54 protein-coding genes (2 of these 54 cut by a window edge) are annotated in these 56,812 nt (G+C 70.4%); 22 read left to right on the top strand and 32 right to left on the bottom strand.

Annotated elements, in window-relative coordinates:
- The 4 genes in view from ACZ6S0_RS14135 to ACZ6S0_RS14150 are tightly spaced (at most 51 nt apart) and all read left to right on the top strand, a layout consistent with a single transcriptional unit that may run on beyond the window.
- Positions 1-568 carry the 3' portion of a methyltransferase gene (locus ACZ6S0_RS14135; RefSeq protein ID WP_465916363.1) on the top strand. Its footprint begins 437 nt before the window's first position, so 568 of the gene's 1,005 nt are visible here — the last part of the coding sequence; its start codon lies off the left edge, out of view; its stop codon occupies positions 566-568.
- Between the two features lie 51 nt (positions 569-619).
- Positions 620-1,606 carry an ABC transporter substrate-binding protein gene (locus ACZ6S0_RS14140; protein ID WP_465916365.1) on the top strand — a complete coding sequence of 329 codons (987 nt, stop codon included), beginning with the start codon at positions 620-622 and terminating at the stop codon, positions 1,604-1,606.
- A complete protein-coding gene (locus tag ACZ6S0_RS14145) occupies positions 1,603-2,430 on the top strand; it encodes an ABC transporter permease (RefSeq protein WP_465916366.1) in 828 nt (275 codons plus the stop codon). Before ACZ6S0_RS14140 ends, ACZ6S0_RS14145 begins: the two co-directional genes overlap by 4 nt.
- Positions 2,427-3,251, top strand: a complete 825-nt coding sequence (locus ACZ6S0_RS14150; protein WP_465916368.1) for an ABC transporter permease — start codon at positions 2,427-2,429, stop codon at positions 3,249-3,251. Before ACZ6S0_RS14145 ends, ACZ6S0_RS14150 begins: the two co-directional genes overlap by 4 nt.
- A 13-nt stretch (positions 3,252-3,264) precedes the next feature.
- On the opposite strand, the gene ACZ6S0_RS14155 is transcribed toward ACZ6S0_RS14150, so the two are convergent.
- From ACZ6S0_RS14155 to ACZ6S0_RS14185, 7 genes are all read right to left on the bottom strand, one after another.
- Positions 3,265-4,245, bottom strand: coding sequence for a nitrilase-related carbon-nitrogen hydrolase (locus tag ACZ6S0_RS14155; protein WP_465916369.1), 981 nt, complete (start codon positions 4,243-4,245; stop codon positions 3,265-3,267).
- Positions 4,246-4,683 (bottom strand): hypothetical protein, encoded by a 438-nt coding sequence (locus tag ACZ6S0_RS14160; protein ID WP_465916372.1) that lies wholly within the window; start codon positions 4,681-4,683, stop codon positions 4,246-4,248.
- 5 nt (positions 4,684-4,688) lie between these two features.
- The gene (locus ACZ6S0_RS14165) at positions 4,689-6,062 is read right to left on the bottom strand and encodes an aldehyde dehydrogenase family protein (RefSeq protein ID WP_465916374.1); all 1,374 of its coding nucleotides are present in this window, start codon (positions 6,060-6,062) and stop codon (positions 4,689-4,691) included.
- A 109-nt stretch (positions 6,063-6,171) separates the two neighbouring features.
- On the bottom strand, positions 6,172-6,759 hold the full coding sequence (locus ACZ6S0_RS14170; RefSeq protein WP_344877846.1) for a GTP-binding protein: 588 nt from the start codon (positions 6,757-6,759) through the stop codon (positions 6,172-6,174).
- Positions 6,740-7,087 carry a DUF742 domain-containing protein gene (locus ACZ6S0_RS14175; protein ID WP_168022238.1) on the bottom strand — a complete coding sequence of 116 codons (348 nt, stop codon included), beginning with the start codon at positions 7,085-7,087 and terminating at the stop codon, positions 6,740-6,742. Before ACZ6S0_RS14175 ends, ACZ6S0_RS14170 begins: the two co-directional genes overlap by 20 nt.
- Positions 7,088-7,176: 89 nt before the next feature.
- Positions 7,177-7,599 carry a roadblock/LC7 domain-containing protein gene (locus tag ACZ6S0_RS14180; protein WP_465916379.1) on the bottom strand — a complete coding sequence of 141 codons (423 nt, stop codon included), beginning with the start codon at positions 7,597-7,599 and terminating at the stop codon, positions 7,177-7,179.
- Complete coding sequence (locus tag ACZ6S0_RS14185) at positions 7,596-10,349, bottom strand: sensor histidine kinase (protein ID WP_465916382.1); 2,754 nt, start codon at positions 10,347-10,349, stop codon at positions 7,596-7,598. Before ACZ6S0_RS14185 ends, ACZ6S0_RS14180 begins: the two co-directional genes overlap by 4 nt.
- 671 nt (positions 10,350-11,020) lie before the next feature.
- Here ACZ6S0_RS14185 and ACZ6S0_RS14190 point away from each other — a divergent pair.
- The 6 genes from ACZ6S0_RS14190 to ACZ6S0_RS14215 all read left to right on the top strand — a co-directional run bounded on the left by ACZ6S0_RS14190 (position 11,021) and on the right by ACZ6S0_RS14215 (position 16,660).
- Entirely contained in the window at positions 11,021-11,962 is a 942-nt protein-coding gene (locus tag ACZ6S0_RS14190; protein ID WP_465916383.1) for an ABC transporter substrate-binding protein, read from the top strand.
- Positions 11,959-12,774, top strand: coding sequence for an ABC transporter permease (locus tag ACZ6S0_RS14195; protein ID WP_465916385.1), 816 nt, complete (start codon positions 11,959-11,961; stop codon positions 12,772-12,774). The genes ACZ6S0_RS14190 and ACZ6S0_RS14195 overlap by 4 nt, the downstream gene beginning before the upstream one ends.
- Positions 12,775-12,785: 11 nt before the next feature.
- Positions 12,786-13,574 (top strand): ABC transporter permease, encoded by a 789-nt coding sequence (locus tag ACZ6S0_RS14200; RefSeq protein WP_465916387.1) that lies wholly within the window; start codon positions 12,786-12,788, stop codon positions 13,572-13,574.
- A gap of 19 nt (positions 13,575-13,593) precedes the next feature.
- The gene (locus ACZ6S0_RS14205; protein WP_465917856.1) at positions 13,594-14,817 is read left to right on the top strand and encodes a flavin-dependent oxidoreductase; all 1,224 of its coding nucleotides are present in this window, start codon (positions 13,594-13,596) and stop codon (positions 14,815-14,817) included.
- 161 nt (positions 14,818-14,978) lie between these two features.
- Entirely contained in the window at positions 14,979-15,749 is a 771-nt protein-coding gene (locus ACZ6S0_RS14210) for an ABC transporter ATP-binding protein (protein ID WP_465916389.1), read from the top strand.
- Between the two features lie 89 nt (positions 15,750-15,838).
- Complete coding sequence (locus ACZ6S0_RS14215; protein WP_465916392.1) at positions 15,839-16,660, top strand: DUF4429 domain-containing protein; 822 nt, start codon at positions 15,839-15,841, stop codon at positions 16,658-16,660.
- Between the two features lie 118 nt (positions 16,661-16,778).
- On the opposite strand, the gene ACZ6S0_RS14220 is transcribed toward ACZ6S0_RS14215, so the two are convergent.
- From ACZ6S0_RS14220 to ACZ6S0_RS14245, 6 genes are all read right to left on the bottom strand, one after another.
- Positions 16,779-17,357, bottom strand: a complete 579-nt coding sequence (locus ACZ6S0_RS14220; RefSeq protein ID WP_465916394.1) for a GTP-binding protein — start codon at positions 17,355-17,357, stop codon at positions 16,779-16,781.
- Positions 17,338-17,745, bottom strand: a complete 408-nt coding sequence (locus tag ACZ6S0_RS14225) for a DUF742 domain-containing protein (protein ID WP_245956307.1) — start codon at positions 17,743-17,745, stop codon at positions 17,338-17,340. Before ACZ6S0_RS14225 ends, ACZ6S0_RS14220 begins: the two co-directional genes overlap by 20 nt.
- Positions 17,746-17,765: 20 nt before the next feature.
- Positions 17,766-18,188 (bottom strand): roadblock/LC7 domain-containing protein, encoded by a 423-nt coding sequence (locus ACZ6S0_RS14230; RefSeq protein WP_425568585.1) that lies wholly within the window; start codon positions 18,186-18,188, stop codon positions 17,766-17,768.
- Positions 18,185-21,349 carry a sensor histidine kinase gene (locus ACZ6S0_RS14235; protein WP_465916401.1) on the bottom strand — a complete coding sequence of 1,055 codons (3,165 nt, stop codon included), beginning with the start codon at positions 21,347-21,349 and terminating at the stop codon, positions 18,185-18,187. Before ACZ6S0_RS14235 ends, ACZ6S0_RS14230 begins: the two co-directional genes overlap by 4 nt.
- 250 nt (positions 21,350-21,599) lie before the next feature.
- Positions 21,600-22,997, bottom strand: coding sequence for an aminobutyraldehyde dehydrogenase (locus tag ACZ6S0_RS14240; RefSeq protein WP_465916405.1), 1,398 nt, complete (start codon positions 22,995-22,997; stop codon positions 21,600-21,602).
- A 27-nt stretch (positions 22,998-23,024) separates the two neighbouring features.
- Positions 23,025-24,290, bottom strand: a complete 1,266-nt coding sequence (locus ACZ6S0_RS14245) for a glycosyltransferase (RefSeq protein ID WP_465916408.1) — start codon at positions 24,288-24,290, stop codon at positions 23,025-23,027.
- Positions 24,291-24,415: 125 nt separating this feature from the next.
- Between ACZ6S0_RS14245 and ACZ6S0_RS14250 the strand changes: the two genes are divergently transcribed.
- Entirely contained in the window at positions 24,416-25,021 is a 606-nt protein-coding gene (locus ACZ6S0_RS14250) for a TetR/AcrR family transcriptional regulator (protein ID WP_465916411.1), read from the top strand.
- Here ACZ6S0_RS14250 and ACZ6S0_RS14255 read toward each other — a convergent pair.
- Genes ACZ6S0_RS14255 through ACZ6S0_RS14270 form a run of 4 tightly spaced genes read right to left on the bottom strand, consistent with a single transcriptional unit; the run spans position 25,015 to position 28,824 of the window.
- Positions 25,015-26,064, bottom strand: a complete 1,050-nt coding sequence (locus ACZ6S0_RS14255; RefSeq protein WP_465916415.1) for an ABC transporter ATP-binding protein — start codon at positions 26,062-26,064, stop codon at positions 25,015-25,017. The genes ACZ6S0_RS14250 and ACZ6S0_RS14255 overlap by 7 nt on opposite strands.
- Complete coding sequence (locus ACZ6S0_RS14260; RefSeq protein WP_344885287.1) at positions 26,051-26,830, bottom strand: ABC transporter permease; 780 nt, start codon at positions 26,828-26,830, stop codon at positions 26,051-26,053. Before ACZ6S0_RS14260 ends, ACZ6S0_RS14255 begins: the two co-directional genes overlap by 14 nt.
- Entirely contained in the window at positions 26,823-27,689 is an 867-nt protein-coding gene (locus ACZ6S0_RS14265; RefSeq protein ID WP_465916421.1) for an ABC transporter permease, read from the bottom strand. Before ACZ6S0_RS14265 ends, ACZ6S0_RS14260 begins: the two co-directional genes overlap by 8 nt.
- A 19-nt stretch (positions 27,690-27,708) precedes the next feature.
- Entirely contained in the window at positions 27,709-28,824 is a 1,116-nt protein-coding gene (locus ACZ6S0_RS14270; RefSeq protein WP_465916424.1) for a polyamine ABC transporter substrate-binding protein, read from the bottom strand.
- A 361-nt stretch (positions 28,825-29,185) separates the two neighbouring features.
- Between ACZ6S0_RS14270 and ACZ6S0_RS14275 the strand changes: the two genes are divergently transcribed.
- Together ACZ6S0_RS14275 and ACZ6S0_RS14280 are read left to right on the top strand one after the other, a co-directional pair.
- Positions 29,186-30,148, top strand: coding sequence for a hypothetical protein (locus ACZ6S0_RS14275; protein WP_465916429.1), 963 nt, complete (start codon positions 29,186-29,188; stop codon positions 30,146-30,148).
- On the top strand, positions 30,145-31,104 hold the full coding sequence (locus ACZ6S0_RS14280) for an SIS domain-containing protein (protein WP_465916432.1): 960 nt from the start codon (positions 30,145-30,147) through the stop codon (positions 31,102-31,104). The genes ACZ6S0_RS14275 and ACZ6S0_RS14280 overlap by 4 nt, the downstream gene beginning before the upstream one ends.
- Positions 31,105-31,137: 33 nt before the next feature.
- On the opposite strand, the gene ACZ6S0_RS14285 is transcribed toward ACZ6S0_RS14280, so the two are convergent.
- The 4 genes from ACZ6S0_RS14285 to ACZ6S0_RS14300 form a co-directional block, all read right to left on the bottom strand.
- On the bottom strand, positions 31,138-31,704 hold the full coding sequence (locus ACZ6S0_RS14285; RefSeq protein WP_465916436.1) for a GTP-binding protein: 567 nt from the start codon (positions 31,702-31,704) through the stop codon (positions 31,138-31,140).
- Positions 31,685-31,999 (bottom strand): DUF742 domain-containing protein, encoded by a 315-nt coding sequence (locus ACZ6S0_RS14290; protein WP_344885601.1) that lies wholly within the window; start codon positions 31,997-31,999, stop codon positions 31,685-31,687. Before ACZ6S0_RS14290 ends, ACZ6S0_RS14285 begins: the two co-directional genes overlap by 20 nt.
- A gap of 66 nt (positions 32,000-32,065) precedes the next feature.
- Positions 32,066-32,488 (bottom strand): roadblock/LC7 domain-containing protein, encoded by a 423-nt coding sequence (locus ACZ6S0_RS14295; protein ID WP_465916439.1) that lies wholly within the window; start codon positions 32,486-32,488, stop codon positions 32,066-32,068.
- A complete protein-coding gene (locus ACZ6S0_RS14300) occupies positions 32,485-35,262 on the bottom strand; it encodes a sensor histidine kinase (protein ID WP_465916443.1) in 2,778 nt (925 codons plus the stop codon). Before ACZ6S0_RS14300 ends, ACZ6S0_RS14295 begins: the two co-directional genes overlap by 4 nt.
- A gap of 343 nt (positions 35,263-35,605) precedes the next feature.
- Here ACZ6S0_RS14300 and ACZ6S0_RS14305 point away from each other — a divergent pair, with 343 nt between their 5' ends.
- From ACZ6S0_RS14305 to betA, 5 genes are read left to right on the top strand one after another with little or no spacing between them, the layout of a single operon-like run.
- Positions 35,606-36,733, top strand: a complete 1,128-nt coding sequence (locus tag ACZ6S0_RS14305) for a quaternary amine ABC transporter ATP-binding protein (protein ID WP_465916447.1) — start codon at positions 35,606-35,608, stop codon at positions 36,731-36,733.
- On the top strand, positions 36,730-38,643 hold the full coding sequence (locus ACZ6S0_RS14310) for an ABC transporter permease (protein WP_465916451.1): 1,914 nt from the start codon (positions 36,730-36,732) through the stop codon (positions 38,641-38,643). The genes ACZ6S0_RS14305 and ACZ6S0_RS14310 overlap by 4 nt, the downstream gene beginning before the upstream one ends.
- Positions 38,640-39,614 carry an ABC transporter substrate-binding protein gene (locus tag ACZ6S0_RS14315; RefSeq protein ID WP_465916454.1) on the top strand — a complete coding sequence of 325 codons (975 nt, stop codon included), beginning with the start codon at positions 38,640-38,642 and terminating at the stop codon, positions 39,612-39,614. The genes ACZ6S0_RS14310 and ACZ6S0_RS14315 overlap by 4 nt, the downstream gene beginning before the upstream one ends.
- A 52-nt stretch (positions 39,615-39,666) precedes the next feature.
- On the top strand, positions 39,667-40,605 hold the full coding sequence (locus ACZ6S0_RS14320; protein WP_465916458.1) for an ABC transporter substrate-binding protein: 939 nt from the start codon (positions 39,667-39,669) through the stop codon (positions 40,603-40,605).
- Positions 40,581-42,230, top strand: a complete 1,650-nt coding sequence (betA, locus tag ACZ6S0_RS14325) for a choline dehydrogenase (RefSeq protein ID WP_465916462.1) — start codon at positions 40,581-40,583, stop codon at positions 42,228-42,230. Before ACZ6S0_RS14320 ends, betA begins: the two co-directional genes overlap by 25 nt.
- Before the next feature lie 3 nt (positions 42,231-42,233).
- Here betA and ACZ6S0_RS14330 read toward each other — a convergent pair whose 3' ends face one another.
- Complete coding sequence (locus tag ACZ6S0_RS14330; RefSeq protein WP_465916466.1) at positions 42,234-43,028, bottom strand: ABC transporter permease; 795 nt, start codon at positions 43,026-43,028, stop codon at positions 42,234-42,236.
- Positions 43,025-43,963 (bottom strand): ATP-binding cassette domain-containing protein, encoded by a 939-nt coding sequence (locus ACZ6S0_RS14335; RefSeq protein ID WP_465916469.1) that lies wholly within the window; start codon positions 43,961-43,963, stop codon positions 43,025-43,027. Before ACZ6S0_RS14335 ends, ACZ6S0_RS14330 begins: the two co-directional genes overlap by 4 nt.
- A 79-nt stretch (positions 43,964-44,042) precedes the next feature.
- On the opposite strand from ACZ6S0_RS14335, the gene ACZ6S0_RS14340 reads away from it, so the two are divergent.
- The gene (locus ACZ6S0_RS14340) at positions 44,043-44,816 is read left to right on the top strand and encodes a TetR/AcrR family transcriptional regulator (protein WP_465916473.1); all 774 of its coding nucleotides are present in this window, start codon (positions 44,043-44,045) and stop codon (positions 44,814-44,816) included.
- Positions 44,817-44,858: 42 nt separating this feature from the next.
- On the opposite strand, the gene ACZ6S0_RS14345 is transcribed toward ACZ6S0_RS14340, so the two are convergent.
- Entirely contained in the window at positions 44,859-45,308 is a 450-nt protein-coding gene (locus ACZ6S0_RS14345; protein WP_465916476.1) for a MarR family transcriptional regulator, read from the bottom strand.
- Between the two features lie 74 nt (positions 45,309-45,382).
- Here ACZ6S0_RS14345 and ACZ6S0_RS14350 point away from each other — a divergent pair, with 74 nt between their 5' ends.
- Positions 45,383-46,180 carry a nitroreductase/quinone reductase family protein gene (locus ACZ6S0_RS14350; RefSeq protein WP_465916479.1) on the top strand — a complete coding sequence of 266 codons (798 nt, stop codon included), beginning with the start codon at positions 45,383-45,385 and terminating at the stop codon, positions 46,178-46,180.
- Between the two features lie 3 nt (positions 46,181-46,183).
- Here the strand turns inward: ACZ6S0_RS14350 and ACZ6S0_RS14355 are convergent, their stop codons facing one another.
- The 7 genes from ACZ6S0_RS14355 to ACZ6S0_RS14385 all read right to left on the bottom strand — a co-directional run bounded on the left by ACZ6S0_RS14355 (position 46,184) and on the right by ACZ6S0_RS14385 (position 54,639).
- Positions 46,184-46,762 (bottom strand): GTP-binding protein, encoded by a 579-nt coding sequence (locus tag ACZ6S0_RS14355; protein ID WP_465916483.1) that lies wholly within the window; start codon positions 46,760-46,762, stop codon positions 46,184-46,186.
- Entirely contained in the window at positions 46,743-47,105 is a 363-nt protein-coding gene (locus ACZ6S0_RS14360; protein WP_465916487.1) for a DUF742 domain-containing protein, read from the bottom strand. Before ACZ6S0_RS14360 ends, ACZ6S0_RS14355 begins: the two co-directional genes overlap by 20 nt.
- A gap of 26 nt (positions 47,106-47,131) precedes the next feature.
- Positions 47,132-47,554 (bottom strand): roadblock/LC7 domain-containing protein, encoded by a 423-nt coding sequence (locus ACZ6S0_RS14365; protein WP_043616017.1) that lies wholly within the window; start codon positions 47,552-47,554, stop codon positions 47,132-47,134.
- A gap of 25 nt (positions 47,555-47,579) precedes the next feature.
- Complete coding sequence (locus ACZ6S0_RS14370) at positions 47,580-50,375, bottom strand: nitrate- and nitrite sensing domain-containing protein (RefSeq protein ID WP_465916494.1); 2,796 nt, start codon at positions 50,373-50,375, stop codon at positions 47,580-47,582.
- A 223-nt stretch (positions 50,376-50,598) separates the two neighbouring features.
- Positions 50,599-52,824: a [protein-PII] uridylyltransferase gene (locus ACZ6S0_RS14375; RefSeq protein ID WP_465916497.1), complete on the bottom strand. Its 2,226-nt coding sequence runs from the start codon at positions 52,822-52,824 to the stop codon at positions 50,599-50,601.
- Between the two features lie 121 nt (positions 52,825-52,945).
- On the bottom strand, positions 52,946-53,284 hold the full coding sequence (locus ACZ6S0_RS14380; protein ID WP_185071480.1) for a P-II family nitrogen regulator: 339 nt from the start codon (positions 53,282-53,284) through the stop codon (positions 52,946-52,948).
- Positions 53,281-54,639, bottom strand: a complete 1,359-nt coding sequence (locus tag ACZ6S0_RS14385) for an ammonium transporter (protein ID WP_465916501.1) — start codon at positions 54,637-54,639, stop codon at positions 53,281-53,283. The genes ACZ6S0_RS14380 and ACZ6S0_RS14385 overlap by 4 nt, the downstream gene beginning before the upstream one ends.
- A gap of 208 nt (positions 54,640-54,847) precedes the next feature.
- On the opposite strand from ACZ6S0_RS14385, the gene ACZ6S0_RS14390 reads away from it, so the two are divergent.
- A complete protein-coding gene (locus tag ACZ6S0_RS14390; RefSeq protein WP_465916504.1) occupies positions 54,848-55,774 on the top strand; it encodes an ABC transporter substrate-binding protein in 927 nt (308 codons plus the stop codon).
- A 69-nt stretch (positions 55,775-55,843) separates the two neighbouring features.
- On the opposite strand, the gene ACZ6S0_RS14395 is transcribed toward ACZ6S0_RS14390, so the two are convergent.
- Entirely contained in the window at positions 55,844-56,662 is an 819-nt protein-coding gene (locus ACZ6S0_RS14395; protein ID WP_465916507.1) for an alpha/beta fold hydrolase, read from the bottom strand.
- Positions 56,663-56,741: 79 nt separating this feature from the next.
- Here ACZ6S0_RS14395 and ACZ6S0_RS14400 point away from each other — a divergent pair, with 79 nt between their 5' ends.
- A protein-coding gene (locus ACZ6S0_RS14400; protein WP_465916510.1) for a TetR/AcrR family transcriptional regulator crosses the window boundary here: on the top strand, positions 56,742-56,812 show its 5' end (the start). 499 nt of this gene lie beyond the right edge of the window; the window shows 71 of its 570 coding nt (coding positions 1-71); the start codon lies at positions 56,742-56,744; the stop codon falls past the right edge of the window.

Here is a 56,812-nt window from a genome sequence, read left to right on the forward strand (position 1 = left end):
CATGACCGCCAGGGCCATCCCCTTCACCGAGGGACTGGCCAAGCGCTACCGCTTCCCGGCCGGGGCGACCATGGTGGACGTGGCCGGCGGCAAGGGCCACATCCTGGCCACCGTCCTGCACGCCAACCCGCACATGAGCGGCATCCTCTTCGACCTGGAGCACGTGGCCGACCACGCCAGGCGCACGCTGGCCGACGAGGGCCTGTCCGACCGGGCGGAGGTCGTGGCCGGCGACTTCTTCGCCGGGGTGCCCACCGGCGGCGACGTCTACCTGCTGGCCAGCGTCCTGCACAACTGGGACGACGAGGACGCGCTCAAGATCCTCGGCAACGTCCGCGACGCCATGAACCCCGACGGGCGCGTCCTGCTCCTGGAAGTCGTGCTCCCTGACAGCGAGGAGCCGCACCTGGGTAAGGACATCGACATGCGGATGCTGGCGATTTTCAACGGCGGCACCGAGCGCAGCCACGACGAGTACGCGGCCCTGCTCGGCCGGGCCGGGCTCGCGCTCACCGAGGTCGTCGAACTCGGCTCCGGCGCGAACCTCATCGAGGCCGTGCGCCGCTGACCTCTCCCCCAGCCTCCCTCACCTGATGACCGGCCAAGAAAGGCAGTGGCGATGAAGCTGGCCAGGATCGTAGTCGCGGGTATGGCGGTCGCGCTGACACTCAGCGCGTGCGGAGGCGCGGGAGGGGCGGGCGGCGGGCAGCAGACCGGCGCCACGTCGTCAGGCGGGCTGGAGAAGACCCAGCTCCTGGTCGGCGTGGTGCCGGTGCCGTCGTCGGCGCCGCTGTTCATCGCCGAGCAGCGCGGCTTCTTCAAGGAAGAGGGCCTGATCGTCAAGACGGAGATCATCCAGGCCCCGCAGGCGGTCATGCCGAAGATCCTCAACGGCAGCATGGACGCCTTCCTCACCAGCTACGTGTCCCTGATGGCGATCAACGACTCGGGCGCGGCGCGGCTCAAGCTGTTCCAGCACAGCCAGGAGGCCGCCCCGAACGTGGCCGGCGTCGTCGTGGCCAAGGGCTCGCCGATCAGGACCGCGGCCGACCTCAAGGGCCGGACGATCGCGGTCAACGTGCTCCAGGCCCTCGGGCAGACGCTCACCAACGCCCACCTCCAGGCGGCCGGGCTCAAGCCGGACGACGTCAAGTACGTGCCGGTGCAGTTCGCCGACCAGCTCGGCGCGCTGTCCTCGGGCCAGGTGGACGCGGCCTGGCTGGTGGAGCCGTTCCTGACGGCGGCCAAGAAGAGCGGCGCCACACAGGTCATCGACACGACCGACGGCGTCACGGCCGGGGTGCCGATCGACGGGTGGGGCGTCTCCGAGGACTGGCTGACCGGGAACCCGAAGACGGCCGCCGCCTTCCACCGCGCGCTGGCCAAGGCCCAGAAGATCGCGGGCGAGGACAGGAAGGCCATCGACGCGGTCGTGCCGACGTACACGCAGATCCCGGCGGACGCGGCGGCGGCGATGACGCTCGGCCGGTTCTCGATGGAGGCCGACAGGGCGAGCGTGCAGAGGCTGGCCGACCTGCTGCACGGCTACGGCTACCTCAAGGCGAAGGTGGACGTGGCGCGGCTCTTCGCGACGCTCGGCGGATGACCGGGCAGGAGCTGGTCGCCGAGCCGGCGGCCGGACGGCGGCGGGTGACCCGCCGCGTGCCCGGGCGGGGGACGCTCGGGGTGATCGGGGTCGTGGGGTTCCTCGCCGTCGCCGAGCTGGCGGGGCGGGCCGGGCTGCTGCCCGGCTTCCTGCCGTACGCCTCGCACGTGCTCGCCACGGCGGCCGGGCTGCCGCTCGACGCCGGTTTCCGCGCGGACGTGCTGGCCACGCTGACGGCCTGCGCGACCGGGCTGGCGATCGCGGTCGCGGTGGCCGTGCCGGCCGGGCTGCTGCTCGGGACGGTGCCGTTCATGGAACGGTCGGCCCGGCCGCTGGTGGAGTTCCTGCGGCCGATCCCGTCGGTGTCGCTGATCCCGCTGGCGGTGTTCCTCTTCCCCGCCGGGCAGGACGCCAAGGTCGCGCTGGTCGTCTACACGTGCTCGTGGCCGCTGCTGATCAACACGATGTACGGGCTCGGCGACGTCGACCCGCTGGCCAAGGAGACGCTGCGCGGCTTCGGTTTCGGCCCGCTGTCGGTCGTGCTGCGGGTGAGCCTGCCGAGCGCGGCGCCGTTCATCGCCACCGGGGTGCGGATCGCGGTGTCGGTCACGCTGATCGTGGCGGTGAGCGTGGAACTGCTGGCGCCCGGCGGGGGCGGGATCGGGGCGTTCCTGTCGCTGGCGGGCAGCGCGAACCGGCTCGACCGCATGCTCGCGGCGACCGTGTGGGCCGGGTTCATCGGGCTGGCGGCCAACCTGCTGTTCACGGTCGCCGAGCGGCGGGTGTTCCGGTGGCACCACGCCCGTACGGGAGGCGCGGCGTGAGCGTGGTGCGGCGGGGCGGGTACCGGGCGGGCGAGGTGGCGCGGCGGCTGGCGTGGTACTGGCTGCCGCCCGTGGCGGTGATCGTCTGGGAGCTGGCCACGCGGTCGGCGCGGGCCGCGTACTTCCCGCCGCCGTCGCTGATCGTGGTGCGGCTGCACGAGCTGTGGTTCTCGGGGCCGCTCTCGCAGGCGTTCCTGACCGACGAGGCCGTCGCGGACGTGCTGCCCAGCCTGGGCCGGCTGTTCGCGGGGTGGGCGATGGCGTGCGCGGCGGGGGTGCTGGCGGGGGTGGCGCTGGGGCGGTCGTACTGGCTGTCGGGGCTGGCGGAGCCGCTGCTGCACTTCGGCCGCTCGGTGCCGCCCGCCACGTTGCTGCCGGTCTTCCTGGTGCTGTTCAAGATCGGCACGCCGATGGAGCTGGCCTCGATCGTGTACGGCGTCATCTGGCCGGTGCTGATCAACTCCATGGACGGGGCCAGGCACGTCGACCGCCAGTACATCGAGACCGGCACCGTCTACCGCCTCAGCCCTTGGCAGCGGCTCACCCGCGTGATCCTGCCCGCCGCCGCCCCGAAGATCTTCGCGGGCCTGCGGCTGAGCGTGTCGCTGGCGCTGATCATGATGATCATCTCGGAGCTGGTCGGGAGCAGCGAGGGCATCGGGCACCGCATGCTGGAGGCGCAGAGCCAGTTCGACATCCCGGCCATGTGGGCGGGCATCGTGCTGCTGGGGCTGCTGGGGATCGTGCTCAACGCGGCGTTCCTGCGGGTGGAGCGGGCGGTGCTCGGCTGGCACACCAGTGCGCGCACCGCCGACGGCTGACCCTCGGCGCTGGTCAGCCGTGCAGGCGGTCGATGGCGTCCTGCTGCCGCGCCCGCAACCAGGCGCGATCGGGTACGCCGGCCGCCGGGCGCTCGACGTCGTGGCGGGCGTACTCCTGCGCCCACAGCCCCGTCTTGACCCGGCTGAGGTGGTTGCCCATGCCGGGGCGCAGGCGGGCGCGGCGCAGGGCGGCGAGGTCCAGCTCGGCGGCGGCGACCAGCGACTCCCCTGGACCGGCCTGGGCCAGCACCCGTCCCTCGTGGTCGATCAGCTCAGAGCCGCCGTTCGTGGAGTCGCCCGGGATCGCCGTGCCGGACAGTCCGCCGGTGTTGGCCGAGACCACGTACGCCAGGTTCTCCACCGCCCGCGCCCGCCGCGCGATCGCCTTGGGTGTGAGCGCCGGGGACGACGCCTCCGAGGTGGGGTTGCACAGCACCTCGGCGCCCCGCAGGGCCAGCGCGCGGGCCAGCTCGGGCACCAGGATCTCCTCCGAGGCCACCACCGCGAGGTTCCCGATCTCCGTACGCGCCACCGGCAGCACGCCGTCGATCCCGTAGAGCTCCAGGTAGCGCTCCCACACGTCGTACGGGGTGGGCGAGAACAGGGAGTGCAGCCTGCGGTAGCGCAGCACGACCGAACCCGCCGGCGAGAGGATGACCGACGCCTGGAAGAACAGGTCGGGGAAGTGCGGATCCCGCTCGTACGCGTTGACACACAGGAACACGCCGTGCTCGGCGGCGACCGCGGCCAGCGCCCGGTGTTCGGGCCCGTCGGGGTCGAGCGCCGCCCGTTCGCGCCACTCGGCCAGCCCCTCCCGCAGGGGGAAGCCGGTCAGGACGTACTCCGGCAGCACCACCAGACGCAGCTCGGGCCCGAGCCATGCCTTGGAGGCCCCGACCCGGGCGGCCACCCGCTCCACGGCCGGCATGATCTCGGCCCGCGAGGTGACGGCCCTGGTCTCGATCTGCAGGGCCAGCGCGGTCCAGGCGGTCACTCAGCCCACCCGCCGCTCGTCGATCAGCGTACGCCGCACGCACACCCCGTCTCTGAGCCACTGCCAGACCCGGCTGCGCGAGCGGCCGTCGTCGCTGAGCACGATCAGCTCGAACAGCCGCAGGTCCTGCCCCTTGTACCGCCAGGTCAGGTAGATCGTGCCGGCGTCGACCTCCCAGAACTCGCCCTTGAGCCGCTCGGTGTCGAAGGCGCAGCGGCCGCCGCCGAGGTAGACGCCGGGGAACTCGTGCACCTCCTCGCGCCCGTCGTCCCAGGTGTAGCGGTTGGTCTGGTGGTAGGCGGCGTCGCCGAGGATCGCGCAGGTCATCCGTACCCGGTGGCGGTCGAGCAGGTCGCCGCCCGGGCCGAGGTGCAGGTATTCGCCCTCCCACTCCCCCTCGTGCCTGGCCAGCACCGGCATGTCGGCGCGAAGTCCCATCCGGGCTACTCCTTCGTCGTGTGCCACCACGGGTCGGCGGCGTCGGATCGGTTGACCAGGAACGCCCGGCGGCGCAGGAACCGGCCGATGGAGGCCGTGCCCATGCGGGAGCCGCCGAGCCCGGACAGGCGGAAGGAGTTCTTCTCGCCCTCGTGGACGAGCGCGGTCAGCGCGGCGTCGTTGACGCTGACCGCGCCGACCCGCAGGCGGGCGGCGACGGCCAGCGCCCGCTCCTCCGTGGCGGCGAAGACGGCGGCCGACAGCCCGTACGCGGAGTCGTTGGCCAGCGCGACCGCCTCGTCCGGGCCGTCCACTGCCATGACCGGCAGCACCGGGCCGAACGTCTCCTCCGTCATCACCAGCATCGTGTGGTCGGCCCCGGACAGCACGGTCGGGCGGCACCAGCGGCCGCCGCCGTGCCGTTCGATCCGGCCGCCGGTGTGCACGACGGCCCCCTTCGCGACGGCGTCGGCGAGGTGGGCGGCGACGACGTCGTCCAGGCCCGGCCGGATGAGCGGGCCGATCGGGCCGCCCTCGCAGGTCAGGCCCACCTGCCCGGCCTTGGCCACCAGCCGCGCGAGGAACTCGTCGTGCGCCTCGCGGGCCACGTAGACGCGCTCGATGGACTGGCAGGACTGACCGGCGTTGGCGGTGCCGCCCCACAGGACGGCCGCGGCGGCCCGGTCGAGGTCGGCCCCGGCCAGCACGATCGCCGGGTCCTTGCCGCCCAGCTCCAGGAACGCCGGCACGAACGCGTCGGCCGCGGCGCGCGCCACCCGGCGGCCGGTCTCGACGCCGCCGGTGAAGACCACGGCGTCCACCAGGCCGACGAGCGCGGCCCCGGTCTCGCCGTCGCCCTCGACGACCCCGAGCGGCAGTTCGGCGGGGACCAGCCTCATCAGCGGCTCGATAAAGCGCGGCGTCACCTCGCTCGGCTTGACCAGCACCGCGCACCCGGCCGCCAGCGCGGGGACGGCGTCGATGAGGCCGAGCAGGAGCGGCAGGTTGAACGGGCTGATCACCCCGACCAGCTCGTACGGCACCGCGTCGCCCGCCACGAAGACGCCGGGCAGGGAGGCGGGACGTTCGGCGGGCGGGGCGAGGAGTGCGGGCGCCTGGCGTACCCATCGGTCGATGAGCCCGGCCACGAGCCGGCGCTCCAGCAGCGACTCGGCCACCCTGCCGGTGTCGGCCACCAGGGCGGCGAGGAGGTCGTCGTCCTCGGCCAGCGCGGCGCCGAAGCGGGACAGGACCGCGCCCCGGTCGGCGTCGAGCCAGGCGGGGGCCCGCTCGCGCAGCCCGGCGGCGACGGCGGCCAGCCGGTCGGCCGGGATCGGGGCGAGCGACCGGTCGGTCTGCCCGGTGATCGGGTTCCTCACGTTCATGCGGTGCGGCCACGGGACATGGTGCTCCTGCGAAGGTTCGGCGGGAGCCATTGTGATCAGGCGATCGGCCGCGCGTCAACGAGCGCCCGCGGCCCCGGCGCGGTCAGCCGCCCCAGCCGGGCACGGCCATCCGCACCGAGAGCGCGTGCTCGACGAGGTTGATCAGCGCGCCTTTGACGGAGTCCTTGGAGCGGGCGTCCAGCCGTACCAAGGGGATGTGGGGGGCCAGGGTGAGGGCGTCGCGCACCTCGGCGTCGCTGTGGGGATATTGGCCGTCCCAGCCGTTGACGCCCACGACGAACGGGAGCTGGGCCTCTTCGAAGTAGTCGATGGCGGGGAAACTGTCGGCCAGACGGCGGGTGTCGACCAGCACGACCGCGCCGATGGCACCCCGCACCAGGTCGTCCCACATGAACCAGAACCGATGCTGACCAGGAGTCCCGAACAAATACAAGATCAGATCACGATCCAGCGACACCCGGCCGAAGTCCATCGCCACAGTCGTGGTCGACTTCAACGGCGTCATCCCCAGATCATCGATCCCCGCCGACGCATCGGTCATCACCGCCTCCGTCGTCAACGGCATGATCTCCGACACCGCCCCGACGAACGTCGTCTTGCCCACCCCGAAACCACCGGCCACGACAATCTTGGTCGAGGTGAGACCGGGGCTAGAGCCTGCGAAGTCCACTTAGCACCCTTTCGAGCAGATTTACGTCCGGCCTTCCGGCGTCCAGTTGGGGCTGGTGCACCCGAACCAGACCTTCGGCGGCCATGTCCGCGATCAGCACGCGCACCACGCCGAGCGGGATCCGCAGCAGCGCCGACACCTCCGCCACGGACCGGACCTGCCGGCACAGTTGGCTGATCGCCTGGTACTCCGGTGTGATGTGGGAGAACTCCCGCTGCTCGGCCGTCGCCGAGGACACCAGGGCCTCCATCGCCAGTTTGACCCGTGGCGCCGTCCGTCCACCTGTCACCGCGTACGGGCGGACGGGCGAAGCGGGGTCGGGAGTCAGCCGCGACTGGGGTTGGGGCTGAGGGTGAGGCTCAGACTGAGGTGGGGGAGCCCAACCGCCGCTGTTCCATCTGGGGTCCGACACTTACATCACCTGGTCTGGCTGGCGCGCAGCTCGGCACGCACAGCCGGAGTCAGCACCTGACCGGCGCGATCGACCATCAGCGTCATCTGATACGCCACCAGACCCATGTCACAGTCCGGAGCCGCCAGCACCGCCAAGCACGAACCATCACTGACCGACATGATCAGCATCAGCCCACGCTGCATCTCCACAATCGTCTGATTGACCGCACCACCCTCGAACACCCGCGCCGCACCCTGCGTCAACGAAACCAACCCCGACGCAATCGCAGCCAACTGATCAGCCCGATCAGCCGGAAAACCCGCCGACGCCGCCAACGGCAAACCGTCAGACGACACGACCACCGCGTGCGCGACCCCCGGGACCGTACTGACGAAGTCGGTGATCAGCCAGTCCACCCCGCGTGCCGCGTGGCTCAGGTCCTTCATGCGCCCTCCTCCCTTTCGTTGTCCCTCGGGCCAGAGGGGAACGCCTTGCCCTCGCTGATGTCGTCGCGCGCCGCCCTGAAGCCCTGCTGGAAGCTGGAGAGCCGGTTGCGCACCCGGTCGGGTGACACCGACGGCATCGGCGAGACGCCCTTCGGCGAGGCGGCGGTGTCGGCGGAGCCGGGCACCAGGTTCGCCTTCGGCACCCGCTTGGGCAGCCCCGCCGCCGTCGCACCGTCACGTACCGGCTCCACCGCCGCCTCCGCCGCGCTCCAGCCCGCGTCGGCCTTGGAAGAGCCCCAGCTCGCACCGTTGGCGTCGCGCCCGAACCAGGCCGACTCGACGGCGGCGAAGATCGGCAGGTAGTCGTCGCCGGCGGACGCGGGCGGCACCGCCGGCATGGGGCCCGTGGCGCCGGAGTCGGACTCGGGGAACTCGAACCCCGGCCGCTGCGGCGGATTGGTGTCCTGGCTCCAGCCCCCGGGCGGCGGCTGGGTCACGGGTCGTCTGGGCAGGCCGCGGTCGCCGTTCCAGGACGAGCCGCGGGTCGGCGTCCAGACGTCGCCGCTCTCGAAGGCCCCGCCACGCGGCTCGGCCGGCCACGCGGGCGGCGGGTCGGACTGCCAGGAGGGCGGGGGCCAGTTGCCGCCCGCGTCGGGGTTCGAGGGGAACGACGGGTGGCCGGGGCCCATCTGGAACGTCGGCTGCGGCCAGTCGGTGAGCGGCGCGGGGTGCGGCCCCGAGTACGGCTCGTCCCCGTGCCCGCCGGCCGCCGCGCCCGCCAGGGCGGGCGGCTGGTTGCCGCCGGCGAAGGAGGGCGGCTGGTTGCCGGAGAAGGACGGCATCCCGGAGAAGTCGGGCGCCTGGGCGCCGAGCATGTTCTCGGGGATCAGCACCATGGCGGTCAGGCCGCCGGAGCTGTGCGGGCGTAGTTGCACCCGGATGCCGTGCCGGTGCGCCAGCCTGGCGACCACGAACAGGCCCATGCGCCGCGACACCGACACGTCCACGCTCGGCGCGTCGGTCAGCCGCTCGTTGGCCTGGACCAGCTCCTCGGCGGTCATCCCGATGCCGGAGTCGGTGATCGACAACATCACGCCGCCGCCGTCGATCCTGCTGCCCGAGACCGTCACCCTGGTCTCGCGCGGCGAGAACGACAGGGCGTTCTCGACCAGCTCGGCGAGCAGGTGGATGACGTCGTTGACGGCCTGACCGGCCACCGACACCCCGTCGGGCACCTGGAGCACGACGCGCTCGTAGTTCTCGACCTCCGACAGAGAGGCACGGGCGACGTCGACCAGCTTGACCGGCTGACTCCAGCGCCGAGGCGGATCCTGACCCGCCAGCACCAACAGGTTCTCACTGTTACGACGCATACGCGTCGCCAGATGATCCAGCTTGAACAGGTTCCCCAACCGCTGCTCATCCTGCTCACCCTGCTCCAGACCATCGATCAACGTGATCTGCCGCTCCACCAACGTCTGACTACGCCGCGACAAGTTCACGAACATCGCGTTCACATTGCTCCGCAACCGCGACTCCTCACCCGCCAACCGCACCGCCTCACGATGCACCTCATCGAAGGCCCGCGCCACCTCACCGATCTCGTCGTGCGTGTCCACGCCGATCGGGACGACGGGGCCGACCGTGCCGTCACCGCTGTCACGCAGTTGCTGCACGGTCTCCGGCAGGCGCTGCCCCGCGATGTCGAGCGCCTCGCGGCGCAGCCGGCGCAGCGGCCTGATGAGCGAACGGGCGATGAGCGAGATGATCGCGATGACCACGACGAGCAGGAGCAGGATCAGCCCGCCGGAGATCATCGCCGAACGGTTGGCCCCCTCCTCCAGGCCGCGGGCGCGCAGGATGACCGAGGACGACAGCTCCTTCTCCACGCTGCGCAGCGCGTCGATCTTGCCGGTGCTGACGTCGAACCAGGTGGCCACGTCCCGATCGGGGCGGGTCCCGATGCTCAGCTCCTTGCCCTCGGCCGACTGCGCCATGGCCCGCAGCCGGAACAGGTCGGTCTGGTCCACGTCGCGGCCCACGACGGTGTTGCGGTAGAGCTCGAGTTGGTCGAGGTTGGCCAGGGTGGCGAACAGCGTCTCCTCGCTCTCCTCACGCGACTTGGCGTCGGTGAGCGCGTCGAGTTCGCCGCTGTCGAAACCCTTCTTGTCCAGCGCGCTGGCCAGGATGCCACGCTGCTTGGACGCCTGCTCCTTGGCCCGGGCGATGGCGGCCATCGAGCCGGCGCTGTCGGCCACCTCGTCGTCCACCGCGACCTGGCCCACCTGGTCGTGGAACTGCAGCAGCGCCGCGATGATCTCGGAGTACTTCCGGATCATCGGCAGCGGCTGGATCTTGCCGTTGACGGCCGTCTCGCGCAGCGTCGGGATCTCCTCCAGCCGCCGCAGCACCGGGCGCACGCCCTCGGCGTGGGTCTCCGAGAGGGCCAGCGCCTGCTGTTTGGCCTCGTCGATGAGGCCGTTGACGTTGCTGTAGGTGGTGCGTAACTGGGCCTCGCGGGCCTCCGGCCGGCCTTGGGCGATGTAGAGGGCGGTCTCGTCGCGTTCGAAGGACAGCTCGTGCGTCACCGCTCCGAGCTGCTGGCTGAGCTCGGCGACCTCCCTGAGCGTCTGGTACGTGCGGGCGTCGCTGAGTGAGGTCACGACGCTCAGCCCGCCCAGGCCCACGGCGACGGCCGTGGGAACGACGATCAGCGCGATGAGGCGTGACCGCACGTGCCAGTTGCCCAATCCGAACCTCTTCGAGGACGGTTTGGACGACCGTCGCTTCTGGTGGCCGTGCGGCTCGCGGTCAGCGGAAGCATCAGCGCTCTGCGTTCTCACTTGCCTTCGCAACCTCTCGACCTTGAGGGGGAATTCTCGGGGACGATGCAGGTATTGCAGGTAGGAGCCAATATGTGCGTCCAGATAAGCGCCATTTGAGCACACAGGTGGGCAAGGGCCAACCACTACTAGTGCCCCGATGAGGTGTTTATGCCTAGATGTCCAGAAAATACGGCAGAATCGGTAGACGGCCTTCTATCAGGGGAAACAGGAGTGCGGGATCGTTCCACGAGCCCCGGGCCTGACTCGTAGAAAAGATCAGAAGTGTGGCAACATCCGTAACAGCCGCCCCGCTTGCCACCTCCTTCACCAAAACGGACATACATTCGCGTCTTTCGAGGTCGTCAAATTTTCACCCTATAGCGCTAAACGGACATTGCAACCACAAGTGTCATGTTCGCGTTAATGACCGGCAATTTGGTGCTACGGTCTATCCCTGTTGTTGCGTCAGGCATACAGTCCCCGGGAGCAGAAGCCGCCCGGTTCCCCCCTGGCTCCACCCGAAGGGAGTCCCTGACATGAGGCTTGGCCGTTCCGCCAGAGCCGCCATCATCGGGTTCGCTTTGACACTCGGCGCTGTGGCATGCAGTACGGGCGCGAGCCCGTCGGCCAGCGCACCACCGTCCGCCCTCGCCGCGGGCGGCCTGGAGAAGACCCAACTGAAGATCGCCACGCTTCCGGCCATCGACAGTGCCGCCATCTATGTCGCCATCGACCAAGGGCTCTTCGAGAAAGAGGGCCTGGAGGTGACCCCGCAAGTCGTCCAGGCCGCGCCAGAGGCCATCCCCATGCTGGTGAAGGGCGAGATCGACGCGATGTTCGGCAACTACGTGTCGATGTTCGCCGCGCACGACAAGCAGGCGCTGAAACTGCGCATCCTGGCCGAGGGCTCTCGCGCGGCCCCCGACTCGCTGAGCGTCATGGCCCTGCCCGACTCGCCCATCAAGACCCCGAAGGACCTGGAGGGCAAGACGATCAACGTGAACGTCCTGCACAACTTCCAGGAGCTGGCCCTCGCCCAGGTGCTCAAGGCCAACAACGTCGACCCGGCCACCATCAAGTACGTCCAGGTGACCTTCCAGAACATCATGCCCTCCTGGAAGGGCGGCCAGATCGACGCCGCCTACCTCGGCGAGCCCATGGTCACGGCCGCCACCTCCACCATGGGGGCCCGCAAGATCCTCGACCCGGCGTCAGGTCCCGCCGCCGAGTTCCCCATCTCCGGCTACGTCAGCACCCAGGAGTGGTACGACAAGAACCCGAAGGTCGCGGCGGCCTTCCAGCGCGCCATCCACAACGCGGCCAAGCTCATGGAGAACAACCGCGAGGTGGTGGCCAAGGTGCTGCCGAACTTCACCCAGATCGACGCGGCCACCGCCGCCACCGTGACCTTCCCCTACTTCTCCAGCAACGACAACCCGGTCCGCCTCCAGCGAGTGGCCGACTGGATGCTGGAGGCCAAGTGGCTGACGAAGGCCATCGACGTCAAGTCGCTGATGTCGGCCACCACCTCCGGGTGAGCGCTCAGTCCCTGTCCCGTGCCCGTCCGGCGTCACCGGCCACCCGCTGGTCGCGCCGGGCGGCCGGGGCGCTCGCCTTCGCCGCCCTGATCGAGCTGGTCAGCAGGACCGGGCTGGCCGATCCCGAGTTCCTGCCGCCCGCCACGGAGATCGTCGGACGGGCGCTCGCGCTGCTGGCCGACCCGGCCTTCCGCGCGCACGCCCTGACGAGCCTGCTCGCCTGGACCATCGGGCTGTGCGTCGCGGCGGTGCTCGCGGTGCCGCTCGGCCTGCTGCTCGGCAGCGTGCCGCTCATCGACGCGGCCACGCGCTCGGTGGTGGAGTTCCTGCGGCCGATCCCGTCCGTGGCGCTGATCCCGCTGGTGGCCCTGGTGATCGGCACGGGGCTGCAACATCGCGTCACGCTGGTGGTCTACGCCTCGCTGTGGCCCATCCTCTACAACACGATGTACGGCCTGCGTGGCGTCGACCCCCTGGCCAAGGAGTCGCTGCGGTCCTACGGCTTCGGGCCGCCGTCAGTGCTGCTGCGCGTCTCGCTGCCGTCGTCGGCGCCGTTCATCGCCACGGGCGTGCGCCTGGCGGCCGGGGTGGCGCTCATCCTGACCGTCAGCACCGAGATCGTGGCGGGGCGCGGGGAGGGCATCGGGGTGTTCATCTTCTTCGCCGGCATCGCCGTGCCCGCCAGGATGGCCGACATCCTGGCCGGGGTGTTCTGGGTGGGCCTGTTCGGGGTCGTGGTGAACGCGCTGCTGGTGGCCGCGGAACGACGGGCCTTCCGGTGGCACCACGCCCGGCTCGGCGAGCCGTCATGAGGGGCCGGGGCATGCGGACGGCCGCGTTCCGTGCGCTGGTGCTGCTCGTGCTCGTCCTGGTCTGGGAGGTGGGCACGCGGCTGGCGGGCGACCCGTTCTTCCCGCCGCCGAGCACGATCGTGGCCAGGATGCACGCCATGTGGTTCTCCGGCCCGCCCGCCACGCTGTTCCTGACCGACGCCGCCGTCGGGAACATCCTGCCGAGCCTGGGCCGGATGGCGCTCGGGTTCGCGGGAGGCGCGCTGGGCGGGGTCGTGCTCGGGCTGGCGGTGGGGCTGTCGGCGCGGGTCTACGACTATCTCGACGGCGTGCTGCAGTTCCTGCGCGCCATTCCGCCGCCGGCGCTGGTGACCGTCTTCCTCGTGGTGTTCGGGTTCGGGCTGCGGATGCAGGTCGCGTTCATCATGTTCAGCATCGTGTGGCCGGTGCTGCTCAACACCGCCGACGGGGCTCGCTCGGTCGAGCCGCTGCACCTGGAGACGGGTCAGGTGTTCCGGCTGTCGCGGGCCGAGCGGCTCTTCCGGGTGATCCTGCCCTCGGCGCTGCCCAAGATGTTCGCGGGGTTGCGGCTGGCCCTGTCGCTCTCGCTGATCGTCATGGTCTTCTCCGAGCTGCTGCCTGGCACCACGAACGGCATCGGCTTCCAGCTCACCGACGCGTACTCGACCTTCGACCTGCCCGCCATGTGGGCCGGGATCGTGCTGCTCGGCGTGCTGGGCTACCTGCTCAACGAGGTGTTCCTGATCGTCGAGCGGCGCGTGCTCTCCTGGCACCACGCCGCCCGCGAGCTGGTGGGTTAGGGTGCCTCCCGTGCGGACGATGATCGTGGGCGGCGGCATCGGCGGGCTCAGCGCGGCCCTGAGCCTGCACGCGGCCGGGCTGGACTGCGTGGTCGTGGAGGCCGCCGGCACGCTGCGCCCGCTCGGGGTGGGCATCAACCTGCAGCCCCACGCCGTACGCGAGCTGACGGAGCTGGGGCTCGGCGGCCCGCTGGCCGAGCTGGGCATGGAGACGAGCTTCATGACGTTCGCCGACCGGCACGGCAACGTCATCCTGGCCCTGCCCCGGGGCCGGGCGGCCGGCTACCGGTGGCCCCAGTACAGCGTCCACCGGGGAGAGCTTCAGATGGCGTTGCTCGCGGCGGTCGAGGAGCGGGTCGGGCCGGTGCGCACAGGGGTCAGGTTCGAGGACTTCGCGCACGACGGCGACGGCGTGCTCGTCACCCTCCGGCAGGGCGGACGGGTGCTGCGTGAGCGGGTGGACGTGCTGGTCGGCGCCGACGGCGTGCAGTCGGCGGTGCGCGCCAGGCTGCGGCCGTCCGGCGATCCGCTGCTGTGGGCCGGGATCAGGATGTGGCGCGGAGTGGTGGAGGCCGAGCCGATCCTGGACGGAGCGACGGTGCTGGTCGGCGGCTCCAATCTGGCCGGAAAATTCGTGACTTATCACATCTCGGCCGGTAATCCACGGCTGATCAACTGGGTGGCCGAGGCGAAAGTGGCCGAACCCGGGACGGTGGCGGAAGCCGACTGGTCCCGCGAGGGGAAGCTGCCGGAGGTGGCCGCGCATTTCGCGTCCTGGAAGTACGCGCCCGCCGACATCCCGGCCCTGCTCCGCGCCACGCCGCGCATACTCGAATATCCGATGGTCGACCGCGAACCGCTGCCCCAGTGGGGCGAGGGCAGGGTGACCCTGCTCGGCGACGCCGCCCACCCGATGTACCCCATCGGTTCCAACGGCGGCTCGCAGGCCGTGCTCGACGCCCGGGTGCTGGCCCGCTGCCTGGCGACGTACGACGACCCGGTCCTGGCGCTGGCGGCGTACGAGGAGGAGCGGCGCCCGCCCACGTCGGCGCTGGTCCTCGCGCACCGGGCGCTGCCCGTCGAAGAGACGATCAGACTGGTGACCGAGCGCGCGCCCGACGGCTTCACCGAGATCGGCGAGGTGCTGACCGAGGCGGAGCTGTCGGCCATGGCGGCCGCCCAGCGACGCATCTCCGATGCGGATGTGCGGGCGCTGAACGAAAGGGAGTCGTGGAGCGTATGAGGCTGTGGCTCCCATGGCAGGCGTCAACGTGCAAGAGTAAGATCGCGCCCTGAATAGGTTTCCATGACTGACATGCCTGGCAATTACCGCTCCGCTAGAGTCAATTGCGGCTTCGAAAGAGTCGCCCCGCTGTCCGCGGTCTCGCCCCCCGAGGAATTCCCTTGCTCGAGATAGAAAACCTTTCCCACGTGTACGGCGGCGGTACTCCCAACGCGCACCACGCCATCGAAGGACTCAACCTGAGCGTCGCCGCGGGCGAGCTGCTCTGCATCGTCGGCCCGTCGGGGTGCGGGAAGTCGACGCTGCTGCGTTCCATCGCCGGCCTGATCACGCCGACCGGCGGGCAGGTCAAGGTCGAGGGCGACCTGGTCCGCCAGACGCCCGACAACCTCGCCGTGGTCTTCCAGGACTACAGCCGCTCGCTGTTCCCGTGGATGTCGGTCGCCGACAACGTCGCGCTGCCGCTGCGCCGCCGGAACCTGGACAAGCAGCAGCGCCGCGAGGCCGCCCAGGAGGCCCTCGAGTCGGTGGGGCTGGAGAACGCGGGCCGCAAATACCCGTTCCAGCTCTCGGGCGGCATGCAGCAGCGGGTGGCGATCGCGCGGGCGCTGGCGTACCGGCCGACGCTGATGCTCATGGACGAGCCGTTCGGCTCGGTCGACGCGCAGACCAGGGAAGACCTGGAGGACCTCGTCCTCAAGGTGCGCGGCCACCACCGGATGACGATCGTGCTCATCACCCACGACATCGACGAGAGCGTCTACGTGGGCGACCGCGTGGTGGTCCTGTCGAAGGCCCCCGCGCACGTGGTGGGCGACCTGAAGGTCGACCTCCCGACGCCGCGCGACCAGATCACCACCCGTGAACACTCCGACTTCGTGCACCTGCGCGCCGAGGTGGGACGGCTCGTCCGCGGCCACGCCACCGTGTGACCGAGCCTCGATCGATTGGGCGGGCGGTCCACGGTGAATGATCGTGACCGGGCGTGCCGGGAGCGCCGAATCGGCCTAGTCTGGAAGGCGTGGAGGATGTTCTGGCGGGCCGGGGTTGCACCTGGATGTTCGGGACGCAGTCGCTGACCATCGCCCCCGACCCGGGCAAGGCCCCCAAACTCATGGCCGAGCTCGGCGCCCGCGTCATTCCGTACGCGGCGATCGCTGCGGTCACACTCGCGCCCGGCCGGCGCGGCACCGTGGTGCTGCGGCTGGAGCCCCGCCGCGGCGCCGACCCCGTGATGGCGGTCGCGGCCGGGCAGCTCAAGGAGGCGGCCGACCCCTATCGGCTGGTGCTGCCCGCCGAGAAGGAGACGCTCGCCGACTACTACGCCGAGGAGCTGCGCTCGGCCCGCACCGAACGCGGGCCCGCCCCGCGGTTCCTGGTCGACGCTCCCCCGCCGCCGCGCACCTTCAAGGGCTGGGACGGCGTGGCCACCTTCGACGGCGAGTCGATCACGTTCACGTGGTTCTGGTCGGGAGCGTCGTCCGCCAAGTACGCGGCGGGCGACCAGCGCTACTCCGTGGCCGACCTGTCGGGCGTCGAGTGGCACGCCCCCGAGGGGGCCAGCGGGTGCCTTCGGCTGAAGCCGCGCGGGCGGCGCATGCCCACCGATCCGAACAAGGATCCCGCTTCGGTGATGTTCGGGCTCGGCTGGGGCGCCACGCACAAGTCACTGCCATTCGCCGCCGCCGTCCTGGCCGCCGTCACCCCTGACGAGCCGTCTCGGGCGCTCCCGCCGGCGCGCACGGCCGAACTGATCGTCAAGCTGGGCGAGCTGCGCGATGCCGGGCTGCTGTCGGAGGAAGAGTTCCAGGCCAAGAAGACCGAGCTGCTGTCCCGCTTCTGAACGGGCGCGGGCGCGCCCCACGCCCTGTGCTTCCCCGCTCCATGCGACAGCCCACCGCCTCGGCCTGCGAGGGGTGGGCTGCCAGAGCGCGGGTCCGCCGCCACGGCGGGCCGGGGGGTTATACCGGACTGTGCATGTGGCGCGTCAAGGCGTGCTCCACCAGCGTGATCAGGGTGGACTTCACCGACTCGCGCTGCCGGGCGTCGAGGGCGACGATCGGGATGTGGCCGCCGATCGACAGCGCCTCCCTCAGCTCGTCCTCCGCGTGGGCGAACTGCCCGTCCCAGCCGTTGATGCCGATCACGAACGGCAGCTTGGCCTCTTCGAAGTAGTCGATGGCGGGGAAGCTGTCGGCCAGCCGGCGGGTGTCGACCAGCACGACCGCGCCGATGGCACCCCGCACGAGGTCGTCCCACATGAACCAGAACCGATGCTGACCGGGAGTCCCGAACAAATACAAGATCAGATCACGATCGAGCGAAACCCGGCCGAAGTCCATCGCCACAGTCGTGGTGGTCTTGTTCGGCGTGAGGGAGACGTCGTCGACGTGCGCCGAGGCGTCCGTCATGACCGCCTCCGTGGTGAGCGGCAGGATCTCCGACACCGCTCCCACAAACGTCGTCTTCCCCACGCCGAAGCCCCCGGCCACGACGATCTTCGTCGAGGTTAGGCCGGGGCTAGAGCCTGCGAAGTCCACTGAGCACCCTTTCGAGCAAGTTGAGGTCCGGCTTTCCCGCGTCCAGCGCAGGCTGGTGCACGCGGATCAGGCCTTCCGACGCCATGTCGGCGATCAGCACCCGGACCACACCAAGCGGCTGGCGTAAAAGGGCGGAGATCTCGGCAACCGACCGGACGTTCCGAGTGAGCTGAATGATCGCCTGATACTCCGGACTCAGTAGGGAAATATCTTGGTATTCCGACGTCACGGAGGACACGAGCGCCTCCATGGCGAACTTCATCCGCGGCGCGGTGCGCCCCCCGGTCACGGCATAGGGCCGTACCAGGGAGCTCGGCTTCTGCGGACGGGGAGCCGCCGGATGCGGCGGAGTGCTATCACCAGCCCAACCCTGCTGACCTGACACCATACTCTCCTGTCACCGCCCAACTAGCGGGGGCGGGCCGATTGCAGCTCAGCGCGTACGGCGGGCGTCAGCACCTGCCCAGCCCGCTCGACCAGCAAAGTCATCTGGTAGGCGACCAGACCCATGTCACAGTCGGGGGCGGCCAGTACTGCCAAGCAGGAGCCATCACTGATCGACATGATCATCAAGAGCCCACGCTGCATTTCGATAACGGTCTGGGTCACCATACCGCCCTCGAAAACCCGCGCGGCCCCCTGGGTCAAGCTGATCACACCGGAGGCGACCGCGGCGAGCTGGTCGGCCCGGTCCTTGGGGAAACCCTCGGAGAAGGCCAGTGGCAACCCGTCAGACGACACCACCACCGTGTGGGCGACGCCTGGCACGTTGTTCACGAAGTCCGTGATCAGCCAGCTTATGCCGCGCGCTCCCTGGCTCATTTCTCTCATTTGTCCTCCTCATTCTCTTCTCCGCGGGTGAACGCCCGGCCCTGCCGGACACCCTGCTGGAAGCTGGAGAGCCGGCTGCGCAACCGCTCGGGTGAGATCTGCGGCGCCGGTGCCGGGGCCTGGGGCTCGGCGAGGCTGGCCGTACCGGGCACCAGGTTGGCCTTCGGGACACGACGGGGCAGACCCGACTGGGTCGTGCCGCCCTGCTGCGGTTGGGCGGCGGCCTGCGCGGCCTGGAATCCGGCGTCGGCGGGCGACGACCAGGACGCGGTGACGCCCGACTGACCGGGCTTGCGCTGCGGCAGCGCGGACGTGCCCGGCGCGGCGGCGGGCGGCGGGGGCACCGGGGGCGCGGCGGGCTGCGGCGGATCGGCGGGCACGGCCGGATGCACGGCCGTGGTCTCGGTCTCGGGCTCCGGCTCGTAACGCGGCCTGAGCGCCTCGGGTTCCGGCCGGCGGAACCAGTCGGAGCCGACCGAGGAGAAGATCGGCAGGTATTCGTCGCCCTGGTCCTCGATGGGCGAGCTGCGCACCACGGGGAGCGGCCCGGTCATGTCCTGGGAGGAGTAGTTGCCGGGGCCGAACGGGTTGTAGGCGGAGTGGCCGTTCTGCTCGAACTGGTCGGCGGGCTTGGGCTCGTCGTCGAACGGGGAGCGGTAGGAGTCGCCGAACTGCGGCCGCTGCCGCTCCTCGGCCTCGAAGAGCGACCTGCGCGGCAGCGGGTCGGCGAACGACGACCAGCGCGGCTCCTCCTGCGGCTGCGGCGGCGGAGGCTCGGTCGCGAAGGACGGCCAGCGCTGCTCGTCGTCCTGCATCGGGGGCGGCTGCTCCGCGAACGACGGCCACCGGTTGTCCGCGAACGGCCGCGGCTCGGCGGCCGGCGGCTGCTCCTCGACGATGGAGGGCCAGCGCTGCTCGCCGAACGGCTGCGACTGCGGCGGCACCTCCTCGGCGAACGACGGCCAGCGGGGCTCGTCGGCGGCCTGCGGGGCCGGCGTCTCGCCGAAGACCGACGGCTGGTCGCCGAAGGACGCGGGCTGGTCGCCGAACGAGGTCGGCTGCGCCTCCCCGTAGACGGCGGGCTGCTCACCGAACGAGGGCCAGTTCCCGGTGCCCGGCGCGGGCAGCGAGCCCGGCCACTGGGTGTCGACCACCTGCTGCTCGGGGACGTCGTCGAAGGAGGGGTGGGAGCCGTTGGGCGACTGCAGCCCGAACGTGCTCGGGTCGAACGTGGTGAACGCCTCGTACTGGCCGCCCTGCTGCGGGACGCCCTGGCCGTTGCTGATGAGCATGTCGGGCATCATCACCAGCGCGCTCAGGCCGCCGGTCTCGCGCATGCTGAGCTGGACACGGACACCGTGGCGCAGCGCCAGGCGGCCGACCACGAACAGGCCCATCCGGCGCGACACCGCCACGTCCACGACGGGCGGGTTGGCCAGCCGCCAGTTGGCCTCGGCCAGCTCGTCCTGGCTCATGCCGATGCCCAGGTCGTTGATCGTCACGAGCACGCCGCCCTCGGCGGGGGTGCTGTTGACGGTGACCTTGCTCTCGCGGGGCGAGAAGGAGATGGCGTTCTCGATCAGCTCGGCGAGCAGGTGGACGGCGTCGGTGACGGCCGGGCCCACGATCAGCGTGCCGGACGGGATCTGGATCTGGACCCGCTCGTAGTTCTCGACCTCCGAGAGCGAGGCGCGGGCGATGTCGACCAGCGGCACCGGGTCGCTCCACTTGCGCGCGGCCTCCTGGCCGGCGAGGACCAGGAGGTTCTCGCTGTTGCGGCGCATGCGGGTGGCCAGGTGGTCGAGGCGGAAGAGGTTCGCGAGCCGCTGCTCGTCCTCCTCGCCCTGCTCCAGGCCCTCGATGAGCTGGAGTTGCCGTTCGACCAGCGTCTGGCTGCGGCGGGAGAGGTTGACGAACATGGAGTTGACGTTGGCCCGCAGCTTGGCCTCGTCGCCGGCCAGCCGGATCGCCTCGCGGTGGACCTCGTCGAACGCCCGCGCCACTTCACCGATCTCGTCACGGGTGTTGACGCCGATCGACGGCACCTCGGGCACCTGCGCCCCGTCGCCCGACTCGCGCAGCACGCGGACGGTGTCGGGCAGCCGGGTCGTGGCGACCTGCAGCGCCTCGGCCCGCAGCCGGCGCAGCGGGCGCACCAGCGAACCGGCCACGCGGGTGGTGATGATCAGGACCAGGAGCAGCAGGACGAGGATCAGCGCGCCGGAGATGATGGCGTTGCGCTGCTCGGAGTCGCTCAGGTCACGCGTCCTGGCCACGATCTTGCCGGCCAGTCCGTCCTCGACCTTGCGCATGGCGTTGCCGACGGCCGTGGTGCTCTCGTACCAGTTGCTCAGGTCGCGCAGGGTGGTGACGTCGAGGTCCCTGATCCGGTTGTCGGCGCTCACCTGCGCCAGCGCGCGCTGGCGCATGGCGTCGGCGCGGTCGATCTCCAGACCCCTGACGCTCTTCCGGTACGCCTCGATGTCCGCCGGGTCGGCCTCCAGCTCGAAGGCGGCCAGCTCGGACTGCTGCTTGTTCCAGGAGCCGAGGAAGTCGGACCAGTCGGCGCTGTCGATCTTGCGCTGCTCCAGGGTGATGATGAGGATGATCTGCTGCCGCGAGACCTCCTCCTTGAGCCGCTGGAGCGAGCCGAGCGCGGCCGCGTCTCCCAGCAGCGCGTCGTCGTTGACGCCGTCGCCCAGGTCTCCCTGGATGACGGAGAAAGCCTGGATCATCGTGGTGTACGTGCTCACGACGGCTCGGGCCGGGACGTTGCCGACCATCGACTCGCGCAGGCTGTCGAGGCCGTCGAGCCAGCGGCGCATGTTCTCGACGCCGTCCTGCACGCGGAGCGAGTGCGAGGTGTCGATGGCCGTGGCGGCCGCCAGCGCCTGCTGCTTGGCCTTGTCGGTGGCCTGGCGCTGCGTCTTGAGCTGGACGAGACGCGTGCCTCTGCGGTTGTCGGCGACGTACCACGCGGTGAGCGTGCGCTCCTCGCCGAGTTCGTGGTTGAGCGCACCGATGCGCTGGACCAGCTCGGCCACCTGGGTGAGCCGGCGGTACTCGGCGCTGGTGCCGATGGCGTCGGCAAGCTGGACGCCGGCGAGCAGCACACCCACGACGGTGGGGATGAGGATCAGCGCGACCAGCCTCGAGCGCACACGCCAGTTCGCCAGCCGGAACCGTCCGCCTGTGTACTCCCCTGACCTCGTGTGTCTGGGGTCTTTCGTCCTCACTGAGTCTCGCAACCTCTCGCCGGTACGTGCTCGAAGAAAATCAGACACGCGTGTGGCGCATGGGATTCTTCCGGCTGGGTAATTGGAACACAACCCATACCAGATCGGCCAACCGAACATATCCCATCACATGCGCCCAAAGAGGCACTTTGGGCAGCATTGCACCATCACGTTTTCAGGCGGGCCGGAACGAATCCCGCTCCGCGGGTGCCGCGTGCTTCACCATCAGGTGCCGCGTCACCGAGTACTCCTGGACCGCCTCCTGGCTCATGTCCTTGCCGAACCCGCTGCCCTTCACCCCACCGTGCGGAGCTTCGCTGGCGATGGGAAGGTGGTCGTTCACCCAGGTCACACCCACATCGAGCCGGTGTGAGACCCGCAGTGCGCGGGCCACGTCACGCGACCACACCGACGAGGCCAGACCGTATCTAGTGTCGTTGGCCAGTCTGACCGCTTCGTCCTCGCCGTCGAACGGCAACGCGACGAGAACCGGCCCGAAAAGCTCACCCTGCACGATCTCGCTGGTCTGCGCGACGTCGGCGACGAGCGTGGGCGGGTAGAAAAACCCGGAGCCCCCGATCGGGGCCCCACCGTGGAGCACCCGGCCCTCCGCCCGCGAGACGAACCCGTGCACCCGGTCCCGGTGCGCGGCCGAGATCAGCGGGCCGATGTCCGTCGCCGGGTCCCAGGGGTCACCGACGGTGATTTCGGCAAGAGTTGCCCGGATCGCCTCCACGGCTTCGCCGTAGATTTCCCGTGCGACGTAGACGCGGGTGGCCGCCGTGCAGTCCTGCCCGCTGTTGTACGTCGCGCCCATGGCCACGCCACGGGCCATCTCCGCCAGGTCGGCGTCCTCGAACACCAGCGCCGGCGCCTTGCCGCCGAGTTCGAGGTGGACCCGCTTGAGCGTGGCCGCGGCGCCGTTCATGACCGCGCGGCCGGTCTCGGTGGAGCCGGTCACGCTGACCATGTCCACGCCCGGGTCGGTGACCAGGGCCTGACCCACCTCCGCGTCGCCGGTGACGGCCTGGACCAAATGGTCGGGCGCGCCCGCCTTGGCGAACAGCTCGGCCAGGCGCAACGTCGTACGGGGCGTCTGCGGGGCCGGCTTGATCACCACGGCGTTGCCCGCGGCCACCGCCGGGCCGACCTTCCAGACCGCCATCACGAACGGGAAGTTCCACGGCGCGATCGACCCCACCACCCCGACGGGGCGGCGCACCAGGACCGAGGTGTAGCCGGGGCTGAACACCCCGGCCCCCGTGCCCTCCAGCGAGCGGGCGGCACCGGCGAAGAAGCGCAGGTTGTCCACCGCGAACGGCAGCTCGCCGTCACGGAACACCGCGGCCGGCTTGCCCGTCTCCTCCACTTCGAGCCTGGTCAGCTCGTCGGCGTCGGCCTCCACGAGGTCGGCCAGCCGCAGCAGCAGCCGGGCGCGGTCGGCGGGCGTGGTCTGGGACCACTCCTCGAACGCCGCCCGCGCGGCTCGTACGGCCGACGCCACACCCTGCACCGGCGTGTCCGGGATCTCGGCACACGGGAGGCCGGTGGCGGGGTTGATCAGTTCGCGCATCAGGAAGACTTCATCTTTCAGGTCGTGCTACTGGCCGAGCTGCTCGATCAGGTCGGCGGCCTTGCGCAGGCCGTCGCGGCGCCGGATCTCCTCGCCCGCGGCGGCCAGCCCCGCCCGCAGCTCGGCGTCGCCGAGCAGGCGCGAGACCGCCCCCGTGAGTTCTTCGTCGGTGAAGGCGTAGGTCGAAAGCCTGACGCCGTAACCGAGTTCATCGACCCTCTGGGCGTTGTCGTACTGGTCCCAGAAGAGCGGCAGCAGGATCATCGGCTTGCCGAAGTGCAGCGCCTCAGTGGTCGTGTTGTTGCCGCCATGGGTGATGACCAAGTCACACAATGGGATGATCTTAGTCTGCGGAACGAACTCCGCGCCCCACATGTTGTCGGCCAGCTTGATCTCCTCGTGCAGCGGGCCCTTGGAGACGATGTACTGGTGCGGGGTCGTCGCCAGCACGTCGACCACCCGCTGCATCAGCTCCACGTCCGAGGAGCCCAGCGAGCCGAGCGAGAAGTAGATCAGCGAGCCGTCGTTGCGCTCGAAGGGCAGCGTGAAGTCCCCCTCCGTCTCGCGCACCGAGGAGTCGAGGCGGTGCCACGCCGGGCCCAGCGGGCGGGCGTCGGCGTAGTCGGCGATCTCCGGGTAGACGTAGAGGTTCAGGTCGCCCTCGTGGATGAAGTCGAGTTCGGGCAGCGGCGCGGTGCCCTGCTCGACGCACCACTCGTTGAAGGCGGTCCACAGCTCGCGGTGGGTGCGGTCGTACTCGGCGCGGAAGGCGTCCCAGTCGGAGCGGTCGGCGGCGGGCAGGCCGGAGAAGACCGGCGGGACGTTCTCGCCGCGCATCTCCAGCGGCTGGCAGGAGACGATGCGGACGAACTTCTTGCCCGTCGTGAGCAGCGCCGGGAACGTGATCACGTTGTCCTCGACGACGACGTCGGGGTTCACCCGCTCGATGATGGCCTTGAGCTGCGGCTCGCAGTACTTCGCGCCGTCGACCAGCTCGGCCCAGATCGGCTTGGTGACGGTCTCGAGCTGCGCCAGCGTGCTCTTGCGGTACTCGGGCGCGGTCTCACGGATGAAGTCCTTCCAGAACTGGCCGGCGTCCTGCTCCTCCTCGGCGGGCGGGGCCAGGTCGACCAGGTCCTCCTCGAACCCGAGGGCTTCGAGCTTGCCCTTCCAGGACGCCTCGGCGGCGAAGACGACCCGGTGGCCGCGCTGCCGCAGGATGTCGCCGATACCGATGGAGTTGTTGGTGGGCCCGTAGGCGCTTTCCGGCATGAACAGGAACGTGAGAGACATCGAGCCTCCGGTTGGACTCGTCATTTTGAAGGGCAATTCAAAAACTGATCTAGCGGGAAGGTCAAGTTAAGGGCACTATGGTCACGGCTAACTGAACAGTGGCCAAACGAGTGAAGGTGGTGAGGGTGGCTCAGCGCAAGAGCCGCAGTGATCGGCGCATCGATCTGATCGAGGCCGCACGCAGGGCCATCATCCGCCACGGCATCGACGGTGTACAGCTCTCGCATGTCGCCGAGGAGGCCGGTCTGACCTCCGGCGCCGTGCTCTACCACTATCCCGACCTCAGCGAGTTGCTCGTCGAGGCGCAGCACGCGGGCATGGAGCGCTTCTACGAGCAGCGGCTGCGCCAGCTCGCCGCGCTCACCGACCCCGTCGAGAAACTCGTGGTCACGATCAGGTCGGGGTTGCCCACCGGGCCGCTCGACCCCGACGTGCGCCTGCTCAACGAGCTGGGCGGGGCTGCGGGCCGCAACCGGGTCTACGGCGTGCTGCTCACCTCGCTCTACGACCGCCAGGTGTCGATGTACCAGGCGATCCTGGACACCGGGGCCGCGCTGCGGGTGTTCAGGCTGAGCGCCGACTCGCTGACGATCGCGCGCAACCTGGTGGCGCTGGAGGACGCCTACGGCTACCGCATCACGGCCCGCCACCCGCTGATCGGCCCGGCCGAGGCGGCCGAGCTGATCCTCTCGTACGCGCGTGCCGCCACGGGCAACGACCTCGCTCACTGATCGGCCGCCATGATCACCGCGTCTTCCGGCTCCCAGTGGACCTTGACCTTGGCGCCCGCCCGTACCGAGCTGGCGCCCTGCACGGCGGCCAGGACGGGCTTGTCGTGGCCGGGGACGTCCACCGACAGGTGCGACACGCCACCGTAGAAGCTGACGTCCAGGACGCTGCCCGGCAGTCCCTTGGCGGCGTCCTCGTCGGCCAGCTCGATCTTCTCGGGCCGCACGGCCAGCAGCGCCTGCGCGCCGGTCGGCAGCTCCGCCAGCGGCTTGCCCGCCAGCAGGCCGAACCGCTCGCTCTTGATGCCGTCCAGGCCGCTGGAGGAGCCGGGGAAGAGGTTGTTGGCGCCGACGAAGTCGGCCACGAACGGGGAGCGCGGGCGCTCGTACAGGGCGATCGGCTCGTCCACCTGGCGTACGTTGCCGCGCTCGAAGACCGCGATGCGGTCGGCCAGCGACATGGCCTCCTCCTGGTCGTGGGTGACGACCACGAAGGTGATGCCCACCTCGTGCTGCAGCCGCTTGAGTTCGAGCTGCATGTCGGCGCGGACCTTCTTGTCCAGGGCCGAGAGCGGCTCGTCGAGCAGCAGCAGCCGGGGCCGCTTGACGATCGAGCGGGCCAGCGCCACCCGCTGCCGCTGGCCGCCGGAGAGCTGGGCGGGCTTGCGGGAGCCGTGCGCCGACAGCCCGACCGTCTCCAGCACCTCGCCGACGCGCCGCCTGACCTCGTCGCGGGGCAGGCGCTCGCGCTCCAGCCCATAGGCCACGTTCTTGGCCACGGTCATGTGCGGGAACAGCGCGTACGACTGGAACATGAGGCTGATCGGCCGCCGGTTCGGCGGCTGCGCGAGCAGGTCGGCGCCGTCGAGCGTGACCGTTCCCGCGTCGGGCGTCTCGAACCCGGCGACGATGCGCAGCAACGTGGTCTTGCCGCAGCCGGAGGGGCCCAGCAGCGCGAAGAACTCGCCCTGGCCGATCTCCAGCGACACGCCGTCGAGCGCCGTGACCTCCCCGAACCTGCGCGAGACCCCGTCAATCCTGAGCACGCGACTCCCCGATCTTGGTCAGGCGCTGCCCGGCGATCACGGCCGTGAAGCTCACGATGAGCAGGACCGCGGCCAGCGCGTTGATCTTCGGGGTGACCCCGAAACGGATCATTGAGTAGATGACGATCGGCAGCGTCGGCTCGCCGTTGCCGATCGTGAAGAACGCGATCACGAACTCGTCCAGCGACAGCGTGAACGCCAGCAGCGCGCCGGCCACGATGCCCGGCATGAGCTGCGGCAGCGTGATCCTCATGAACGTCGTCACGGGCCCGGCGCCCAGGTCCCTGGACGCCTCCTCCAGCGAGGTGTCGGCCCCGGTCAGCCGGGTACGCACCACGGCCGCCACGAACGCCATCGCGAACACGCCGTGGGCCAGCACCACCGAGTACAGCCCCAGCGTGAGCTGGATCATGCCGTAGAACACCAGCAGCCCGATGGCCAGCACGAGGTCCGGCAGCACCGCGGGCATCAGCGAGATCGCGTCGAGCGCCTTCGACCTGGTGTGCCTGGCCAGCCCGACGGCCAGCAGGGTGCCCAGCACGGTGGCGATCACGGTGGACCCGGTGGCCACGATCAGCGTGCTGACCACGCCGTTGACGACCCGCTCGTCACCGGCCAGCTCGCCGTACCACTTGAGGCTGAAGCCCTCGTAGGTGTAGGCCGAGTCACCGGAGTTGAACGACATCACGACGAGCACGGCGATCGGCAGGTACAGGAAGACGTACGTGGCCCAGAAGGGGACGTAGAGGAGCTTCGACCTACGCACGGCGGGCCACCCACGCCTGCGCTATCAGCAGCACGATCAGCACCGCGATGACCGCCAGCGCGAGCGTCGAGCCGAACGGCCAGTCGCGCGCCGACAGGAACTGCTGCCTGATCAGGTTGCCCACCATGTTCGACTTGCCGCCGCCGAGGATCTCGGGGATGACGAAGTTGCCGAAGCTCGGCACGAACACGAACAGGCTCCCGGTCAGCACCCCCGGCACCGTGAGCGGCAGCGTGACCTTCCTGAACGTGGTGAACCCCGAGGCGCCCAGGTTGGCGGAGGCCTCCCTGAGCTGCGGGTCGAGCTTCTCGATCGTGGCGTACAGCGGCAGCACCATGAGCGGCAGGTACGAGTACACCAGCCCCGCCACGATCGCGCCCTCGTTGTAGAGCAGGTCCAGCGGCCCGAGCCCGAACACCTTCAGCCCGCTGTTGACCAGCCCGGGGCCGCTCAGCAGGATGATCCACGCGTAGACGCGGATGATGAAGTTCGTCCAGAACGGCAGCACGACCGCGACCAGCGCGATCGTCTTCCACCTGCGCGGGAGCTGGGCGATCAGGTACGCCGTCGGATAGCCGGCCAGCAGCGCGATGAGCGCGGTGATGGCCGCGATCTTCAGCGAGTCGGCGACCACGCCCAGGTAGAGCGGGTCGACCAGACGGGCGAAGTTCTCCGACGTGAACTCGTAGACCACCCCGCCGAAGCGCCCGCGCTGGAACACGGTGTAGCTCATCACCAGCGCGAGCGGCACCAGCATCAGCACGAGCAGGTACGTCAGCCCCGGCGCCAGGAACACGAAGGCGCCCAGCCGACGCCCCCGCGAACGGGACGCCGGCCGGGCCTTTGACTCTGACTTCACTACTTCGACTTCACTACGACTACTGCGCCTTGATGTCTTCCGAGAGACGGGTGTACTTCGTCGACGCCTGACCGAGGTCGATGATCGACTCACCGTCGAGCAGCTCGGCGGGCGTGATGCCGAGCAACGAGCCCTTCGGGACCTGCACCCGCTCCATGGCCGGCTTGTTGGGGACCTTGTAGTTGATGTTCTCGGCCGCCCAACTGTGGATCTCGGGGTCGAGGATGTAGTTGATCAGGGCGTGCGCGGCCTCTTTGTTCTTGGAGGACTTCATGACCACCATGGTGTCCACCCAGAGGTCGCTGCCCTCCTTCGGCACCTCGAAGGCGATGTTGCCCTTCGGGTCGGTGGTCGGGCACCAGCCGTCCCACGCCTCGACCATGATGGCCTCGCCGCTCTTCAGCCGGTCGCCGAACGTCGTGTCGTCGTAGGTGAGCAGGTGGGGCTGCTGGGCCATGAGCAGCTCGCGGACCTTCTCGATCTCCTCGTCCTTGTCGGTGTTGACCGAGTAGCCGAGCGCCTTGATCGCGGGCAGGGCCAGCCAGCGCTCGGTGGTCATCATCGTGACCTTCTTCTCGGCCCAGGCGGGGGGCTTGAGGAGATCGTTCCAACTGGTCGGCTTGGCCTTCACCAGGTCGGTGCGGTAGCAGATGCCGGTCGTGCCCCAGGTGTAGGGCACGGAGTACTTGTTGCCCTTGTCGTAGGAGAGCTGGGTGGCCTCCGGGTAGAGGTTGGCCAGGTTGGGGATCAGCTCGGGGTGGATCGGCTCCAGGAGGCCCTGGGCGTTGAGCGCCTGGGCGTACTGGCCGGAGACGAAGGCCACGTCGATGCCGCTGTCACCCGAGGCGGTCAGCTTGGCCATCGCCTCCTCGTTGGTGCCGTGCAGCTTGACGTCCAACCCCTGGACCTTCAGCTTCTCCTTGACCTTCTCGGGGAGTTCCTTGGGCGTGTAACCGTCCCACACCGTGATCCGCAGAGTCTGCTTCGACAGGTCCGCGTTGGGCTTGAGCTGGTCGGCCGCCGCAGCGCCTGCTGAGGTTGACGACGACTCACCGCCGCACGCCGTGACAGCCAGCGCGAGTCCGGCCGCCGCCGCGGCGGCCGGGAGACGACGGGTGAACCGGGTACGGGGCACGGCCGCTACTCCTTCTGAAATTTGTGACTTAAGAGGGGTCGCGCGACCTTACCGGACACAGCAGACCAGAGCAGGAGTGTTGCAGCAGAAATCAACATGAGCAAGACTTTTCATAACATTGCTACCAGGAAGTTTGGTCCACCAGTTGAATTGGGATTCAATAAGCCGTCGCATGATCTCTCTGGGTGAGAGGCCACTCACCGCCCGAGATCGCGGGCTCACCGCCGCTCTGCTGCGGCTGTTGGAGGGGGACGTGCCGCCGCCCTTCGCCGTACGGCGATTCCTGCCGCTGCCCACCCTCTCGTACGGCCCTGAAGATCTCCACACTGGGGCCCCAGATGAGCGAGATTTCGGCGCCCACGTGGATCAGACGAATTACTCGGTGATCGTCGGCGAGCGGGTGGTCGTGAAGTGGCTGACACCCCCCGTGCCGCTGCCGCACCCCGCTCCGGAGATCCTCGCCCACCTCGTTGAGGCGGGCTTCAACGACACCGCGCCTCCTTACGCGGCGCTGACCGGCGTGCTGGACGGCCGGGAGCACCTGCTCGCCCTGGTGACGGGGTACCTGCCGGAGGCCACGGACGGCTGGGAGTGGTGCGTGGACGAGGCCGTGGCCGGTCGCACCGCCTTCGCCTCCGAGCTGGGCCGCCTCGCCGCCGAGCTGCACCTGGCCCTGTCCACCCTCTCCCCCGATCGAAAGACAGGCTCCCCCGATCGGAGGACAGGCCCCCGCGATCGGGCGGCGGGCCAGGTGACGAGCACGGCCGCCAGGGCGCGGCAGGCGCTCGCCGAGGCGATCGAGCTGACCGGCGGGGAGGACGGCGCGTGGCTGGCGACCAGGACCGAGGCCATGCGGCGGGAGCTGGCCCCGCTCGACACGCCCGTCACCACGCCCGCCATCCGGATCCACGGCGACCTCCACGTGGGCCAGTTCCTCCGGTGGCGCGACGGGTACGCGGTCATCGACTTCGACGGCAATCCCACGGTGGCCGACGCCGACCCGTACCAGCCGCCCGCCAGGGACGTGGCCCAGCTCACCACGAGCCTGGAGCACGTGGCCCAGGTCGCGGTCAGGCGCCGCGACGCCCCGCCCGAGCAGGTCACCGGATGGGCGCGGCGGGCCCGCGCCCGGCTGCTGGCCGCCTACCGGGTGCACCTGTCCGCCGGGCACGGCGGGCACCTGCTGGACGAGAGCCTGATCCGCCCGTTCGAGGTGGAGCAGGAGTGCCGTGAGCTGATCTACGCCGCCCGCCACCTCCCCCGTTGGCGCTACGCCCCCATGGGTGTGCTGCGCACCTGGTACCCCGAGGAGAACATCTCGTGAATTCCGAGCACTACCTGTCCGATCTGGAGTCCAAGCCGGAGGCGCTGGCGAGGCTGGCCGCGGCGCTCAGGGCGGCCGACCCGTTCGACGGGCTTCCCGAGGACGTCGAACGGGTCCTGTTCCTGGGCATGGGCAGCTCCCGCTACGCGGCCGGGGTGGCGGCGCTGCGGCTGCGCGCGGCCGGGGTGAACGCCCACGCCGAGTACGCCTCCGCCGCCGCGAGCCTCCCGCCCGCCCCCGGCACGCTGGTCGTGCCGATCTCGGCCACCGGCTCCAGCCGGGAGACGCTCGACGCCGTCGAACGATACGCGGGCGGCCCCGCCTTCCTGGCCGCCCTGACCAACCGGCCGGGCTCCCCGCTGGCCGAGGCCGCCGACCTGGTGGTCGACCTGCGGGCGGGCGAGGAGCGGGGCGGCGTGGCCTGCCGTACGTTCCAGCACACCCTGGCCCTGCTCCTGGCCCTGGAGCAACGGCTCACGGGCCGCGGCCGCGACCTCCCCGAGCTGGTCGAACGCGCCGCGCAGGCCACGGCGGACCTGCTGGAGCGCAGGGACGAATGGGTCCCCCTGGCCATGGAGCTGCTGGACGGCCCGCACGGCGTCTACACGATCGCCCCCGCCGAGCGCCTGTCGTCGGCCGAGCAGTCGGCGCTGATGTTCCGCGAGGGCCCGCGCCGCCCGGCCGACGCCTGCGAGAGCGGCGACTGGTCGCACGTGGACGTCTACCTCACCAAGACGCTCGACTACCGCGCCCTGCTCTTCCCCGGCTCCCGCTACGACGAGCAGGCCATGGACTGGGTACGCCGCCGCGAGTCCACGGTGGTCACCGTGGGCCCCGAGGTGAAGGACGCCACCGCCGCGATCCGGTACACGCACGACGACGACCAGGACGTGGCCCTGCTCACCGAGACGCTCGTGGCCGAGCTGGTGGCCGCCTACTGGTGGGCGGAGCAGTGAGCGTCCCGCGAGACTGAGCGGCTCGCGAGCCCCTCAGTGCGACCGCACGGTCAGCGCGTGCTCGACCAGCGTGATCAGGGTGTGCTTGACCGCCTCCCGCGCACGCGCGTCCGTGCGGACGACGGGCACGTGCGCCGACAGCGTCAGCGCCTCCCGCACCTCGCTCTCGACGTGCGGGAACGCACCGTCCCAGCCGTTGAGCCCGATCACGAACGGGATCCCGGACTCCTCGAAGTAGTCGACGGCGGGGAAGCTGTCGGCCAGCCGCCGCGAGTCGACCAGCACCACGGCGCCGATGGCCCCGCGTACCAGGTCATCCCACATGAACCAGAACCGGTATTGCCCCGGCGTGCCGAACAGGTAGAGGATCAGGTCCCGGTCCAGCGAGAGCCGGCCGAAGTCCATCGCCACGGTGGTGGTCGCCTTGGCCGGCGTGTGCCCGAGGTCGTCGATGCCCTGCGAGGCGTCCGTCATGAGCGCCTCGGTGGTGAGCGGCGTGATCTCCGACACCGCGCCCACGAACGTGGTCTTCCCCACGCCGAACCCGCCCGCCACGACTATCTTCGTGGCGGTGAGCCGGCTAGAGCCTGCGGAGTCCACTCAGCACCCTTTCGAGCAGGCCCCGGTCGGGCAGACCCGCCTCGAGCTGCGGCTGGTACACCCTGACCAGCCCGTCCGCCTCCATGTCGGCGATCAGCACCCTCGCCACCCCGAGGGGGACGCCGAGCAGCGCCGAGATCTCCGCCACGGACCGCACCTGCCGGCACAACTCGCTGATCGCGCGGTACTCGCGCGTGTAGGTCGTGCCGAGCTGCGCCGAGGTGGCCGACGACACCAGCGCCTCCATGGCCAGCTCCGTACGCGGAGTGGTCCTGCCGCCGGTGACGGCATACATCCGGACGAGCGAACTGCGCTCGGGCTCCGGCTCACCGTTGTGCCACGATGCCAAGGTTCACTCCCTTCACCACGGGCGCGAGGCGGACAGCTCCGCCCGTACGGCAGGTGTGAGCACCTGTCCCGCGCGCTCGACCAGGATCGTCATCTGATAGGCGACCAGGCCCATGTCACAGTCGGGCGCCGCCAGCACCGCCAGGCAGGACCCGTCGCTGATCGACATCACCAGCAGCAGGCCCCGCTCCATCTCCACCAGGGTCTGGGTGACCCCGCCGCCCTCGAACACGCGCGCGGACCCCTGCGTGAGGCTCACCAGCCCGGCCGCGATGGCGGCGAGCTGGTCGGCCCGGTCTTTGGGAAAGCCTCTGGAGAAGGCCATGGGCAGTCCGTCGGCGGAGACCACCACCGCGTGCGCCACGCCCGGGACCTCGTCGACGAAGCCGCTGACCAGCCAGTTGACGTCTCTGGCGGCCTGGCTCAGCTCCTTCATGAGTCCTCCTCGAGCTCAGCGCGTCCTTTGCGTACGCCCTGCTGGTAGCTGGCCAGCCGGCTGCGCAACCGGTCGGGGGACACCGGAGGAGCGGGAGCGGGCGGCGGCTGGGGGTTCGCGGTGCCCGGTACCAGGTTCGCTCTCGGCGTCCGCTTCGGCAAGCCGGAGTTCGTGGTGCCGTTGCCGGCGGGCTGGGCGCTCGCCCCGGCGGCCTGCCAGCCCTGGTCGGCCGGTGACGACCAGTGACCCTCGCGCTCGTCACGGTGGTCGGCCGTGGGGGCGGACTTGCTGAACCAGCCACTCTCCTCGACGGAGGCGAAGATCGGCAGGAACTCGTCGTTGGCGGGCGCCGCCGGGGTCGGGAACGAGGTCGGCGCGGCCAGGCCGGAGAACGAGGGCCGGGGCGCGACCACGTCGGGCGGGGGCGGCTGCTCGACCGAGCGGCTCTGTGTGGCGCTGAACCACGACGACGGCTCGGCCGCGGGAGTGGCGGTGTCGAGCCGTGGGTCCAGCCGTGGGTCCAGCCGGGGATCGTGCCGGGGGTCGAGCCCGGTGTCGAAGCCACCGCCGAGCCCGCTGTCGAACCTGTTGTCGAACCCGCTCTCGAACCCGCTGTCGAACGTCGAGTCCACCCTGGCGTCGAAGCCGGTGTCGAACCCCGCCTCGAAGCCCGCGTCGAACGACGGGTGGCCCGCCGGCGGCCCAGTCAGCGGCCCGGCGGCCGCCGGGGTCAGCGGGCCGGTCGCCGGGGACGCCGCCTGGACGCCGTTCTGCCTGGGCACCTGGACGCGCTGCCCCGCCCCCGGCACCGGGCCGGGCACGCCGGTGAGCAGCGTGGGCGGGACGAGCACCATGGCCGTCAGCCCGCCGATGTCCTGCCGCCTGAGCTGCACCCGGATGTGGTGCCGCAGCGCCAGGCGGCCGACCACGAACAGGCCCATCCGCCGCGACACCGACACGTCCACGACGGGCGGGTTGGCCAGCCGCCAGTTGGCCTCGGTCAGCTCCTCCTGGCTCATGCCGATGCCGTGATCGGTGACCGACAGCATCAGGCTCCCGCCGTCGATCCGGCTGCTGGAGATGATGACCTTGGTGTCCTTCGAGGAGAACGACACCGCGTTCTCGACCAGCTCGGCGAGCAGGTGCACGCAGTCGGTGACCGCCTGCCCGGCGATGGCGACGTCCGACTGCACCTGGATGCTGACCCGGTCGTAGCTCTCGACCTCGCCGAGCGCCGCCCGCACGATGTCCATCAGCTCGACCGGCTCGCTCCACTTGCGGGCCGCCTCCTGCCCGGCGAGGACGAGGAGGTTCTCACTGTTGCGCCGCATGCGGGTGGCCAGGTGGTCGAGCTTGAACAGGTCGCCCAGCCGGGTGTCGTCGCGCTCGCCGCGCTCCAGCTTCTCGATGAGCGTGAGCTGCCGCTCGACCAACGTCTGGCTGCGCCGCGACAGGTTGACGAACATCGCGTTGACGTTGGAGCGCAGCTTGGCCTCGTCGCCGGCCAGCCGTACGGCCTCGCGGTGCACCTCGTCGAACGCCCGGGCGACCTCGCCCACCTCGTCCTTGGTGAAGATGCCGATGGGCGGGACCTCGGCGGTGGCCGCGCCGTCGCGCGACTCCCTCAGATGCTGCACGAACTCGGGCAGCCGCTTTCCCGCGATCTCCAGGGCCTCGCCGCGCAGGCGGCGCAGCGGACGGACCAGCGACCTCGCGACGCCGGTGGTGATCAGCAGCACGGCCACGAGCAGCGCGAGCACGGCGCCCGCGGTCACGAACGCCTGCGTCCGCTCCGCGCCGCTCAGCTCCTGGCTGCGGGCCACGATGTCCTGGGCCTGGCGCTCCTCGACCTTGCGCATGGAGTCGACGACCACGTTCGCCGCGTCGAACCACTCCTTGGCGTCGTCCTTCCTGGCCTGGTCGAGGCCGCGCAGCGGCAGCCCGCTGGTGGCCCTGATCAGCACCAGCTCGCGCAGGAACAGCATCCGGTCGGCGGAGCGGCCGTTGACGGTCTCGTCGAAGACGCGCCGCTCCTCGGCGGTGGCCTCGGCGGCGAAGCCCTTGCGCTCGTTGGCCTCCCTGGACTGCTCGCCGAGGAACCGCTCGAGCTGGTCGGCGTCGAACGCCCCCTCGACCAGCACGATGGTGACCAGCGCCTGCTGGTAGGAGACGCTCTCCTTGGCGCGGGCGAGCCCGTCGAGCAGGCTCGTCTGGCGGAACAGCTCGTCGTCCACGCTGCCCTTGACCAGCTCGTTGTGGACCGAGAGCAGGTCGTTGACGACCGTGGTGTAGAGCTCGACGGCCGGGCCGGGCAGCAGGTTGGCGTCCAGCGCCTGCTTGCGCAGGGAGGTCAGGTCGTCGAGGCGGTTGAGCAGGTGTTCCAACTGGTCCGCGGTACGCCCGGTCGACTCGCTCATCAGTTGCCTGGCGATGCCGCGTACCTGCCTGGCCGCCAGGTCCACCTGGTCCATCTGGGCCTGCACCTCGGACAGCCCGTCCGCCGGCCGGTCGCGCGCGATGTACCACGCGGTCCTGGCCCGCTCGGCGGAGACCAGGTGGGTGAGCCCGCCCAGTTCGGCCGAGAGCTGGGCGAACTGGTTCGTCCGCGCGTAGTCCGCCGCCGCCGACGTCGAGGAGAGCACCTGGACGCCGCCGAGCAGCACGGCGGCGGCGGTCGGCACCAGGATGAGGGCGACGAGCCGCGCCCGGACACGCCAGTTGCGCAGCCGCCAGCCGCTCTCGCCGGTCTGCTTGACGCCCACCGCTGTACTCACCAAACGCACCTCGCCCGATCCGGCGTATATGAGGACCCCTGTGCCCTGGGGGAAATCAGCAAGTGCCGGTAATTGGAACACATCCCATGGCCCGTGGCCAAGCGAACATAACGCGACAAAAGAGAGTACATGTGACTCCTGAGGATAGAACCTGGTGCTCCATCCTGGAAGCGCTCACGACACGAAATAAACCTCTAACTGAATAAATGTCCACCAATGGGCGTTTAGTGCGTTCCAATCGCGTAACACGCCCGGCGCACCGCGGTCTCCGGCGGGTCACGCCGTTGAGAAACTCGCCATTCACGCCATATGTTGAGCGACGTCAAAAAGCGAGGAGGCGAGGGTGGGAGATTCTCCCGACAGCGCGGCCATCACCGTTGCGGGCCTTTGGAAGATCTTCGGATCGGCCGCGCAAAGAGTGCTGAACAGCGATGACAGGCACCTTGACCCCGCCGCGCTGAGGGAGAAGACCGGCTGCACCGCCGCCGTCAGAGACGTGAGCTTCGAGGTGCGCCCCGGCGAGGTCTTCGTCGTCATGGGACTGTCGGGCAGCGGCAAGTCCACGCTCGCCCGCTGCCTGACCCGGCTCGTCGAGCCGAGCGCGGGCGAGATCAGGATCGGCGGCGAGGACATCCGCGCCGCCACCCCCGCCCGGCTGCGCGAGATCCGCCGCCACCAGGTCAGCATGGTCTTCCAGCACTTCGGCCTGCTGCCGCACCGCCGGGTGATCGACAACGTGGCCTACGGGCTGGAGATCCAGGGCACCGCCAAGGCGGCCAGGCACGCGCGCGCCGCCGAGATCCTCTCGCTCGTCGGCCTCGACGGCCACGCCGACGCCTACCCCGACCAGCTCTCCGGCGGCATGCAGCAGCGCGTCGGGCTGGCCAGGGCGCTGGCCGTGGAGCCGCGGGTGATGGTGTTCGACGAGCCGTTCAGCGCGCTCGACCCGCTGATCCGGCGCGACATGCAGGCCGAGGTGATCCGCCTGCACCGGGAGGTCGGCAAGACCATGGTGTTCATCACCCACGACCTGTCGGAGGCGCTCAAGCTGGGCGAGCGCATCGCGATCATGCGGGCCGGCTCGATCGTGCAGGTCGGCACGGCCGAGGACCTGGTGGGCGCGCCGGCCGACGACTATGTGGCCGACTTCGTCCGCGACGTGCCGCGCAGCCACGTGCTGACCCTGCGCTGGATCTGCCGCGACCCCGAGCCCGGCGAGTCGCTGACCGGCCCTACGTTACCGGCCGGCACGGTGATCAAGGACGCCCTGGCCGTGGCCTCCGAGTCGTCCCAGCCGATCCGGGTCGTGGACGGCGACGACCTGGTCGGCGTGGTGGACCGGGTGGACCTGCTGGGCTTCCTGTCGGGCCAGGACACCGTCGCGAAGCCGGGCCGCGACACCGCCGCCGAGCCGGGCCGGACCACTGCCCCGAACACGGCCCCGAACACGGCCCCGAAGGTCGCCACATGAGCACGACGGCCGTCACCACGCCCTCCGGGCTGCGGTTGCCGAGGTGGGCGGCCCCGGTGGGGGCGGCGGCGCTGTTCGTGGCGGCGTACCTGGTCTTCCAGGGCACGGGGACGCTGCCGCACGACAAGGAGGCGCCGCAGTTCCTGGCGGTCACCGAGTTCCGCGAGTGGATCGACGACCACCGCAACGACAACCCCCTCTTCCTGTACTTCCTCAACTACGTCCGGCTCTTCGTGGCCTGGCTCTACGACCTGTTCCTGGCCGGCCTGCATGCGCTCGGCTGGCCCGGCATCACGGGTGTGATGGGCGCGCTGGCCTGGCTCGCGGGCGGCTGGCGGGTGGGGCTGCTCGCCCTGGGGGGCGTGAGCGCGTTCGGCGTGCTCGGGCTGTGGGAGCCGAGCGTTGAGACGCTGGCCCTGGTCGCGGTGGCGGTGCTGCTGTCGCTGGCGATCGGGATCCCGGTGGGCGTGTGGGCCGGGCTCTCCGTACGCGTGCGGCGGGCGATCACCCCGGTGCTGGACGTCATGCAGATCATGCCGACGTTCGCCTACCTCGCGCCGCTGGCGCTGTTCTTCCACATCGGGGCGCCGGCCGGGGCCATCGCCACGATGATCTACTCGATCCCGCCCGCCATCCGCATCTCCGCGCTGGCCGTGTCGCAGGTCTCCCCCACGGCCGTCGAGGCGTCCGCCTCTCTGGGCGCCACGCGCTGGCAGACGCTGGTCAAGGTGCACCTGCCGCTGGCCAGGTCCACGATGGCGCTGGCGATCAACCAGACGATCATGATGGCGCTGTCCATGGTCGTCATCGCGAGCCTGATCTCGGCCCCCGGTCTGGGCGGCGAGATCATCCGCGGCCTGTCGCGGGCGCAGGTCGGCATCATGCTCCCGGCCGGCGTCGCCGTCGTGATCATGGCGGTGGTGCTCGACCGGATGATGATGGCCGTGGCCCGCCGCGAGCCGCACGCGAGGACCGGCCGGACGAACCTGCTCGCGGCCCTCGCGCTGACCGCCGCCGGTCTGGCGCTCATCCCCGTGCTGCCGAAGCTCTGGCCCGAGAACCTCACGCTCAACCTGGTCACCGAGGTCAACGACGTTGTCGGCTGGGCCGAGACCAACTGGTACGCGGTCACCACGTTCATCAAGGACGCGACCTCCCACGCCCTGCTCAACGCCCTGGAGTCGCTGCTCACCTCGGCCCCCTGGTGGCTGGTCGCCCTCGCGGTGCTGACCGTCGCCTGGCGGGTCAGCGGCCCGCGACCGGCGCTGGTCGCGCTGGGCTGCCTGCTGGCGATCGCGCTGCTCGGCGTGTGGGAGCACACCATGCAGACGATGACCACGGTCGCCGTCGCGGTGCTGGTCACGCTGATGATCGGCCTGCTGCTTGGCGTGGCCGCGGCCCGTTCGCCGCGTTACTCGGCCGTTCAGCGGCCCCTGCTGGACGCCGCGCAGACCATGCCCGCGTTCGTGTACCTGCTGCCGGCGCTGGCGCTGTTCGGGACGACCCGGTTCACCGCGATCTTCGCCTCCGTCATCTACGCGGTGCCGCCCGTGGTGCGCCTGGTCGAGGACGGCATCAGGGCCGTGCCCGGCACGGTCGTCGAGGCCGCGGTCTCGGCCGGGTCCACCCCGGGACAGCTCCTGTGGAAGGTGCAGCTCCCCATGGCCAGGCGGGCCATCCTGCTCGCGGCCAACCAGGGCATCGTCATGACGCTGGCCATGGTGGTGGTCGGCGGCCTGGTCGGGGCGGGGGCTCTGGGCTACGACGTGGTCACCGGGTTCTCCCAGCGGACCGACTTCGGCATGGGCTTCGTGGCGGGCATCGCGACCGTGCTGCTCGGAGTCATGCTCGACCGCATCACGCAGGGCGCCGACAGGCGCCCGTCCCCCCGAAAGAGGAAGTTCATATGAAGATTCGCCTGCTCGCAGGCATTTTCGCCTTGGGACTGGCCGCCGCGGGCTGCGGCGGGGCCACCGTGGCGACCTCGCCCAGCTCCACCGCCCCGGCCGCCGGGAGCGGCACCGCCTCCGCGGCCGCCGGGACCGTGAAGATCGCGATCAACCCCTGGGTGGGGTACGAGGCCAGCGCGAACGTCGTGGCGTACCTGCTGAAGAACGAGCTGGGCTACCAGGTCGAGCTGCCCGAGATCAAGGAGCAGCTCGCCTGGGAGGGCTTCGGCACCGGCGACGTCGACGTCATCATCGAGAACTGGGGTCACCCCGACCTGAAGAAGCAGTTCATCGAGGAGAAGAAGGTCGCGCAGGAGGCGGGCTCCACCGGCAACAAGGGCGTGATCGGCTGGTACATCCCCAAGTGGATGGCCGACGAGCACCCTGACATCACCGACTCCAAGAACCTCAACAAGTACGCGAGCCTGTTCAAGACCTCCGAGTCGGGCGACCAGGGCCAGCTCCTGTTCGGCGACCCCTCGTACGTCAGCAACGAGGAAGCCCTGATCAAGAACCTCAAGCTCGACTACAAGGTCGTGGTCGGCGGCAGCGAGGCGGCCCTGATCAAGAGCGCGCAGCAGGCGCAGGAGCAGAAGAAGGCGCTGCTGTTCTACTTCTGGGACCCGCACTGGCTGTTCAGCAAGACCGACCTGGTCCGGGTCAACCTGCCCGCCTACACCGAGGGCTGCGACGCCGACCCCAAGAAGGTCGCCTGCGACTACCCGGAGATGGACCTCGACAAGATCGTCAGCACGAAGTTCGCGCAGACCGGCGGGAAGGCGTACGAGCTGGTCAAGAACTTCGCCTGGACCAACGAGGACCAGAACGCCGTGTCCGACGACATGACCAACAACGGCATGTCCGGCGAGGAAGCCGCCAAGAAGTGGATCGAGGCCAACACCGCCAAGTGGCAGGCGTGGATCCCCAAGTGACCCCTCTCGACCGCGGCCCCGCCCCTGGGGCCCGCGGTCCCGGAGACCTCTCATGATCCGAACGAAGACGCTCGCCGGGCCGCTCGTCGTGGCCCTGCTCCTGGCCGCCTGCTCCAGCGGGGAGCCCGAGACCACCGCCACGGCCAAGGGCACCGTGAACATCGACATCCACGGCTGGGCCGGGTACGAGGCCCAGGCCGCCGTGCTGGCGTACCTGCTGGAGCACGAGCTGGGCTACAAGGTGAACAAGCGGCCCATGAAAGAGGACGAGTCCTGGAAGGACTTCGAGTCCGGCAAGGTCGATGTGATCGTGGAAAGCTGGGGTCACAACGACTGGAAGAAGGAGTACATCGAGGAGAAGAAGGTAGCGCTGTCGGCGGGCCTCACGGGCAACAAGGGGGTCATCGGCTGGTACGTGCCGGAGTGGATGGCCAAAAAGTACCCCGACATTACGGACTACCGAAACCTCAATAAGTACGCGCGACTCTTCCGGACCGAAAAAACCGGAAATGCCGGACAAGTCCTAGATGGCGACCCGACGTTCGTGACGAACGACGAGGCCATCGTCAGGAATCTCGGGCTCAATTACCAGGTCGTCTACTCGGGCAGCGAGGCGGCGCTGATCAAGGCGGCGCAGGCCGCGACGAAGAATCGGACACCGCTGCTCATGTATTTCTACGAACCGCAATGGCTCTTCGCCAAGATCAAACTCGTCAAGGTGGCGCTGCCGGCCTACGCCGTGGGCTGCGACGACGACCCGGCCAAGGTCGCCTGCGACTACCCGCCGTACCTGCTGGACAAGATCGTCAGCAAGCGGTTCGCGGAGACGGGCGGGCCGGCGTACGAGCTGGTGCGCAACTTCAACTGGACCAACGACGACCAGAACACCGTGGCCAGCGACATGATCAACGAGAAGCTGAGCGCCGAGGAGGCCGCCAGGCAGTGGGTCGAGGAGAACAAGATCGTGTGGAAGGACTGGATCCCCCGTTGAGGTTCGACTTCGTCATCGTGGGCGGCGGCTCGGCCGGGTGCGCCCTGGCCAACCGGCTGAGCGCCGACCCCTCGACCTCGGTGCTGGTGCTGGAGGCGGGGCGGGCCGACCACCTGTGGGACGTGTTCATCCACATGCCGGCTGCGCTGATGTTCCCGATCGGCAACCGCCACTACGACTGGAAGTACGAGTCGGAGCCGGAGCCGCACATGAACGGGCGGCGCGTCTACCACGCCCGCGGCAAGGTGCTGGGCGGTTCGAGCAGCATCAACGGCATGATCTTCCAGCGCGGCAACCCGCTCGACTACGAGCGCTGGGCCGGCGATCCCGGCATGGAGCACTGGGACTACGCGCACTGCCTGCCGTACTTCAAGAAGATGGAGAACTGCCTGGCGGAGCCCGGCACCGACTTCCGCGGCGGCGAAGGCCCGCTGACGCTGGAGCGCGGCCCCGCGCGCGGGCCGCTGTTCGAGGCGTTCTTCGAGGCGGTGCGGCAGGCCGGGCACCCCCTGACCGACGACGTGAACGGCTACCGCCAGGAGGGCTTCGCCGCCTTCGACCGCAACATCCACCGTGGCCGCCGCCTCAGCGCCGCCCGCGCCTACCTCCACCCCGTGCGCCGCCGCCCCAACCTCCACGTACGCACCCGCGCCCTGGTCGAGAAGGTGCTCTTCGACGGCACCAGGGCCGTCGGCGTGATGTGCGGCGGCGAGCGCATCGAGGCGTCGGAGGTCATCCTGTGCGGCGGCGCGATCAACACCCCCCAACTGCTGCAACTGTCCGGCGTGGGCCCTCGGGCCCTGCTGGAGCCGCTGGGCGTCGACGTCGTGCACGACCTGCCGGGGGTGGGCGAGAACCTCCAGGACCACCTGGAGGTCTACGTCCAGCACGCCTGCCTGCGGCCGGTCTCGCAGCAGCCGTCACTGGCGCTGTGGCGGCGGCCGTTCATCGGCGCGGACTGGCTGTTCCGGCGGCGCGGCCCCGGGGCCACGAACCACTTCGAGGCGGGCGGGTTCATCCGGTCGAACGACGACGTGGCGTACCCGAACCTGATGTTCCACTTCCTGCCGATCGCGGTCCGCTACGACGGCTCGGCCCCGGCGGGCGGGCACGGCTACCAGGTGCACATCGGGCCGATGTACTCCGACGCCCGCGGCTCCGTCCGCATCACCTCGGCAGACCCGCGCAGCAAGCCGGCCCTGCGCTTCAACTACCTGTCCACCGAGCAGGACCGCAGGGAGTGGGTGGAGGCGATCCGGCACGCCAGGGAGATCCTCTCCCAGCCCGCGTGGGCGGACCTGGACGCGGGCGAGATCTCCCCCGGCCCCGGGGTGCGGACCGACGAGGAGATCCTCGCCTGGGTCGCCAGGGACGGCGAGACGGCCCTGCACCCGTCGTGCACCTGCAAGATGGGCACCGACGACCTGGCCGTGGTGGACCCCGGCACCATGCGCGTGCGCGGCCTGGACGGGCTGCGCGTGGTGGACGCCTCGGCCATGCCGTACGTCACGAACGGCAACATCTACGCCCCGGTCATGATGCTCGCCGAGAAGTCCGCCGACCTCATCCTGGGCAACACCCCGCTCCCGCCGGAGCCGGTGGAGTTCTACCGCCATACGAGGTGACCCTCAGCGGTCGAGGCGCTGGTAGCGGCGGACCGAGAGGACGAAGAACACCACCGTGATCACCAACGGCCACGCCACGGCCATCGGCACTGCGTGCTGGGCCACCCACGAGTCGCCGCCCCACCCCGGGTTCCCGAACAGTTCCCTGGCCGCCGCCACCGTGGACGACAGCGGGTTCCACTCGGCGATCGCCCCCAGCCAGCCGGGCATGGTCTCCGGGGCGACGAAGGCGTTCGACAGGAACCCGATCGGGAACTCCATCATCTGCACCGTCACCGCCCCACCGGGGTCCCTGGCGAGCAGCCCCAGGTACATGCCCATCCACAACAGCGAGAAGCGCAGGAGCAGCAGCAGGCCCACGGCCGCGAGCGCGCCCCCGGCCGTGGCCGGGCGCCAGCCGACCGCCAGCCCGCAGACCAGCAGCCCGGCCAGCATGAGGGCCGAGTGGAGCAGGTCCGCGACAGCCCGCCCGATCAGGACGGCCGACGGGGCCATGGGCATGGAGCGGAAGCGGTCGGTGACGCCCTTCGAGGCGTCGGTGGTGACGGCGATCATGGTGGCGGTCAGGCCGAAGAGCATCGTCATGCCGTACATGCCGGGCATCAGGAAGGCGAAGTAGTCGGCTCCCTGGGGCACCTCCACCGCGCCGCCGAACAGGTAGCCGAAGGCCAGCGTGATGATCACGGGGAAGACCACCCCGAACACCACGGTCGCGGGCTGGTTGGCCCAGTGGATCAGGTCCCGGCGGGCGATCGTCCAGCCGTCCGCCAGGGCCCACCGCAGTGAGATCTCGCTCATTCGTCGCCTCCTCCGGCGTTGGTGAGGTGCAGGAAGACCTCGTCGAGGGTGGGCCGGCGGACGGCGACGTCCTCGGCCTCGATGCCGGCCGCCGACAGGGCCGCGAGCACGTCCGTGAGCGCCCGCACGCGCTCGTTCACCGGCGCGCTCACGTGCCGGGTGTCCCGGTCCAGGTCGGCCGGGCCGGACGCGACCCGCCCGACGATCGCGGCGGCCTCCGCCAGCCGGCCGTGGTCGTGGATCACGACGTCGATCCGGTCGCCGCCGAGCTTGGACTTGAGCGCGTCGGGCGTGCCCTCGGCCACCACCCGGCCCGCGTCGATGACCGAGATCCGGTCGGCGAGCTGGTCGGCCTCCTCCAGGTACTGCGTGGTCAGCAGCACCGTGGTGCCGCCGGAGACCAGGTCGCGCACCGCCTGCCAGATCTCGGCCCGGCTGCGCGGGTCGAGGCCGGTCGTCGGCTCGTCGAGGAACAGCACGGGCGGCGCCAGGATCATCCCGGCCGCCAGGTCGAGGCGGCGGCGCAGACCTCCCGACAGTTCCTTGGCCGGCCCGGTGTGCTCCAGCCCGAAGCGCTCCAGCAACTCGGCCGCCCGCGCGCGGGCCGCGGCGGCGCCGAGGTGGTGGAGGCGGCCGAACATCTCCAGGTTCTGCCGCCCGGTCAGCGACTCGTCGACCGCGGCGTGCTGGCCGACCAGGCCGAGGTGGCGGCGTACCTGGCGGGGTTGGGTCGTCACGTCGAAGCCGGCCACCCGCGCGCGCCCGCCCGAGGGGCGCAGGAGCGTGGTGAGGATGCGTACGGTCGTGCTCTTCCCAGCGCCGTTCGGGCCGAGCAGGCCGTGGACCGTGCCCTCGCGCACGTCCAGATCGATGCCGTCCAGCGCGGTCTTCTCGCCGTACGTCTTGCGCAGGCCCTGCGCCGATATCGCTGACATACCACCTCCAATGAATCGTACGGCGTACCGTACAGCATACGTTCCATGCTGGCAACCGTACGGTGTACCGTACGGAGGTGTGACGATTGAGTTCTCCGGGAGGGGCGACCCCGCGCGCAGCCTGGCGCTGCTCTGGCGCACCAGCGAGCGGGCGAGCCGCAAGGGCAAGCCAGAGCTGAGCGTCGAGCGCATCGTGCGCGCCGCCATCGAGGTGGCCGACGCCGAAGGGCTGCAGGCGCTGTCCATGCGCCGCGTGGCCGAGCGGCTGGGCGTGGGGACGATGTCGCTCTACACGTACGTGCCGGGCAAGCCGGAGCTGTTCGACGTCATGCTCGACGAGGTCTACGGCGAGACCGCCCGCCCCGACGACGTGCCGGGCGGCTGGCGGGGCGGGCTGGAGCAGATCGCCAGGGAGAACTGGGCGCTCTACCTGCGCCATCCGTGGTTGTTGCAGGTGGCCGCGAGCCGCCCGGTGCTCGGCCCGAACGTCACGGCCAAGTACGAGTACGAACTGAGCGCGGTGGACGGCATCGGCCTGTCGGACCTGGAGATGGACTCGGTGATCACCCTGATCACCGGATTCGTGCACGGCGCGGCCAGGGGCGCGGTGGAGGCCGCGCAGGCCGAGAGCCTGACGGGGCTGACCGACGAGCAGTGGTGGGCCGCGCACGCGCCCTTCCTCGCCCGCATCGCCGACACCAGCCGCTACCCCGTCGCCTCCCGGGTCGGGCAGGCGGCGGGCGAGGAGCTCCAGGGCGCCTACAGCCCCGGGCACGCCTTCGAGTTCGGGCTGGAGCGCATTCTCGACGGCATCGAGGCCCTGGTCGCCAAGCGCCGCACCACCCCCGCCTGAGCGCCTCCGGGCGAGCGCCTCGGCCCTTTTCGGGAGGGCGCCTCAGCCGGACAGGGCCTGCTCGTAGGCGAGCAGCGTGTCGACGAACATGCGCCGCTGCGCGGGCGTGAGCGGCTCCAGCGCCTGCCGCCACGCCTGGGCGCCGTAGCCGAGCCACTCGTCGATGGAGCCCTGGTGCCCGTCGGCGATGCTGACGATCGTACGGCGGCGGTCGGCGTCGTCCTCGCGCCGCTCCAGGACGCCCTTCCTGCTCAGCTCCCCCACCATGAGACTCACCGTGGCGGGCGCCACCTCCAGCCGCCCGGCCAGCTCGTTGACCGTCATCGAGCCGTCGAACAGCAGGTAAGCCAGCAGCGACAGATGCCGCGGCGCCAGCGACAACGCCTGCAGCGCCTCGGGCACCTTCAGCCGCTTGGCCCGCCCCACCATGCGCGGCATCAGCAGCAGCAACGTCCTGATGCCGTCGTCCACGCTCAAGCCGTCAGTTGACATACCCAATACCTTGCTGTCTAAATTAGCTTTGCTTGCAAAGCAAATATCCATCGCACCTCACCAGAGGATAAGAGATGACGGACTTCAACCAGCGGGTGATCGAGGAGTTCCGGGCCAACGGCGGCAAGGTGGGCGGCATGTTCGAGGGCGCCCCGCTCGTGCTGCTGACCACGGTGGGCGCCAAAACCGGGCAGCGGCGGACGAACCCGGCGGTCTACCTGCGCGACGGCGAGCGCGTGCTGGTCTTCGCCTCCAACGCGGGCGGCGACGCCCACCCGGCCTGGTACCACAACGTGGTGGCGAACCCCAGGGTCACGGTCGAGCTCGGGGAGGAGACGTTCACGGCCAGGGCGGTGCCGCTGGAAGGCGCGGAGCGCGACCGCCTGTACGCCCGCCAGGCGGCCATCGACCCGGCCTTCGCCGCCTACCAGGAAAAGACGGACCGGGTCATCCCCGTCGTCGCGCTCCACCCCGAGCACGAGCGGCTGCGGGCGTTCGGCGACGAGCTGGTCAGGATCCACGACCATCTGAGGAGCGAGCTGGCCCGGGTGCGCGTCGGCGAGACGGACTCCGCCGACCTGCGGGCGCACTGCCTGGCCTTCTGCGAGGCGATCACGTTCCACCACACGGGCGAGGACCGCGTGGCCTTCCCGCACCTGGAGAAGCTGTTCCCCGAGCTGAAGCAACCCCTCGACCGGCTGCGCGACGAGCACGCCGTGCTCGCCGGGCTGGTGGAGGAACTGCGCGGGGCGGCGGACCCGGCCACACTGGAGCGCGTCGCCGCGAAGATGGAGGCCCACTTCGCCTACGAGGAGGCACAGCTCGTCCCGGTGCTCGACTCGCTGGAGGAGGTGCCCTGGTCGACGCGCTAGCGGCTAGCGCACGGGCGCGGCGCGCAGGCGTACGACGTGCTCGACCAGCGCGATCAGCGTCGCCTTGACCGACTCGCGGTGGCGGGCGTCCGTACGGACGATCGGCACGTGCGGCGCGAGCGCGAGCGCCTCCCTGACCTCCTGCTCACCGTGCGGGAACTGGCCGTCCCAGCCGTTGACCCCGATCACGAACGGCAGCTTGGCCTCTTCGAAGTAGTCGATGGCCGGGAAGCTGTCGGCCAGGCGGCGCGTGTCCAGCAGCACCACGGCCCCGATGGCCCCGCGCACGAGGTCGTCCCACATGAACCAGAACCGGTGCTGCCCGGGAGTCCCGAACAGATAGAGGATCAGGTCGCGGTCGAGCGAGAGCCGGCCGAAGTCCATGGCCACGGTCGTGGTCTGCTTGTTCGGCGTCATGCCCAGGTCGTCGATGCCCGCGGACGCGTCCGTCATCACCGCTTCCGTGGTGAGCGGGAGGATCTCGGACACCGCCCCCACGAACGTCGTCTTCCCGACGCCGAACCCGCCGGCGACGACGATCTTCGTCGACGTGAGGCCGGGGCTAGAGCCTGCGTAGTCCACTGAGCACCCTTTCGAGCATGTTGAGGTCTGGCTGTCCCTGGCTGAGGCGTGGCTGGTGCAGGCGGACAAGCCCTTCGTCGGACATGTCCGCCACGAGCACCCTCGCCACGCCCAGCGGGACACGGAGCAGGGCCGAGATCTCCGCGACCGACCTGAACGACCTGCACAATTGCATGATGGCCTCCTGCTCGGGAGTGAGCAGGGCCATCTCGTCGTCCGGGATCGACATCGAGGAGATCAACGTCTCCATCGCGAGGTGATAGCGCGGCTCAGACCGGCCGCCCGTCACCGCGTAGGGACGGAACAGGGGCTCGTCGTCCCCGGCCCCGTCAGTGCCGTACACGGCCCGCTCCCATCAGCTCCATCACATCACCGGGTCCTCGCGGCCTGGAGCTCCGCACGCAGGGCCGGCGTGAGCGCCTGTCCCGCTCTGTCCACCAGCAGCGTCATCTGGTAGGCCACGAGGCCCATGTCGCAGTCGGGCCCCGCGAGCACGGTGAGCACGGAGCCGTCGCTGATCGCCATGACCAGCAGCAGGCCCCGCTGCATCTCGACCACGGTCTGCGTCACCGCGCCGCCCTCGAACACCCTCGACGCGCCCACGGTGAGGCTCAGCAGGCCGGCGGAGACCGCGGCTAGCTGGTCGGCCCGGTCCGGAGGGAAGCCCTCCGAGGCGGCCAGGCACAGCCCGTCCGCCGAGACCACGACGGCATGCGCGACTCCGGGCGTGTTGCGTACGAAGTCGGTGATCAGCCAGTCGAACCTGTGCGCCTCATGGCTAAGGGTTGTCACGCATCCTCCCCGGCGGGACGCTTACTCACTCTGTTTCCTCCTGTCCACGTACTTCCTGGCGGCCCCGTCGCACACCCTGTTGGAAGCCGGCCATCCGGTTGCGTATCCGCTCCGCAGAGACCGGAGGCACCGCAGGCGCCTCCCGCTGCGGTTGCTGGAGCTGCGCCGGCTGACCGGCGGTGCCCGGCACCAGGTTGGCCTTGGGGGTCCGTTTGGGGAGCCCGGCGGCGGTGATGCCGCCCAGGCTCGGCTCGCTGGCTGCGGCCGCCGCCCGCCATCCGGCGTCTGCGGCCGTTCGCCATGCTTCCTCCCCAGAGGGTACGGCTTGTGTGGGCGTGGGCTCACCCCCGGCCTCGGGGTTCGGCTCGTCCCCTGGGGGCTTGCGGAACCAGGCCGACTCCACCGCCGCGAAGATCGGCAGGAATTCCTCCTGCTCCTGGTCCATCGGCGAGACGTCCACCGAGGGCGCGGGCTCCGGCGTACGCACGTCGTTCGTGGGGAACGACGGGGCCGGCGACGGCATGTGGAACGCGCCATTACCGGATGGGCCGACGCCGGAAGGGCCGCTGACCGCCGGGGGCGAGGGCGGCTGCGGGCTCGGATACGACGGGAACGCCCCGGAGTCGAACGAGCCCGGCCGCCGCCGGTACGAGCCGCCGTCGGTGTCGGCGGTGAAGCCGTTGGCCCCCGCCGCGCCCGGCTCGGAATGGAAGGCGCCCGGCTCGGAGTGGAAGGCGCCCGGTCCCTGCCCCGCGAGGCCGGGCCCGCGCGGGCGCCCCGCGTCGAGCGGCCCCGTCCTGCCCGGTCCCGCGTCGAAGGAGTCGAAGCTGGCGAACGACCTGAACGACCCGTTCGCCGCCGGCGCCGGCCCCGGCTGGCTCGCCACGGTGCCGCCGCCGAACGCGGGCCGCTGCGGCAGCGGCTGCTGCTGGGTCCCGTCGACGATGAGCGTGGGCGGCAGCAGCACCATGGCGATCAGGCCCGCGCCGTCGCCCTTGCGGAGCTGCACCCTGATGCCGTGGCGCAGCGCCAGGCGGCCGACCACGAACAGGCCCATCCGCCGCGACACCGACACGTCCACGACGGGTGGCTCGGCCAGGCGGCGGTTGGCCTCGGCCAGCTCGTCCTCGGTCATGCTGATGCCGGTGTCGCTGACCGACAGCAGCGCGCCGCCGCCCTCGATGAGGCTGCTGGTGACCGTGACCTGGGAGTTGTTCGGGGAGAACTGGATGGCGTTCTCGACCAGCTCGGCGACCAGGTGGACGAGGTCGTTGGCGCAGTTCCCGAGCACCGAGGTGGCCCGGTGCACCCGGACCTGGACGCGTTCGTAGCCCTCGACCTCCGACAGCGCGGCGCGTACGACGTCGACCAGCTTGGCCGGCTGGCTGCGCCGTCGGGTGGCCTCGTGACCGGCCAGGACCAGGAGGTTCTCGGAGTTGCGGCGCATGCGGGTGGCCAGGTGGTCGAGCTTGAACAGGTCGGCCAGCCGGCCGCCGTCCTGCTCGCCCTTCTCCAGGCCGTCGATCAGCGAGATCTGCCGCTCGACCAGGGTCTGCGTGCGGCGCGAGAGGTTGACGAACATCGAGCTGATGTTGCTGCGCAGCTCGGCCTCCTCGCCCGCCAGCCGCACGGCCTGCCGGTGCACCTGGTCGAAGGCCCGCGCCACCTCGCCGATCTCGTCGTTGCCCTCGACCTCGATCGGGTGCACGTCGCGTGCGGCCGTCTCACCGCTGACGCGCAGGCGGCGCACCACGTCGGGCAGCCGGAACCCCGCGACCTCCAGCGCCTCGGTACGCAGCCGTCGCAGCGGGCCCACCATGGAACGGGCGATGGCGACGGTGAGCAGCAGGACGACCAGCAGCAGCGCCACGATGAGCGCGCCCGCGATGATCGCGTTGCGGGTCTCGGCGTCGCGCAGCTCCTGGCTGCGCAGGCTCACCTTGCCCGCCAGCTCCTCCTCGATGCCGTGCAGCACGTCGATGGCGACGGTGTTGCTGTTGAACCACTCCTCGCGCTCGGCCCTGGCGGAGATGAGGTTGTCGGTGATGCGGGCGCCCGGCTGCCGGCCGCTGGCCAGCGTGATCGCGCGGGACTTGGTGAGCTGGATGTTGACGTACTCGGGCTTGGAGGCGAGCGCTTTGGACAGTTGCTCGCCGACCTCGGTCCCGGCCTCGGCGCCGACGGTGTCGAGGTCGCTCTGCTGGCGGGCGTTGGAGGCGATGAACTGCTCGACCTCCTTGGCGTCCACGCTCTCGGGGTTGTAGCTGGCCTGCAGGAGCTGGACGCGCTGGCGGGACAGCTCCTCCTTGGCCGCCACGAGCGCGCTCAGGGCGCGGAAGTAGCCGACGATCTGGGGGTCGTGCGACATCAGGCTCAGCTCGTCGTGCAGCTTGACGAGGGTGTCGGCGAGGAAGTCGTAGCGGATGGTGTCGGTCTGGCCCTCGCCCCTGATCCCCGGCAGGCGGCTCAGGTCGTACCTGGCCTGGGCGGCGGCCTTGACCACGCGGGGGCCGTACGACTCGTCCATCGTGTCGAGGTCGGCGCGGACGGTCTTGATCAGCGTGTCGACGGCGGCCTTGCGCTGTTCGAGAGGGGCTTCGAGCTTCTTGCGCATGGCGCGGTTGGCGCCGATCCAGCCGCCGGTGTCACGCTCCAGCCCCAGCGCCTGGACGAGGTCACGGAGCCGCCCCGCCTGCTCGGCCGCGGTGGCGGTGCGGTCGTAGACGTCGATGCTCTGCACCGAGCCGACCACGCGCGCTCCCCCGAGCACGACGCCGGCGAGGGTGGGCACCAGGATGAGCGCGGTGAGGCGCCACCTCACGCGCCAGTTACGCAGAGCGAGCCGCTGCAGCGGCTGTCTGCCGCGGGCCCGCTGAGCGGCTGGGCCGCTGCTCGAATTCCCCGTAGTCACCGCTCCCGCAACCCCTCAATCGTCCCGTAAGCAACGGGTCATCAAGCCGTCCACAAAGTATCCACCGCATCTGACGTATCAGGCATATCGGACATAATCGTTACAAATGCGACCGGTAGTTGTGTGCTGTTGGTTATCGCAGCGCGGCAAGGACTTGATCGCGGACTTGCGCCCTCTGCGCGTCGTCGCTGAGGGGGCGACCAGCGCGGTCCACAACATAGAAGACGTCCACCGCCTCCGCGCCGAGAGTCTCTACGCGAGCGGCTCTCACGTCAAGACCGCACTCACCGAACGCACGCCCAATACGCCACAGAAGTCCCGGCCTGTCATGGGCTCTGACTTCCACCACGGTGGCCGTCGCGGAGGCGTCGTCGACCAACGTCACCCGAGGTGGAGCCACCGGCACGCGGGACGGCCTGACCGACCTGGCCCGGCGGGCCAGCCGCTGCTCGATGTCAAGACGTCCAGCAAGGACGAGACGCAGATCGGACTCCAGCGTCGCGGGGTCGGGAGGGGAGCCGTACTCGGGGATGACCGAGAACTCGATCACCGCCGTGGACCCCGCGAAGGCGGCCGAGGCCGAGCGCACGACGAGCCGGTGGGCGGCCAGCACCCCGGCGGCGCTCCACAGCAGGCCCGCCCGGTCGGGGGCGACGACGGTGACCGCTCCCCCGTTGACCCGGACGGCCCCGCCGCCGTGCCTGGCCAGCGCGGCCTGCTCGGGCGACAGCGTCGGCGGCTTGGGGGGCGGCGAGCCGGCCAGCACGGACCTGACCCGGCGTACGAGGTCGGCGACCAGCCCCGCCTTCCACGCGTTCCAGGCGGCCGGGCCGGTCGCGGTGCCGTCGGCGACCGCCAGCGCGGCCAGGAGTTCGAGCACCTCCCGCGAGCCGACCGTGGCGGCGACCTTCTCGATCGTGACGGGGTCGGCGAGGTCTCGCCGCGTGGCGGTCTCGGGGAGCAGGAGGTGGTGGCGTACGACGGTGGCCAGCGTCTCGACGTCGGGCGCGGGCAGCCCGATGCGGGCGGCGATGTCGCGGACCACGACCTCGCCCGTCGCCGAGTGGTCGCCGGGCCAGCCCTTGCCCACGTCGTGCAGGAGCGCCGCGATCAGCAGGAGGTCGGGACGGGAGACCTCGCGGGTGTGGCCGGCGGCGTTCGCGGCGGTCTCGATCAGGTGGCGGTCGACCGTGAAGCGGTGGATCGGGTTGCGCTGCGGGCGGTGGCGTACGCGTTCCCAGTCAGGAAGCAGTCTGACAAGGATGCCCGCCTGGTCGAGCTCCTCCCACACGGGCACGGCGGCGCGGCCCGCGCCGAGGATCGACACCAGCGCGTCACGGGCCTCCTCGGGCCAGGGCACCGGCATCGGCGGCGACTGAGCTGCCAGGACGGAGATCGTCGCGGGCGCCAGCGGCAGCCCGGAACCGGCCGCCGCGGCGGCGGCGCGCAGCACGAGCACGGGGTCCCTGCGCGGGTCGACCCCCCTGGCGAGCACCACCTCGCCGCCGTGCTCGACCACGCCGTCGGCCAGCGGACGGCGGCCTCGGGGCGCGGGGCCTGACACCAGCCTGTCAACGGTGCGCCAGGTGCCGTCGAAGGCGTGGGAGATGGTGCGGCCCGCCTCGGCGAGCCGGCGCATCAGCGCCTCCGCGTCCAGCAGGCCGAGCAGCCCGGCGACCGCGTCCTGCTCCTGCAGGACCAGCCGGTCGGTGCCGCGGGCGGTGACGACGTGCAGCGCGTGCCGCACGTCGAGGACGAACTCGTACGCCTCCCGCGCCCTCGGGCCGGGCGCCGGGGCGACCCAGGCGGCGGCCACCGCCTGCATGGCCTGGACGTCGCGCAGCCCGCCGCGCCCGTCCCTGAGATCGGGCTCCAGCAGGAAGGCCAGCTCCCCGCTGGACTGGGCCCGCTGGTCGGAGGCGTCGCGCAGCTCGCTGAGCCGGCGCCGGGAGTCGGCGCGCCATTCGGCCAGCACCGCCTCCCTGGCCTTCCTGGTCAGGTCGGGGTCGCCGGCCACGTGCCTGGCCTGGATGAGGCCGAGCACGGCCTTGAGATCCTGCCGGGCCACGGAGACCGCCTCTTCCACCGTGCGTACGGAGTGGTCGAGGCTGACCGCCGAGTCCCAGATCGGATACCAGATCCGGTCGGCGATCCTGGCCACGTCGGCCCGGCCGTTGTGCAGCAGCACCAGGTCGAGGTCGCTGCCCGGGGCCATTTCGCCCCTGCCGAGGCTGCCGACGGCGATCAGGGAGACGTGGTCGCCGTCGCTCGCCGTGCGGAAGAGGTCCTTGAGCCAGCGGTCGGTGTCGGTGGTCCGCTCCTTGCGGGCCGCGGCATACGAACGGGCCTCTCCCCTCACTGTCGCGCCCCCTCGCCGAGCACCGCCCGGACCTCGTCGTCCGGGCATCGCCGCGGACCCCCCGTGGAAATCCTGCCGTGCTCTGCCGGGACGCCGTCGTCCCGGCTTCGCCGCGAAACCATCACAGGGCTTCCGGACCCCGTTCTCCCGTGCGCACTCGGACGACGGTGTCGACGGGAACCGACCACACCTTGCCGTCGCCGATCTTGCCGGTGTGCGCCGCCTTGACGATGACGTCGATCACGTCCTCGGTGTCATCCTCTTCCGCGAGCACCTCCAGCCGGACCTTCGGGACGAGGTCCACCTGGTATTCGGCGCCGCGGTAGACCTCGGTGTGGCCCCGCTGGCGGCCGTAGCCGCTGGCCTCGCTGACGGTCATGCCCTTGATGCCGAACTGTTCGAGCGCGGCCTTCACGTCATCCAGCTTGAAGGGCTTGATGATCGCCGTGATGAGCCTCATGCGTCCACCTTCTTCGTGGCCGGGGAGATTACGGGACCGTTGGAGGAGCTGACGCCGGAGGCGTAGACGGTGCCCAGGTCGTAGCCCGTCTCGGCGTGCGTGGCGATGTCGACGCCGGTCAGCTCGGCGTCCTCGGCGATGCGGAAGCCCATCGTCTTGTCGATGACCTTGCCGATGACCCAGGACATGACGAACGAGTAGCCGCCGACGGCGATCGGGCCGAGCACCTGGAGGCCGAGCTGGCTGATCTGCCCGCCCTCGATCAGGATGCCCTTGTTCTGGCCGGGCAGGAACGGGTAGGCCGCCACGAAGCCCAGCGCGACCGCGCCGATCAGACCGCCGACCAGGTGGACGCCGACCACGTCGAGCGAGTCGTCGAAGCCCGCCCGGTACTTCAGGCCCACGGCGTAGGCGCAGCCCACACCGGCCAGCACGCCGATCACCACGGCCGCCCACGGGTCGACGAAACCGCAGGCGGGCGTGATGGCGACCAGACCTGCCACCGCGCCGGAGGCGACGCCGAGCGTGGTCGCGTGACCGTCGCGCAGCTTCTCCACCACGAGCCAGGCGCCGGCGGCCACGGCCGTGGCGACCTGGGTGTTCATGAACGCCAGACCCGCGGTCTGGTCGGGGGCCAGCTCGGAGCCCGCGTTGAAGCCGAACCAGCCGAACCACAGCAGCCCGGTGCCGAGCAGCACCAGGGTCAGGTTGTGCGGCCGCATGGGCTCCTTGCGCCAGCCCTGGCGCTTGCCCAGGACGAGCGCGAGCGCGAGCGCCGCGGCGCCGGCGTTGATGTGGACGACCGTGCCGCCGGCGAAGTCTTCGATGCCGAGCTGGGTGAGCCAGCCGCCGCCCCAGACCCAGTGGGCGACGGGGAAGTAGACGACCGTGGCCCACACCAGGGAGAACAGCACCCAAGCGCCGAACTTGGCCCGGTCGGCGATGGCGCCGCTGATCAGCGCCACCGTGATGATGGCGAAGGTGAGCTGGAAGGCGGAGAACACCATCAGCGGGAAGTTGTCGGCGGCGGCGGCCTCGGCCGTCACGCTGCCGCCCTCGACGATCAGACCTTCGTAGACGGCGTTGAAGACCCCGCTCAGGCCGACGTAGTCGAGCCCTCCGACGATCTTGTTGACGAAGCCGGTCCCGTCACCGGCCGTGTCGAACGCCAGGGAGTAGCCGTACAGGACCCACGCGACCGTCACGACGATGATGCTGACGAACGACATCATCATCATGTTGAGCACGCTCTTGGCCCTGGTCATTCCCCCGTAGAAGAACGCGAGGCCCGGAGTCATCAGCAGCACCAGGGCGGTGCATACCAGCATCCAGGCGGTAGTGCCGCTGTCGATCATCGAAGCGACCCTCCTTTTGCATGTGACGTGTGGCCACAGCGTGTTCTTCCGTGGTTTCGTGGCTCGACCGCGCGTGTTTCACATTCGTGAATCTCGCCATGCGGGTGTTTCACCGACGTTTCGGGCCTCTCACAGGACCTATTTGAGCGACGCAATATCGAGCGTGCGATACTTAGGGTTGCCTAACCTAAGCGATCAAGGAACGCCCATGCGACTGCGCCTGGCCCTAGCCGCCATGCTCCCCCTCCTCACCCTCGCCGCGTGCGGCACCTCCACCGCCTCCCAGGAGGCCGGTCCCACCAGGACCGTGAAACACGCCATGGGCGAGACCAAGGTGCCCATGACCCCGAAGCGCGTCGTCGTGCTCGACACGGACAAGCTCGACACGATGGTCTCGCTCGGCCTCACCCCCGTCGGCGCGGCCCAGGCCCAGGAGAGCCAGTCCTGGCCGAAATACCTGGGCTCGGCCCTGGCCGCCACCAAGCCGGTGGGGACGCTCCAGCAGCTCAACATCGAGGCCATCATGGCGCTCAAGCCCGACCTGATCCTCGGCACGAAGTTCCGCCAGGAGGCCTTCTACGACAAGCTCGCCAAGATCGCCCCGACCGTGTTCACCGAGCGGGTCGGCATCACCTGGAAGGAGAACTTCCTGCTCGACGCCGAGGCGCTGGGCAAGAAGGAGCAGGCGCAGCAGCTCATGACCGCGTACGAGACGCGGGCGAAGGAGGTGGGCGCGAAGTTCGCGAAGCTGCAGGTCGGCATCGTACGGTTCCTGCCGACCGAGATCCGCGTGTACGGGCCCCAGTCGTTCAGCGGCATCGTCGTCGGCGACGCCGGCATCCCCCGGCCCGAGGCTCAGCAGCTCGCCGACCAGGAGGACCGGCGCTTCGGCAAGGTGAGCCAGGAGAACATCACCAAGGCCGACGCCGACGCGATCTTCTACAGCGCGTACGGGGAGGCGTCCGCCAAGTCGCAGGCCGCGGTGACCGGCGGACCGCTCTGGAAGAACCTGAAAGCGGTCAAGTCGAACAACGCCCACAACGTGGACGACGAGATCTGGATGCTCGGGATCGGCGTCACGGCGGCCGGCAAGATCCTCGACGACCTCGACAAGTATCTGACGCCGCTCGCCTGACCCGGGCGGGGCCGCTCGTGTGACCCGGGCGGGCGGCCCTCCCGACGAGACCGGGCCGCGCTCAGGGGCCTACGGCTGCGCCGCCCAGAAGCGCCGCAGATGGGGCACCAGCTCATCGGCCCGCTCGTCGGGGAAGAACAGCCGCCCGCCCTCGATCTCCACGATCTCCCGCACACCGGGGATGGTGTCCCGCAGCCAGCGCGCCCAGCTCACGTCGAAGAACACGTCGTCCGTGCCCCAGACCACGAGCGTCGGCACGGTCAGCACCGTGAGCTGCGGCTCGATGGCGACCAGGTCCTTGGCGTCGAGAGAGGTCAGCAGGCGTTCGAACGCGCGCCCGCCGTCCGGCCCGGCGAAGATCGGCCGCAGGTACGCCTCCACCAGCGCCGCCGGGTCGTCGATGCGCTCGTACCCGGCGCCGAGCGCGGTGTCGGCCAGCAGGTCGGGCCAGTCGAGCACGGCGGCGACGAGCGCGGCCAGCTCGCCCTTGGCGGCCAGCTCGACGGTGGACCTGAACGCCTCGGGCGGGAGGTTGGTGTGCACGTCGCAGTTGGTGAGGGTGAGCGTGCGCAGGCGTTCGCGGTGGCGTACGGCGAAGATCTGGGCCACCGCCCCGCCGGTGTCGTTGGCGACGAGGTCGACCTCGCTCAGACCGAGGTGCTCGCACAGCTCCTCGACGGCCTCGGCCAGCGCGGGCAGCGACAGGTCGTCGCGCGGGGCGCTGCCGCCGTGCAGGGGCAGGTCGATGGCCACGCAGCGGCGCTCGCCGCGCAGCTCGGCGATGACGTTGCGCCAGAGGTGGGAGCTGGTGCCGACCCCGTGCACGAACAGGCTCACGGGCCGGCCCTCGGACCCCTCGCCCACGTCGACGTAGTGGATGCCGTCCATCGGTGGTTCCTCCATTTAACAAACCGACTGTCGGTCTATGAAGTTACCGACCGATAGTCGGTTTGTCTATTGTGGATTCATGAACCTCAAGGCCGAACGCGGCGCGGCCACCCGCGACAAGGTCCTGACCATCGCCACGCGGCTGTTCGC

It is taken from the genome of Nonomuraea sp. NPDC051298 (genome assembly GCF_055586305.1).

Excerpts from the sequence above, each read along its gene's own strand:
- ACZ6S0_RS14390 (WP_465916504.1), top strand. The coding sequence starts at position 54,848 with ATGCGACTGCGCCTGGCCCTAGCCGCCATGCTCCCCCTCCTCACCCTC.
- ACZ6S0_RS14320 (WP_465916458.1), top strand. The coding sequence starts at position 39,667 with ATGATCCGAACGAAGACGCTCGCCGGGCCGCTCGTCGTGGCCCTGCTC.
- ACZ6S0_RS14245 (WP_465916408.1), bottom strand. The coding sequence starts at position 24,290 with ATGTCTCTCACGTTCCTGTTCATGCCGGAAAGCGCCTACGGGCCCACC.
- ACZ6S0_RS14145 (WP_465916366.1), top strand. The coding sequence starts at position 1,603 with ATGACCGGGCAGGAGCTGGTCGCCGAGCCGGCGGCCGGACGGCGGCGG.
- ACZ6S0_RS14315 (WP_465916454.1), top strand. The coding sequence starts at position 38,640 with ATGAAGATTCGCCTGCTCGCAGGCATTTTCGCCTTGGGACTGGCCGCC.
- ACZ6S0_RS14140 (WP_465916365.1), top strand. The coding sequence starts at position 620 with ATGAAGCTGGCCAGGATCGTAGTCGCGGGTATGGCGGTCGCGCTGACA.
- ACZ6S0_RS14240 (WP_465916405.1), bottom strand. The coding sequence starts at position 22,997 with ATGCGCGAACTGATCAACCCCGCCACCGGCCTCCCGTGTGCCGAGATC.
- ACZ6S0_RS14330 (WP_465916466.1), bottom strand. The coding sequence starts at position 43,028 with ATGAGCGAGATCTCACTGCGGTGGGCCCTGGCGGACGGCTGGACGATC.
- ACZ6S0_RS14160 (WP_465916372.1), bottom strand. The coding sequence starts at position 4,683 with ATGGGACTTCGCGCCGACATGCCGGTGCTGGCCAGGCACGAGGGGGAG.
- ACZ6S0_RS14290 (WP_344885601.1), bottom strand. The coding sequence starts at position 31,999 with ATGTATGCCGTCACCGGCGGCAGGACCACTCCGCGTACGGAGCTGGCC.
- ACZ6S0_RS14345 (WP_465916476.1), bottom strand. The coding sequence starts at position 45,308 with ATGTCAACTGACGGCTTGAGCGTGGACGACGGCATCAGGACGTTGCTG.
- ACZ6S0_RS14395 (WP_465916507.1), bottom strand. The coding sequence starts at position 56,662 with ATGGACGGCATCCACTACGTCGACGTGGGCGAGGGGTCCGAGGGCCGG.
- ACZ6S0_RS14310 (WP_465916451.1), top strand. The coding sequence starts at position 36,730 with ATGAGCACGACGGCCGTCACCACGCCCTCCGGGCTGCGGTTGCCGAGG.
- ACZ6S0_RS14380 (WP_185071480.1), bottom strand. The coding sequence starts at position 53,284 with ATGAGGCTCATCACGGCGATCATCAAGCCCTTCAAGCTGGATGACGTG.
- ACZ6S0_RS14200 (WP_465916387.1), top strand. The coding sequence starts at position 12,786 with ATGCGGACGGCCGCGTTCCGTGCGCTGGTGCTGCTCGTGCTCGTCCTG.
- ACZ6S0_RS14225 (WP_245956307.1), bottom strand. The coding sequence starts at position 17,745 with ATGGTGTCAGGTCAGCAGGGTTGGGCTGGTGATAGCACTCCGCCGCAT.
- ACZ6S0_RS14335 (WP_465916469.1), bottom strand. The coding sequence starts at position 43,963 with ATGTCAGCGATATCGGCGCAGGGCCTGCGCAAGACGTACGGCGAGAAG.
- ACZ6S0_RS14350 (WP_465916479.1), top strand. The coding sequence starts at position 45,383 with ATGACGGACTTCAACCAGCGGGTGATCGAGGAGTTCCGGGCCAACGGC.
- ACZ6S0_RS14230 (WP_425568585.1), bottom strand. The coding sequence starts at position 18,188 with ATGAGAGAAATGAGCCAGGGAGCGCGCGGCATAAGCTGGCTGATCACG.
- ACZ6S0_RS14205 (WP_465917856.1), top strand. The coding sequence starts at position 13,594 with ATGATCGTGGGCGGCGGCATCGGCGGGCTCAGCGCGGCCCTGAGCCTG.
- ACZ6S0_RS14295 (WP_465916439.1), bottom strand. The coding sequence starts at position 32,488 with ATGAAGGAGCTGAGCCAGGCCGCCAGAGACGTCAACTGGCTGGTCAGC.
- ACZ6S0_RS14180 (WP_465916379.1), bottom strand. The coding sequence starts at position 7,599 with ATGAAGGACCTGAGCCACGCGGCACGCGGGGTGGACTGGCTGATCACC.
- ACZ6S0_RS14385 (WP_465916501.1), bottom strand. The coding sequence starts at position 54,639 with ATGATCGACAGCGGCACTACCGCCTGGATGCTGGTATGCACCGCCCTG.